At 69.1% G+C, this 57,257-nt stretch carries 44 protein-coding genes (1 of these 44 running past the window's edge); 15 read left to right on the forward strand and 29 right to left on the reverse strand.

The window, feature by feature from the left end:
• Positions 1-280 precede the first annotated feature (280 nt).
• Both EJP69_RS27510 and EJP69_RS27515 read left to right on the forward strand, forming a co-directional pair.
• Positions 281-2,191, forward strand: coding sequence for an ATP-binding cassette domain-containing protein (locus EJP69_RS27510; protein WP_126473514.1), 1,911 nt, complete (start codon positions 281-283; stop codon positions 2,189-2,191).
• Positions 2,192-2,278: 87 nt separating this feature from the next.
• The gene (locus EJP69_RS27515) at positions 2,279-4,003 is read left to right on the forward strand and encodes a phospholipase D family protein (protein WP_126473516.1); all 1,725 of its coding nucleotides are present in this window, start codon (positions 2,279-2,281) and stop codon (positions 4,001-4,003) included.
• Between the two features lie 17 nt (positions 4,004-4,020).
• On the opposite strand, the gene EJP69_RS30030 is transcribed toward EJP69_RS27515, so the two are convergent.
• The 4 genes from EJP69_RS30030 to EJP69_RS27535 form a co-directional block, all read right to left on the reverse strand.
• On the reverse strand, positions 4,021-4,944 hold the full coding sequence (locus tag EJP69_RS30030) for a copper chaperone PCu(A)C domain-containing protein (RefSeq protein WP_338067664.1): 924 nt from the start codon (positions 4,942-4,944) through the stop codon (positions 4,021-4,023).
• A gap of 32 nt (positions 4,945-4,976) precedes the next feature.
• A complete protein-coding gene (locus EJP69_RS27525; RefSeq protein WP_126473672.1) occupies positions 4,977-7,268 on the reverse strand; it encodes a TonB-dependent receptor in 2,292 nt (763 codons plus the stop codon).
• A gap of 117 nt (positions 7,269-7,385) precedes the next feature.
• Positions 7,386-7,757, reverse strand: a complete 372-nt coding sequence (locus EJP69_RS27530) for a DUF2946 family protein (protein ID WP_126473518.1) — start codon at positions 7,755-7,757, stop codon at positions 7,386-7,388.
• 11 nt (positions 7,758-7,768) lie between these two features.
• On the reverse strand, positions 7,769-8,926 hold the full coding sequence (locus tag EJP69_RS27535) for a TraB/GumN family protein (RefSeq protein ID WP_240652307.1): 1,158 nt from the start codon (positions 8,924-8,926) through the stop codon (positions 7,769-7,771).
• A 175-nt stretch (positions 8,927-9,101) separates the two neighbouring features.
• On the opposite strand from EJP69_RS27535, the gene EJP69_RS27540 reads away from it, so the two are divergent.
• Together EJP69_RS27540 and EJP69_RS27545 are read left to right on the forward strand one after the other, a co-directional pair.
• Entirely contained in the window at positions 9,102-9,515 is a 414-nt protein-coding gene (locus EJP69_RS27540) for a VOC family protein (RefSeq protein WP_093206477.1), read from the forward strand.
• Positions 9,516-9,522: 7 nt separating this feature from the next.
• Positions 9,523-10,695 (forward strand): toxin-antitoxin system YwqK family antitoxin, encoded by a 1,173-nt coding sequence (locus tag EJP69_RS27545; protein WP_093206476.1) that lies wholly within the window; start codon positions 9,523-9,525, stop codon positions 10,693-10,695.
• Between the two features lie 117 nt (positions 10,696-10,812).
• On the opposite strand, the gene EJP69_RS27550 is transcribed toward EJP69_RS27545, so the two are convergent.
• Genes EJP69_RS27550 through EJP69_RS27560 form a run of 3 tightly spaced genes read right to left on the reverse strand, consistent with a single transcriptional unit; the run spans position 10,813 to position 13,790 of the window.
• Positions 10,813-11,787 carry a Bug family tripartite tricarboxylate transporter substrate binding protein gene (locus EJP69_RS27550; RefSeq protein ID WP_093206475.1) on the reverse strand — a complete coding sequence of 325 codons (975 nt, stop codon included), beginning with the start codon at positions 11,785-11,787 and terminating at the stop codon, positions 10,813-10,815.
• A gap of 42 nt (positions 11,788-11,829) precedes the next feature.
• A complete protein-coding gene (locus EJP69_RS27555) occupies positions 11,830-12,045 on the reverse strand; it encodes a hypothetical protein (protein ID WP_093206474.1) in 216 nt (71 codons plus the stop codon).
• The gene (locus EJP69_RS27560; RefSeq protein ID WP_126473520.1) at positions 12,042-13,790 is read right to left on the reverse strand and encodes an FAD-dependent monooxygenase; all 1,749 of its coding nucleotides are present in this window, start codon (positions 13,788-13,790) and stop codon (positions 12,042-12,044) included. The genes EJP69_RS27555 and EJP69_RS27560 overlap by 4 nt, the downstream gene beginning before the upstream one ends.
• 98 nt (positions 13,791-13,888) lie before the next feature.
• Between EJP69_RS27560 and EJP69_RS27565 the strand changes: the two genes are divergently transcribed.
• Positions 13,889-14,671 (forward strand): helix-turn-helix transcriptional regulator, encoded by a 783-nt coding sequence (locus EJP69_RS27565; protein WP_093306986.1) that lies wholly within the window; start codon positions 13,889-13,891, stop codon positions 14,669-14,671.
• A 10-nt stretch (positions 14,672-14,681) separates the two neighbouring features.
• On the opposite strand, the gene EJP69_RS27570 is transcribed toward EJP69_RS27565, so the two are convergent.
• Entirely contained in the window at positions 14,682-15,785 is a 1,104-nt protein-coding gene (locus EJP69_RS27570; RefSeq protein WP_093206471.1) for a fumarylacetoacetate hydrolase family protein, read from the reverse strand.
• A 148-nt stretch (positions 15,786-15,933) separates the two neighbouring features.
• On the opposite strand from EJP69_RS27570, the gene EJP69_RS27575 reads away from it, so the two are divergent.
• The gene (locus EJP69_RS27575; RefSeq protein WP_126473522.1) at positions 15,934-17,118 is read left to right on the forward strand and encodes a DUF3108 domain-containing protein; all 1,185 of its coding nucleotides are present in this window, start codon (positions 15,934-15,936) and stop codon (positions 17,116-17,118) included.
• Between the two features lie 114 nt (positions 17,119-17,232).
• Positions 17,233-17,544, forward strand: a complete 312-nt coding sequence (locus tag EJP69_RS27580) for a BTH_I0359 family protein (RefSeq protein ID WP_093206469.1) — start codon at positions 17,233-17,235, stop codon at positions 17,542-17,544.
• A 37-nt stretch (positions 17,545-17,581) separates the two neighbouring features.
• Here the strand turns inward: EJP69_RS27580 and EJP69_RS27585 are convergent, their stop codons facing one another.
• The 5 genes from EJP69_RS27585 to EJP69_RS27605 all read right to left on the reverse strand — a co-directional run bounded on the left by EJP69_RS27585 (position 17,582) and on the right by EJP69_RS27605 (position 23,103).
• A complete protein-coding gene (locus EJP69_RS27585) occupies positions 17,582-18,112 on the reverse strand; it encodes a spore coat protein U domain-containing protein (RefSeq protein WP_170217242.1) in 531 nt (176 codons plus the stop codon).
• On the reverse strand, positions 18,070-20,391 hold the full coding sequence (locus EJP69_RS27590) for a fimbria/pilus outer membrane usher protein (RefSeq protein WP_170217243.1): 2,322 nt from the start codon (positions 20,389-20,391) through the stop codon (positions 18,070-18,072). Before EJP69_RS27590 ends, EJP69_RS27585 begins: the two co-directional genes overlap by 43 nt.
• 43 nt (positions 20,392-20,434) lie before the next feature.
• Entirely contained in the window at positions 20,435-21,253 is an 819-nt protein-coding gene (locus EJP69_RS27595; protein ID WP_126473528.1) for a fimbrial biogenesis chaperone, read from the reverse strand.
• Positions 21,254-21,283: 30 nt separating this feature from the next.
• Positions 21,284-21,799 (reverse strand): Csu type fimbrial protein, encoded by a 516-nt coding sequence (locus EJP69_RS27600; protein ID WP_093206465.1) that lies wholly within the window; start codon positions 21,797-21,799, stop codon positions 21,284-21,286.
• 248 nt (positions 21,800-22,047) lie between these two features.
• Complete coding sequence (locus EJP69_RS27605; RefSeq protein WP_093206464.1) at positions 22,048-23,103, reverse strand: AbrB family transcriptional regulator; 1,056 nt, start codon at positions 23,101-23,103, stop codon at positions 22,048-22,050.
• 78 nt (positions 23,104-23,181) lie between these two features.
• Between EJP69_RS27605 and EJP69_RS27610 the strand changes: the two genes are divergently transcribed.
• The gene (locus EJP69_RS27610; protein ID WP_126473530.1) at positions 23,182-24,075 is read left to right on the forward strand and encodes a ChaN family lipoprotein; all 894 of its coding nucleotides are present in this window, start codon (positions 23,182-23,184) and stop codon (positions 24,073-24,075) included.
• Positions 24,076-24,147: 72 nt separating this feature from the next.
• Here EJP69_RS27610 and EJP69_RS27615 read toward each other — a convergent pair whose 3' ends face one another.
• The 5 genes from EJP69_RS27615 to aptA form a co-directional block, all read right to left on the reverse strand.
• Positions 24,148-29,466, reverse strand: a complete 5,319-nt coding sequence (locus EJP69_RS27615; RefSeq protein WP_126473532.1) for a beta strand repeat-containing protein — start codon at positions 29,464-29,466, stop codon at positions 24,148-24,150.
• Between the two features lie 78 nt (positions 29,467-29,544).
• Positions 29,545-30,948 carry a CsgG/HfaB family protein gene (locus EJP69_RS27620; RefSeq protein ID WP_126473534.1) on the reverse strand — a complete coding sequence of 468 codons (1,404 nt, stop codon included), beginning with the start codon at positions 30,946-30,948 and terminating at the stop codon, positions 29,545-29,547.
• 13 nt (positions 30,949-30,961) lie between these two features.
• Positions 30,962-31,480, reverse strand: coding sequence for a hypothetical protein (locus tag EJP69_RS27625; RefSeq protein WP_126473535.1), 519 nt, complete (start codon positions 31,478-31,480; stop codon positions 30,962-30,964).
• Between the two features lie 167 nt (positions 31,481-31,647).
• Positions 31,648-32,238 (reverse strand): methylated-DNA--[protein]-cysteine S-methyltransferase, encoded by a 591-nt coding sequence (locus EJP69_RS27630; RefSeq protein WP_126473536.1) that lies wholly within the window; start codon positions 32,236-32,238, stop codon positions 31,648-31,650.
• A 120-nt stretch (positions 32,239-32,358) separates the two neighbouring features.
• Positions 32,359-33,693: an omega-aminotransferase AptA gene (gene aptA, locus EJP69_RS27635; protein ID WP_126473538.1), complete on the reverse strand. Its 1,335-nt coding sequence runs from the start codon at positions 33,691-33,693 to the stop codon at positions 32,359-32,361.
• Between the two features lie 231 nt (positions 33,694-33,924).
• On the opposite strand from aptA, the gene purU reads away from it, so the two are divergent.
• Entirely contained in the window at positions 33,925-34,782 is an 858-nt protein-coding gene (purU, locus tag EJP69_RS27640) for a formyltetrahydrofolate deformylase (RefSeq protein ID WP_126473540.1), read from the forward strand.
• Between the two features lie 81 nt (positions 34,783-34,863).
• Here the strand turns inward: purU and EJP69_RS27645 are convergent, their stop codons facing one another.
• The 4 genes from EJP69_RS27645 to EJP69_RS27660 all read right to left on the reverse strand — a co-directional run bounded on the left by EJP69_RS27645 (position 34,864) and on the right by EJP69_RS27660 (position 41,712).
• Positions 34,864-35,238 (reverse strand): YXWGXW repeat-containing protein, encoded by a 375-nt coding sequence (locus tag EJP69_RS27645; protein WP_093206457.1) that lies wholly within the window; start codon positions 35,236-35,238, stop codon positions 34,864-34,866.
• Between the two features lie 165 nt (positions 35,239-35,403).
• Positions 35,404-36,723 (reverse strand): SGNH/GDSL hydrolase family protein, encoded by a 1,320-nt coding sequence (locus tag EJP69_RS27650; protein WP_177213730.1) that lies wholly within the window; start codon positions 36,721-36,723, stop codon positions 35,404-35,406.
• Positions 36,724-36,788: 65 nt separating this feature from the next.
• Positions 36,789-40,085 (reverse strand): carboxyl transferase domain-containing protein, encoded by a 3,297-nt coding sequence (locus EJP69_RS27655; RefSeq protein ID WP_126473674.1) that lies wholly within the window; start codon positions 40,083-40,085, stop codon positions 36,789-36,791.
• Between the two features lie 13 nt (positions 40,086-40,098).
• Positions 40,099-41,712 (reverse strand): AMP-binding protein, encoded by a 1,614-nt coding sequence (locus EJP69_RS27660; RefSeq protein WP_126473541.1) that lies wholly within the window; start codon positions 41,710-41,712, stop codon positions 40,099-40,101.
• Positions 41,713-41,797: 85 nt separating this feature from the next.
• Here EJP69_RS27660 and EJP69_RS27665 point away from each other — a divergent pair, with 85 nt between their 5' ends.
• The 3 genes from EJP69_RS27665 to EJP69_RS27675 all read left to right on the forward strand — a co-directional run bounded on the left by EJP69_RS27665 (position 41,798) and on the right by EJP69_RS27675 (position 47,151).
• Entirely contained in the window at positions 41,798-42,505 is a 708-nt protein-coding gene (locus EJP69_RS27665) for a TetR/AcrR family transcriptional regulator (protein ID WP_093306973.1), read from the forward strand.
• Positions 42,506-42,532: 27 nt separating this feature from the next.
• Complete coding sequence (locus EJP69_RS27670) at positions 42,533-43,789, forward strand: branched-chain amino acid ABC transporter substrate-binding protein (RefSeq protein ID WP_093306972.1); 1,257 nt, start codon at positions 42,533-42,535, stop codon at positions 43,787-43,789.
• A gap of 140 nt (positions 43,790-43,929) precedes the next feature.
• On the forward strand, positions 43,930-47,151 hold the full coding sequence (locus EJP69_RS27675) for a bifunctional cytochrome P450/NADPH--P450 reductase (RefSeq protein ID WP_093206453.1): 3,222 nt from the start codon (positions 43,930-43,932) through the stop codon (positions 47,149-47,151).
• A 25-nt stretch (positions 47,152-47,176) separates the two neighbouring features.
• Here the strand turns inward: EJP69_RS27675 and EJP69_RS27680 are convergent, their stop codons facing one another.
• Entirely contained in the window at positions 47,177-47,821 is a 645-nt protein-coding gene (locus tag EJP69_RS27680) for a DUF1444 domain-containing protein (RefSeq protein ID WP_126473543.1), read from the reverse strand.
• A 206-nt stretch (positions 47,822-48,027) separates the two neighbouring features.
• Here EJP69_RS27680 and EJP69_RS27685 point away from each other — a divergent pair, with 206 nt between their 5' ends.
• Positions 48,028-48,561 (forward strand): hypothetical protein, encoded by a 534-nt coding sequence (locus tag EJP69_RS27685; RefSeq protein ID WP_126473545.1) that lies wholly within the window; start codon positions 48,028-48,030, stop codon positions 48,559-48,561.
• Positions 48,562-48,586: 25 nt separating this feature from the next.
• Here the strand turns inward: EJP69_RS27685 and EJP69_RS27690 are convergent, their stop codons facing one another.
• The 6 genes from EJP69_RS27690 to EJP69_RS27715 all read right to left on the reverse strand — a co-directional run bounded on the left by EJP69_RS27690 (position 48,587) and on the right by EJP69_RS27715 (position 54,115).
• Positions 48,587-49,471 carry a hypothetical protein gene (locus EJP69_RS27690; RefSeq protein WP_093206450.1) on the reverse strand — a complete coding sequence of 295 codons (885 nt, stop codon included), beginning with the start codon at positions 49,469-49,471 and terminating at the stop codon, positions 48,587-48,589.
• A gap of 177 nt (positions 49,472-49,648) precedes the next feature.
• Complete coding sequence (locus tag EJP69_RS27695) at positions 49,649-50,428, reverse strand: esterase/lipase family protein (RefSeq protein ID WP_093206449.1); 780 nt, start codon at positions 50,426-50,428, stop codon at positions 49,649-49,651.
• Between the two features lie 86 nt (positions 50,429-50,514).
• On the reverse strand, positions 50,515-51,150 hold the full coding sequence (locus EJP69_RS27700; protein ID WP_093206448.1) for a TetR/AcrR family transcriptional regulator: 636 nt from the start codon (positions 51,148-51,150) through the stop codon (positions 50,515-50,517).
• A gap of 30 nt (positions 51,151-51,180) precedes the next feature.
• Complete coding sequence (locus EJP69_RS27705) at positions 51,181-51,612, reverse strand: phasin family protein (protein WP_240652308.1); 432 nt, start codon at positions 51,610-51,612, stop codon at positions 51,181-51,183.
• A gap of 85 nt (positions 51,613-51,697) precedes the next feature.
• Positions 51,698-52,255 carry a hypothetical protein gene (locus EJP69_RS27710; RefSeq protein WP_126473548.1) on the reverse strand — a complete coding sequence of 186 codons (558 nt, stop codon included), beginning with the start codon at positions 52,253-52,255 and terminating at the stop codon, positions 51,698-51,700.
• A gap of 162 nt (positions 52,256-52,417) precedes the next feature.
• The gene (locus tag EJP69_RS27715) at positions 52,418-54,115 is read right to left on the reverse strand and encodes a WS/DGAT/MGAT family O-acyltransferase (RefSeq protein ID WP_126473550.1); all 1,698 of its coding nucleotides are present in this window, start codon (positions 54,113-54,115) and stop codon (positions 52,418-52,420) included.
• Positions 54,116-54,324: 209 nt separating this feature from the next.
• Here EJP69_RS27715 and EJP69_RS27720 point away from each other — a divergent pair, with 209 nt between their 5' ends.
• Complete coding sequence (locus EJP69_RS27720; RefSeq protein ID WP_093206444.1) at positions 54,325-56,394, forward strand: prolyl oligopeptidase family serine peptidase; 2,070 nt, start codon at positions 54,325-54,327, stop codon at positions 56,392-56,394.
• 1 nt (position 56,395) lies between these two features.
• Positions 56,396-57,257, forward strand: partial view of an arginase gene (gene rocF, locus EJP69_RS27725; RefSeq protein ID WP_093206443.1) — the 5' portion only. The gene runs 59 nt beyond the window's last position; only the first 862 of its 921 coding nucleotides appear in the window; it begins with the start codon at positions 56,396-56,398; the stop codon falls past the right edge of the window.

Raw genomic sequence — 57,257 nt, forward strand, 5'->3', positions numbered from 1 at the left:
AGCCTTCGATTATGCACCGTTTTTTCAAACCGCGTCAACTTTCGAAGACTTTTTCTTCACCCCATCCAACCACCTCCGAAGAGACCGGCTGGACCTGAACACCAAGAGGTATTCAGCAGCGAAGCCCACGAGTATATGACAGATTTCGGCCTTCGCAAGACCTCCCGCAAAGAAACTTGAAACGGGCCTCTCCCAAGGGCCTGTTCCCCCAGAGGCTGTCCTATCTCTATATAGAGGCCGCAGGCGGCCTGACATCGCCTCCTCCGATAATCCGCGCCACATGGCACTCATCACACTCCTCGACGCGCAGCTCGCGTTCGGTCACGTTCCGCTGCTGGATCATGCGGACTTCTCTCTTCTCGAATCGGAACGCATCGGCCTGATCGGCCGCAACGGCGCCGGCAAGTCTTCCCTGCTCAAGATACTTGGCGGCTTGGAGAAGACCGACGACGGCACCCTGCAGCTGCAGCAGAACCTCCGCGTCGCCTATGTCGCCCAGGAGCCCTCGCTGGATATGGATGCGGATGTCTTCACCGCCGCCAGCCAGGGCCTCGCCCCCGTCATTGCCCTGCGCGACCTCTATCTATCTGGTGCCGAGGGCCTCGACCTCGACGCCCTCCAGTCCCAGATCGAAGCCTTCGACGCCTGGAACTGGGAGCAGCGCGTGGAGGAAACGCTGCACCGCCTCCACCTCGATCGCGACGCCCGCGTCGGCTCGCTCTCCGGCGGCACCCGCAAGCGCGTGGCCCTGGCGCAAGCCCTGGTGGCCGCCCCTGACGTCCTCCTGCTCGACGAGCCCACCAACCACCTGGACCTCGACTCCATCGAATGGCTCGAGCAGCTTCTGATCGACTTCAAGGGCAGCGTCGTCACTGTCACCCATGACCGAAGCTTCCTGAACCGCGTCGCCACCCGCATCGTCGAGCTCGACCGGGGCAAGCTGGGTTCCTACCCCGGCAACTTCGAGCAGTACCTCGCCCAAAAGGAAGAGCAGCTCGCCCAGGAGGCGGTCATCAACGCCAAGGCCGACAAGCTCCTGGCCCAGGAGGAGATCTGGATCCGCAAGGGCGTGGAAGCCCGCCGCACCCGCAGCCAGAGCCGCATCACCCGCCTGCAGGAACTGCGCGCCAGCCACGCAGCCCGCCGGAACGTGCAAGGCAGCGTCAACATGGACGTGGCTTCCGGCCAGGCCAGCGGCAAGATCGTGGCCGAGCTCACCGACGCCACCAAGTCCTTCGGCGAGAAGACCGTGATCCGCAAGTTCAGCGGCACCATCCTGCGCGGCGACAAGGTCGGCCTGCTCGGCCCCAACGGCGCGGGCAAGACCACCCTGCTGAAGCTGATCCTCGGCGAGCTCGAACCCGACAGCGGCAAGATCCGCCGCGGCACCAACCTGCAGGTGGCGTACTTCGACCAGATGCGCGACAAGCTCGATCTCGACGCCACGCTGGAAGACTTCATCAGCCCCGGCAGCGAGTGGATCGAGATCGGCACCCAGAAGAAGCACGTCAAGAGCTACCTCTCCGACTTCCTCTTCTCCCCCGCGCGCGCCAACTCCCCCGTTCGCTCGCTCAGCGGCGGCGAGCGCAACCGCCTGCTGCTGGCCCGCCTGTTCGCCCGTCCGGCCAACGTGCTGGTGCTCGACGAGCCGACCAACGACCTCGACATCGACACCCTCGAGCTGCTCGAGAACCTGCTGCAGGACTACGACGGCACCGTGTTCCTCGTGAGCCACGACCGCACCTTCCTCGACAACGTGGTCACCAGCACCATCGCCTATGAGGGCGACGGCCGCTGGCGCGAGTACGAGGGCAGCGTGCAGGACTGGCTGACCCAGTCGAAGCGCGCCCGCGAGATCGCCGAGCAGCGCCTCGCCGCGACTGCGGCAGCAGCTCCGGCCGCGGCTCCCGCGCCCACCCCTGCAGCGGAGGCTCCCGCCTCCAAGACGGCACCGGGCGCCCGCAAGAAGCTCTCTTACAAGGAGCAGCGCGAACTGGACACTCTCCCCGCCCAGATCGCGGCCCTCGAGACCGAGCAGCAGCGCATCACCGAGATGCTCGAGCTGGACGGCGGCGCCATCTACGCCACCGACTCCTCGCGCGCAGCCGAACTGGCGGAGCGCCACGCCAAGATCGACGACGAGCTCCTGGCCGCCATGGAGCGCCAGGAAGAACTCTCCGCCGGGCGCTGACACCCGGGCGCGCCTGCCGTCCGACGCGCGGCGGGCGCCGACTAGGCTATATATGCGGCACCTCCCTCCAAGCCCCGGGAAAGCCGCATGCCTTCATCCTTCCAGACGTTCTTCCGCCGATCGGCGGCACTGCTGGCGCTGCTGATCCTCGCCGCCTGCGCGCAGCTGCCGCAGAACGTCGACCGCCCCGTCTCGACCGCCATCGCCTCGCCGGCCACCGGCACCGCGCTGGCCGATCTGGTCCAGCAGCGCCGGCAGGCCGAAAAGGCCCGCTACGAGTCCGGCTTCCTGCTGCTGGGCGGTCCGCAGGCGGCCTACGGCAGCCGCCTCGCGCTGATCGAAGGCGCCCAGAAGACGCTCGACCTCCAGTACTACGCCATCCACGCCGACGCCAGCACCGGCCGCCTGGTGCGCGGCCTGCGCGCGGCCGCCGAGCGCGGCGTGCGGGTGCGCGTGCTGCTCGACGACTTCCACACCACCGGTCGCGACGCGCTGGTGCTGGGCCTGGCCTTCATTCCCAACATCGAGATGCGCCTGTTCAATCCGCTAGCGGGTTCGCGCGATTCCACCTTCAGCCGCCTGCTCAACTCGATAGACGACGCCTCGCGCATCCAGCAGCGCATGCACAACAAGCTGTTCCTGGCCGACAACGTGCTGGGCGTGACGGGCGGGCGCAACCTCGGCGACGCCTACTTCGGCAATGCGGCCAACGGCAACTTCGTCGATGTCGACGTGCTGGCGGCCGGCCCCATCGTGCAGGACCTGTCACGCAGCTTCGACAGCTACTGGAACAACGAGCGCGCCTATCCGGTGCAGTCGCTGGTCACGCGCGAGGAATTCCAGGCCATGCGCGACCGCGCGAGAAAGGCCGACCAGGAACTGGCCGAGGAGTCGGCCCGCCAGCAGGAAGGAGGCGCCGGAGCCCCCACGGCCGCCCAGCGCGCCCGCGCCTGGGACGAGAAGCCGCTCGACCTGCGCACCGCCACCTTCGTCTGGGCGCCGGCCGTGATGCTGGCCGACAAGCCCGGCAAGATTCCCGCCGACTCCGATCCCGGCAACCGGAAAGCGCCCGGCCTCGTGGTCAGCCGGCCCGACGACAAGGCCGGCAGCTCGCGCGGCGCGGCCTCGCTGGAAGCGGCCTCAGACCTGGCTGCCGGCGGCGACACCGTGGTCGAGGGGCTGCTGCAGCTCATCGGCCAGGCACGAACCGATCTGGTCATCATCTCGCCCTACTTCGTGCCCGGAAAGGACATGCTGCAGGCCTTCTCCACCGCCCGGGCCCGCAACGTGCGCATCCGCGTGCTGACCAACTCGCTGGCCTCGAACGACGCGCCGGTGGCCCATGTCGGCTATGCGCGCCACCGCGAGGAGCTGCTCAAGATGGGCATCGAGCTCTACGAGCTGCGCAGCGAGCAGGCGAGCTTCGGCAACGTCTTCGGCTCCTCGGGCGGCAGCAGCGGAAGCGCGGGCGTGTCGGGCGAATCGCGCGCGATGCTGCACTCCAAGGTGCTGGTGATGGACGGCCGACTGCTGGTGGTGGGCTCGATGAACCTCGACCTGCGCTCGCAGCTGCAGAACACCGAGATCGCGCTGCTGATCCGCAGCAACGAGCTTTCGCGCGCCGCCTCGGAGCAGATCGAGCGCGGCATGCGCGAGCGCTCGTGGCACGTCGAGCTGGTCGACGGCTCGCTGCTGTGGCGCGCGCCCGAGGGCAGTGGCCTGAAGGACAGCACCACCGAGCCCGACGCCAGCGCCACGCTGCGGCTGCTGCTCAAGCTCTTCGGACCGCTGGCGCCCGACCAGCTGCTCTGAAACCCTGAAGCTGCCGCTCAGTGCTTGTGCTGGTGCGCCGCCCCGGCCGCATCGGCACCTTCGGGCGTACCCACGGGCAGCGTCACGTCGAGCGAGGTCTTCACGCCCTTGGCGTCCTCGAACTTCAGCGTCATCGGCACGGTCGCGCCCTTCGCCAGCGCGCCCTTCAGGTCCATCATCATCACGTGGTAGCCGCCGGGCTTGAGCTCGACGGTCTGGCCCGCGGGCAGGTCGAGGCCGCCCGTGAGCTCGCGCATCTTCATGGTGTCGCCTTCCATCTTCATCTCGTGCACTTCGGCGACACCGGCGGCCGGCGTGGAGATGCTCACCAGCTTCGCGCCGGTGGGCGAAGTCAGCTTCATGAAGGCGCCCGTGCCGCTCTGGCCCGGCACCGACTGGCGCACCCAGCCGTCGCGCACGTCGACGGTAGCCACGCCTTGGGCCACCACGTTGAGCTTCGCGGCCGGGCTCTTCAGGCCGGCGGTCGAGTTGCCTGAAGCCGGCACCTCGGCCCAGTCGGCCGCGCCCACGTCGCAGGTCTGCAGCACCTTGAACCACAGCGTGCCGGGCGTCGCGGGCACCTTGCCGCGCAGCACGAATTCGGCGCGCTCGCTGCCGGGCAGCGCGTTCTCGGGCTTCTCGGCGGTCCAGCGGACCTCGCCGTCGCCGTCCTTCGCGCTCTTCTGCACGTCGAGCTTCCACCCCTTGCGCGCCTGCGCGTCGCTCAGGATGAAGCCCTTGGGCAGGCGCACCGCCAGGCCGGTCGTGGCCTTGGCGCCTTCACAGGCGTGGCCGACGCGGAAGGCGGCGTCGTAGTCGCTGCCGACGGTGACGCCGCCCGGCCGCAGGGTGACGTGCGCCACCGCGGCGCCCATGCCGGCCAGCATGGCGCAGGCAGCAGCGGTGGTCCTGAGAGCGGCCATCGAAGTCGTTTTCATCATGTCGTGTGGTCCTTGCAGTTGGAGTGGAAGAGTCAGAGGTCGAACTTGAGTTCGGCCACGTAGGTGCGCTGCGGGTACGGGTGGAAGGCCCAGTACTTGTTGTTGTTCAGGTTGTCGATGCCGAAAGAGGCGCTCCACTGCCGGTCGATCCGGTAGCGGATGCGCGCGTCGACCACGAAGAACTTCGAGAAGCCCATGTAGGCGAAGCCGTTGGGGTCGCTGTTGTCGAGCGTGCCGTACTGCCTGCCGCTGTAACGCGCGCCGACGGTGTAGCTCCAGCGGTCGTCCGGCCGGTAAGTGGCGAGCAGCGTGGCGCGCACCCTCGGCACGCGCGGCTGGTCGTGGCCGACGCTGGCCGGAAAGCCGCTGTTGGCCGTGATCTTCGACCGCGTCAGCGTGAGGCTGCCGCTCAGGTCCAGCCCGCGCACGCCCACGTCGACCGCGTTCAGCGCCACCTCGAGCCCGCGCGTGCGGATGGCGTCTACGTTCTGCACCGTGCTCACGAGGTTGTTGAGGGCCTGCGTGTAGAGCGCGTCCTTCGTGTTCTCGAAGAACAGCGTGGTGCGCAGCACGCCGTCGAGCCCCCAGCCCTTGAGGTCGCGTTCCGCGGTGAGCTCGGTGGTCCACGAGCGCTCGGGGCGCAGGTTGGGGTTGGTGTTGACGATGCGGTTGCCGTCGATCGAGCCCTGGTAGAGCTCTGTCACCGTCGGCATGCGCACTGCCCGACCGGTCGAGGCCTTGAGCAGCCAGTCGGAGGTGGCCTGCCACGCGACGGCGGCCTTGGGTGAGTCGTAGCTGTTCTTGCGCGGCGAGAAGTCCAGCAGCGTGCTCGCGTTGCCGAGCTGGCCGCCGTAGGCCTCCCAGCGTTCGTGGCGCAGGCCCAGCGTGGTCTTCCAGTCCTTGGCGAAGCGCCAGGTGTCCTGCACGTAGAGCGATTGCAGCCGGGTGTTGCCGTTGAAGGCCGAGAACGGCGTGACGGGCGAGCCGTCGATCCAGTCGAGCGTGTTGCCGACGCTGGTGCGCAGGCGCGCCGTGTCCTGCTGGAAGCCGAAGTCGACCACGTGCGCGCCCACGCCTTCCGCCGAGCCGGTGGGCCGCCAGGTGCCGGCGGCCTTGAAGGTGTTCCAGCCGGTGCCGCCCATGTCGGTGGTGCGGCCCGGGCCGCCGCTGAAGGCGCCCGGCAGCGGCGTGGTGGGCGTGCGCGAGGTGTCGCGCGAATAGTCGTACAGGCTGGCCGCCACCTCCCAGTCGAACACGCCGCCGGTATGGCTCTTCACCGAGAGGCCGTGCATGTAGTGGGTGAGCGCGGTCTCGGTCGGCGCGAGCGCGGCGCTGGGGGAGTCGAGGTTGTAGGTGCGCCCGCCGATGTTCACCCGCCCGCCGTACACCGGCCGGCCGAGGGCGTCGCGCAGCCAGGTCTCGACACCACCGTGCGTGGTGTTGTTCCAGGCGCCCAGCGTGTAGGTGGCGCGCACGGTGGGCGAGAAGTCGTAGGCCACCTTGAGCTTGGCCTGCTCCTGCGTGGTGTCGTAGATGGTGGAGCCGCCCACCAGCCACCAGGGCTGGTTCGACGGGTTCAGCCCGCCCACCGCACCGGTGACGGGCGTGCCGGCGCTGCCCACGGTGCCGGCGCTGACGAGCCGGTTGCCGAACACCAGCGCCTGGCCCTTGCTGTGCGTGCGCGAGGCGCTGAGCCACCACGACCAGTCGCCGCTGCGGCTGCCCAGCGACAGGTCGAGCTGCTGCCCGGCCGGCGACGAGTGGCTGTTGTACAGGTCGAAGTTCGACACGAAGCCGCTGAGTTTGACGTGCGCCTCCAGCTTCGTGGGCATGCGCGTGACGTAGTCGACCACCGCGCCCACCGAGTTGCCGGGGTACGCCGCCGAGAACGGCCCGTAGAGCACGTCGACGCGCTCGATCTCCTCGGGCGACACCATGCCCCAGCGCGGCGCGTAGGTGGCGCCGTTGCCCAGCGGGTTCGACAGCATGATGCCGTCGGCGAACACCATCGAGCGCGCGCTGTTGCCGGTGCCCGAGGCGCGCGTGGCGAGCACGGCATGGTTGAAGTCGCCGATGTAGCGCTTGCGCACGACCAGGCTCGGCAGATACTTCAGCGCGTCCTCGCTGTCGGTGGCGTTGACGGTCTCGACGATCTGGTCGTGCGTCACGCCTTCGATGGTGGTCGGGATCTGGGCCGGCAGCGAGGTCGGCCGGCCGCCCGTCACCGTGACGGTGCCGAGCGTGCGGCCGCCGCCGGCGCCCTCGGGCGCGTCAGCGGACGGCTGCTGCTGCGCCAGCGCGGGCGCGGCGAGCGGGAATGCCATGGCGATCGCCAGGGCGCGGGAATGCTTTTTCAAGAGGGACCTTCTCCGTGAAACTTCAAGCCGGACAGGCCGTGCACGCGCATCGGGCGCGCGTGCACAGCTACGGTTTCGAGAGCGTCAGGAGAAAGTCGGGGGCCCGCGCGCCGGCAAAGGCGCCGCGGTGGCCGCGGCCAGGCGCGCGGCGGGGATGGGCTGGACCACGCGGCCCAGCGGCAGGGGAAGATCGAAAACGGGAGCCGCCGCGACCGGCGGCGGCGCGCCGGTGAGCACGCACAGCGGGCAGTCCATGTGCGAGGCGCCCATTTCGCGCGCCCCGTCATCGGTATGGACCACCACCTTGATGGAGCCGGCTCCGGAGCACACCAGCTCCACGGCCTGCGGGTTGACCAGCGGAGAGGCCACCGCCACGCCCAGCGACATCACGAACCACAGCAGCACCCACCGGCCGGCGAGGGCGATGGAGCGGGTGGATCGGTGCAGCGCGTGCATGGCGGCCGCGATTATCTGCGCACTTTGCCCTTGGCGGCAGGGGCCGCGGCCTTGGAGGCCGTCGTCTTGGTGGCTGCCTTGGCCGGTGCCCGGGCCCCGCCCCTGGCCGCGGCGGGCGCCGCCTTGGCCGGCTTTCCACCCCTTGCAGCCGCTGCAGGCGCAGCCTTCCCGCGCTGGCCCTTGACCGCCTTGCCGCCGCGCACTGCCCTGGGCGCCGGCGAAGGCGCCGCGAGCGCGGGCATCGGCTGCGCCGTCTGCTCCTGCGCGTTGGTGAGCACCGGCGTCACGGTGAAGCCGCGCGCCGCCATCAGCGTGGGCAGCCCCTGCGGGCCGATCATGTGCAGCGCGCCGACCGCGGCGAACACGCCCTTGCCGCCGGCGTGCAGGCGCTCGATGCCGTCGGCAAGGTTCGGGTTGCGGTCGTCGAGCAGGCGCTTGAGCAGCCGCTGCTCGGCGGGCGTGTTGAGGCAGTCGCACCATTCGGGATAGCGCGCGAGCCGGGCAGCGTCGCTGCGCGCCCAGACGTCGGCCAGTTCCTTGAGCTGGCCGCGCAGCTTGCCGGACTCCAGCTCGTCGAGCGCCGCGTCGACCTGCTCGGCCTCTTCGGACTCGGAGCCGCCGGTCAGCACCTTGAGCTGGTCGGCCGCATTCTCGAGAGCGACGATCGGCTTGTTGTTGTTGCGGGCGGCGACCGCCAGGGTTTCGTCTACGCCGAATTCCGGGTACAGCCCGTCGGGGCGCCCCACCAGCCCGGCCAGCGCCGTGACCTGCAGGATCGGCTGCAGCTTCGACAGCGAACCCGGCGGCACGCAGGCCTCGGTGTTCTGGCGCTCCAGCCGGCGGGCGCGCTCGCCGCTGAGCATGCGCGCCAGCAGTTCGGGATCGGCCGGCCGGCCCATGGCGCGGGCGGTGGACTCGTCGCGCATGTCGAGTTCGAGCGCGACGGTGTCGCTCTGCATCAGCGCCTTCTGGATGGTGGGGCCGGGCCGCACCCAGTCGCCCCGGCCGATGTGGATGGTGCCGTAGAGCCACGAGGTGCGCCCGTCGCGCTCGATGCGCCAGAGCACCCCGCGGTCGATGCCGTTGCGCAGGCCGGCGCCGGGCTTCTCGAGGCTCGCGATGGCCGATGGCGGGCAGGTCGCGGCATGGGCCGCGGCGAGGGTGAACATGCAGCACGCGCCGGCCAGGAGCCGCAGCGGCACGCGCCGGAGTTCCGGCGCGGAAGGAGAAGGAAAAAGGGCGTCGCGCATCCGAGCGACGAAGGTCCGGAGTATCCGCAAGGCTTGCTCCATGATGAAAGAAAGTCCGGCATTCTCACAGCACCGCTGCCCATAATCCGAAACCATGCAGAGCATCTTCCACCTTGCCTTCAATGTCCGCGACCTCGACGGCGCCCGCCGCTTCTACGGCGGCGTACTCGGTTGCGCCGAAGGCCGCAGCACCGACACCTGGGTTGACTTCGATTTCTTCGGCCACCAGATTTCTCTTCATTTGGGCGAGCCCTTCGCCACCGCCCCCACCGGCCGCGTCGGCGACGTGATGGTGCCTATGCCGCACTTCGGCCTCGCGCTCGCGCTGCCCGACTGGCAGGCCATGGCGAAGCGGCTCGAGGCCGCCGGCACCGAGTTCGTGCTGAAGCCGCAGGTGCGGTTCGAGGGGCAGCCGGGCGAGCAATGGACGATGTTCTTCCTCGATCCGTTCGGCAATCCGATCGAGGTCAAGGGCTTCCGTTCGCTGGACACCCTCTACGACAAGTAGGCAGCCAATGATCCCGCGCCCGGCCGCCGTCATCGGTCTCCTCGCGCTGCTGTGCGCCACGCTCGCGCATGCCCAGCTCGACTGCGAGATCAACGGCCGCAGCGTGAACCCCGACGACGGCAGCAGCACCGCGGGCAAGACCGGCCTGCTGCGCTGCAAGGACCGCACGAGCGGCGAGCTGCAGCGCGAGTCGCAGATACAGAACGGCGTGTCGATGGGCCTAGTGCGCATCTACGAGAAGGGCAAGCTCGCCAAGGAGCACAGCCTCAACGCCAAGGGCAACCTGCAGGGCCGCGCGCGCGAGTTCTCGCCCACCGGCCGCGTACTGCGCGACGCCACCTACGACGACGGCCAGGAGCGCGGCCTGGTGCGCAGCTTCTACCCCGACGGCAAGCTGCGCCGAGCGATCTTCTATCCCAACTCGGACACCGGCGGCGGCAACGAGCGCGCGTCGGTCGAGTTCACCGAGCACGGCCAGCTCTCGGCCCTGCGCTGCGCCGACGCGCCCACGCTGGCGCCGGTGGTCGACGACGCCAAGCTCTGCGGCTTCTCGGGCACGGGCCCGTCGCAGGTCGACCTGTTCGATGCCCGCGGCACCTTGCGCTCGCGGCTCGCGTACGTGTCGGGCAAGCGGGTGCGCGCGCAGAGCTTCTACGACAACGGCAAGACCTCGTCGCTCGACGAGACGGTGGGCAACCAGCGCACCGAGCAGAGCTTCTCGTCAGAGGGCGTCAAGCGCCGCGAGACGGCGTTCCTGCTGGTGGAGCGCGCCAGCATCCGCGTGCGCGAGCAGGCCTTCTCCGAGAAAGGCACGCTGGTGCGCGACCAGCGCTGGAACAGCGCGGGCGAGCCGATCGTCGACGACAGCTACTACCTCAACGGCCAGCCGCGCAGCAAGTCGGCCTACAGCGGCAGCGGCGACGCGCGCGCGGTAGAGATCACCGAGTTCTACGACAGCGGCCAGCGCGCCGCGCAGGGCCGCTACGAGCTCCAGGGCCGCAACCGGCAGATTCCGGTCGGCACCCACCAGCGCTTCAGCGAAAAAGGCACGCTGCTGGCCGAGTCGAACTTCGACGCCAAGGGCCGCGTGACGCGCGAGCGCGCCTGGGACGAGAACGGCGAGCTGCAGCGCGACGACGAAGTCTTCGAGGACGGCTCGCGCAAGGCGTACACAAGATAACGCCCCCAGGCTCCGCGCACTTCGTGTCGCTGCGCCACCCCCCTACCGGGGGCGACACCTGCGGCCCGGCGAAGCCGGTTCCGCGGTGTCCCGCGAAAAGAGCTGCTCCTGGCGAGCTCAGTCCAGCTTGATCCCCGCCTGCTTGATGATCGGACCCCAGCGCTTCGACTCGGCGCGCGACAGCGCCGCGAACTGCGCCGGCGTGCCGGGCATCGCTTCCATGCCGAAGTCGTCGAAGCGCTTCTGCACCGCGGGCGTGCTGAAGGCCTTGTTCAGGTCGCCGTTGAGCTTGTTCACCACGGCCGCCGGCAGGCCGGCCGGGCCGAGGATGCCCTGGAAGGCGAACACCTCCGTATTGGGCACGCCCACCTCGGCCAGCGTCGGCACGTTGGGCAGCGGCTTGCTGCGCGCGCCCGAGCCGATGGCCAGCACGCGCACCTTGTTGCTCTGCATGATCGGCAGGCCCGAGGCCAGGTCGAGGAACATGCAGGGCACCTGCCCGCCCATCACGTCGGCCATGGCCGGCGCGGCGCCGCGGTACGGAATGTGGGTGATGAAGGTGCCGGTGCGCACCTTGAACATTTCCATGGCCAGGTGGTGCGGGGAGCCGTTGCCGGGCGAGGCGTAGTTGACCTTGCCGGGGTTGGCCTTCACGTAGGCCAGGAAGTCCTTGAAGTTCTTCGCCGGGAAGTCGGGGTGCACGACCAGTGCCAGCGGAAACTTGCCGATGGCGCCGATGTAGGTGAAGTCTTTCTCGGGGCTGAAGGGCAGCTTGCTGAAGAGATGCTCGTTGAAGGCCAGCACCGCATTGTCGGCCGACAGGATGGTGTAGCCGTCGGGCTTGCTCTTGGCGACGATGTCGGCGCCGATGTTGGTCGATGCGCCGGGGCGGTTGTCGACCACGATCTGCTGGCCCAGCGTCTGGCGCATGGCCTCGGCCAGCACGCGTGCGATCACGTCGGTGCCGCCGCCCGCCGGATAGGGCACGACCCACTTGATGAGCTGTGCGGGGTACTCCTGCGCGCGGGCGAAGGGCGATGCGGCCATTGCGGCGCCGGAGGCGAGCGTGGCGAGAAGGGTGCGGCGATCCATGGAAGCGGTCTCCAATCAGCTAGTTGTATGTAGTTCCGGAAATCAGGAAGCGGACAGCGATGGTACGGGCAGCGCGCGCAGGGCGTCGGCCAGCGCGGCGCGGCAGCGCGCCTCGTCGCCGACCTGCTCGAACAGCAGCAGCGCGAGCCGCGCGAGGAACAGCGATTCGCGCTCGGCGCCGGCTTCGGAGATGGCGCGCGCGCACTCGGCATACAGCCGGTCGCGGGCATCGGGTTGAAGTTGGGATGCGGTAGTCATGCGGAAAGCTCCCGGGCCGCTCGGGCCAGTGCGGGTTGCAGGGCGCCCGGCGGCAGGCGGTGCCAGCGCGCGGCCACGTGGCCGTCGGGGCGCAGCAGGTAGACCGCGCCGTCCCGCGCGCCGAGCGCCTCGAAGACTTCGGGCGCGGCGTGCGCATCGGCGCCGTCGGTGCCCGGGCTGGCGATACTGCGCAACACGAAGGGCAGCGCGCCCTTCCGTGCCCGCTCGATGTCCGCGGCCGGCAGCGCGACGAGGTCGGGCCGCAGCACCAGCAGCGTGAAGGTGGGCGCGATCCAGTCGGTGAGGTGACCGCGTTCGAGCTGCTGCTCGGGCATCGCCTCGCCCGGCAGCGGGCCTGCGGGCAGCGCGTCGCCATCGCTCGACAGCGGCGAGGCGGCATAGCGCACCGCCTGCGTCTGGCGCGGGTTGATGAGCTGCGCGATGCCGCGATGCGCCTCCGACAACGACAGCGCCGCCTCGCGCAGCAGGTCGAAGCCGCGCGACGGCGGCGACATGAACTCGGTGCTGCGCATGGCGTTCTCGGCGTTCACGTGGAAGGCCTCGATGCGCTCCTGCGAGTACGAGTCGAGCAGCGCCGCGTCCGACAGGCCCTTGGCCACGAAGGCCAGCTTCCACGCGAGGTTGTCCGCGTCGTCGAAGCCCGAGTTGAGCCCGCGCACGCCGAAGATCGGCATCGCATGCGCCGCGTTGCCCGCGAAGACGACGCGGCCGCGGCGGTAGCTCTCGAGCGTCATCGCACCGGCACGATAGACCGAGGTCCACACCGTCTTCCACGGCAGGTGGCCTTCGCCGATGGCGTCGAGATGGCGCTGCACGAATTCGGCAACCGCCGCCGGCTGCAGCGCCTCCTCGGTGCTCTGGCCGGGGCGCAGCTGGTAGTCGATGCGCCAGATGTCATCGGGCTGGCGGTGCATGAGCACGGTCGAGCCGGGGTTCCACGGCGGATCGAACCAGGCTCGGCGCTCGGTCGGGTGGCCGCTCTTCAGCTCGATGTCGATGATCACGTAGCGGCCTTCGTAGCCCGTGCCTTCCAGCGCGAGCCCCATCGTCTTGCGCACGAAGCTCTGGCCGCCGTCGCAGGCCGCGAGCCACTGGCCGCGCAGCCGGTAGGCGCCTTCGGCATTGCGCACATCGAGCGTCACGCCTTCGTCGTCCTGCGAGAGGCCGGTGAGCTCGGTGCCCCAGCGGATGTCGACGAGCCCCGGCGTGCGCTCGTTGCGGCGCAGGATTTCCTCCAGCAGGTAGTGCTCGGCGTAGTACTGCTCGAGATTGATCATCGGCGGCAGCTTCTGCCGCTCGTCGTTCGGCATCTCGAAACGGAACACCTCGGCCGTCTTGTAGAAGCTGCGCCCGCCGGTCCATGGCAGGCCCTTGTCCATGAAGGCACGCAGCACGCCGAGCCGCTCCATGATCTCCAGGCTGCGGCGCGAGATGCAGGCCGCGCGGCTGCCAACGCACACAGTGTCGTCGGCCTCGAGGATCACGCTGCGCACGCCGTGGTTCGCGAGCCCCAGCGCGAGCGCCATGCCGACCGGGCCGCCGCCCGCGATCACCACCGGATGGCTGCCGGCTTCGACGCCGCCGGGTTCGAGCGCGGGCGTCCTGGGTTCGTAGCGCGTGTAGTGGAAGGCGCCGACGGAGGGCGGCAGTTCGGTGGCGCTGGCCGGCGGTGGCACGGGGCCGCTGGCGGCATCGCCGGGAGAGGCAGCGGGGGAGTTCGTCATCCGGCGGGATTGTCCCGATGCGCGCGGGGCGGCAATGTCATAACTTCGTACGAGGTAGTTACCCGAATCCCCGCTCTCCAATTCCCCGTTTTCCACGCATGAGACGCTGGCGCATCCACCCCGCCGAAGACACGACGCTGGCCGCGGCCGTGGTCGGCGACGTGCTCTCCGGCGTGGGCACGCCGCTCCTGGCGACCAGCTATCTCAAGGCCATGCAGCGCGTGATGCCGGTGACCTTCTGCACCGTGTTCGTGGTCGACGCCGCGGGGCGCATCGAGCTCGTGTCGGCCGCCAGCAGCTACGGCAGCACGGCCGAGCGCACATCGGAGCGCTACGTGGCGCAGCGCTTCGACCTGCTCGACCCGAACATGGCCTGGCTCGCGGCGCGCAAGCTGCCGAAGCGCGCGCAGCTATGGATGGGCCACCAGCGCGCCGACGAGGTGGCCGACCCGGTGTACCGCGCCGCCTGCTATGGCGACGTGGGCATCCGCGAGCGCGCATCGGTGCTGTTGCTGCAGCCCACGGGGCAGCGCGTGGCGGTGAGCTTCTACCGCAGCCTCGCGCAGCCGGAGTTCGGCGCGGCGGACTTCGCGCTCATCGAGGCGCACGCCACGCTGCTGGCCGACGCCACCGCCGCCCACGGCCGAAGCGCCGTGGCTGCGCGGAAGGCGGTGGAACCCGCCCTCGCATCGCGGCTGCTGAAGCTGAGCCTGCGCGAACGCGAGGTCATCGGCCACCTGATGGCCGGCCGCACGGCCAAGGAGGCCGCGCGCGAGATCGGCGTGGAGCTGACGACGGTGCGTACCCACCAGTACCGCGCGTTCCGGCGGCTGGGGATACGGTCGCAGAAGGAGCTGCTGCGCGGCGCGGGGCCGCACTGAGCGAGCAGCCTCAGTCTTCCGAGGCCTCTTCCGCCTGCGGCGCCTCGTCGCCGACTTCCCCGGCCTGCTGCGGCTTCACCAGCGACACCGGCGCTTCCTTCGGACGGCCGGCGGTGGACACGATCTCCTGGTCGATCGCACCGAACAGCGAGCGCCCGTCCAGCCCCTTCATCTCGATGCGGATGGTGTCGCCGAACTTCATGAAGTCGGTGTAGGGCTGGCCGGTCTGGATGGTCTCGATGCAGCGCTTCTCGGCGATGCACGAGTAGCCCTTGGGCCAGTCCATGTGGCCGTTCTTCTCCACGCCCTTGTTGCTCACGGTGCCGCTGCCCACGATGCTGCCGGCGCGCACGTTGCGCGTCTTGGCGATGTGGGCGATGAGCTGGCCGAAGTGGAAGGTCATCTCCGGGCCGGCGTCGCACATGCCGACCTTGCGGCCGTTCCAGCTGCTTTGCAGCGCGAGGTGCACGCGGCCTTGCTGCCAGGCCTCGCCGAGCTCGTCGAGCGTCACGGCCACGGGGCTGAAAGCGGTGGCGGGCTTGCTCTGGAAGAAGCCGAAGCCCTTGGCCAGCTCGGCCGGGATGAGGTTGCGCAGGCTCACGTCGTTGGCCAGCATCACGAGGCGGATGCCCTCCAGCGCCTGCTCGGGCGTGGCGCCCATGCGCACGTCGCCGGTGACGACCGCGATCTCGGCCTCGAAGTCGATGCCCATGGCCTCGCTGGGCACGACCACGTCGTCGGTCGGGCCGAGGAAGTCGTCGCTGCCGCCCTGGTACATCAGCGGGTCGGTGTAGAAGCTCTCGGGCACCTCGGCGTTGCGCGCCTTGCGCACCAGCTCGACGTGGTTGATGTACGCCGAGCCGTCGGCCCACTGGTAGGCGCGCGGCAGCGGAGCCATGCACATCGACGGATCGAAGGGAAAGGCGTGGCGCGCGCGGCCGGCGTTGAGACTGGCGTACAGGTCCTGCAGCTGCGGGCTCATGAAGCCCCAGTCGTCCAGCACCTGCTGCAGCCGGTTGGCGATGCCGGTGGCGTAGTGGGCGAGCGTGAGGTCGCGCGATACGACGACGAGCTGGCCGTCGCGCGAGCCGTCCTTCAGGGTGGCGAGTTTCATGATGCGGTGCGTGCTTGCTGGGAGGAAGGACGGGGACGCGGCGCCGGCACGGACCGGGCGCCGCTCCCACTTAAACTGGTTGGACGGGCGGCAGTTTACCGAGGTGGTCTTCGTGAACCTCCGGGCCGGCGCCTCACTCCACACAACGATGCCGACGCTCGTCGCCCCTTCTTCCCAGTTGCCTGCAGGCCTGCCCGAGCGTCCGTCGTGGCGCGCGCTGATCGGGCTGACGCTGCTCGTGGCGCTGGTCCACGTGGTGCTGCTCGGGGTGGCGCCGATGGCCATCGGGCCGGAGCCTTCGCCGCTGGCGAGCAAGTTCAGCACGCGAACCATCGTCATCGCACCGCCGGCCTCGGAAGCACCCGCGCCTGCCGCCGCACCGGCCCAGGCCAAGCCCGCGCCGCCGCCCAAGCCGCGACGCCCGCGCGAGCCCACGGCGCCCAGGCCGAAGCCGGCCCCGGCAGCCGTCGCGCCGACGCCGGAACCCGACACCCCCACGAATCCCGCCCCGGAAACGCCCGACCTGACGGCCCAGGCCGCTACCGATTCAGGAGCGACGTCGCCGGAAGCGGCGGCCAGCGCGCCGGCGGGCCCGACCTCTCCCGCCGGCGGCACCGGAACCGGCACCGCGGCAGCCGCCGGCGGCGAAGGCTCGGGCACCATCGCGGGCACCCAGGCGATGAAGATCCCGGGCTCGGTCACGCTCGATTTCGAAGCCACCGGTCAGTCAGGGGCCTCCCCGCAGCGCGGCGTGTTCGGCGAGCTGGTCTGGCTGCAGGACGGCAGCCGCTACGACGGACGGCTGACGCTCAAGGCGGTGTTCTTCACGCTGCTGAACTGGCACAGCACCGGGCGGATCGGCCCTTCCGGCCTGGAGCCGGAGCGGTATTCCGAGAGCCGCAAGTCCGAGGTGGCCTCGCATTTCGCGCGCGACCGGGGGCAGGTCGTGTTCAGCAACAACGCGCCTCCGGTGCCCCTGCTGGCCGGCGCCCAGGACCGCATGAGCGTGATGATGCAGCTCGGCGGCCTGCTGGCCGCCAGCCCGGAGCGCTATCCGGCCGGCACCAAGATCTCGGTGCAGACCGTGGGCCCCAAGGACGCCGATGTCTGGGTCTTCGTGGTCGGCGAGGAGGAAAAGCTCAGCCTCCCGGCCGGCGAGTACGTCGCCCGCAAGCTCACGCGCGACCCACGCCGGGATTTCGATAGAAAACTGGAGCTCTGGCTTGCGCCAGCGTACGGCTACCTTCCCGTGCGCATCAAGCAGACGGAGACCAACGGGGACTTCGCTGACGCGCAATTGCGCAAACCCCTGCCTGCGGGCTCGTCAAATTGAGGAGAAAGTCACACCAACGGAGCAAAAGGGACTGGAGATATGCCAATTAGCCTGTTGGTTTTACAAATAGACAACCTATCTTGAAACTGGCGCGTTGATTGCTATCTAACCCCCATGAACGCCATCGACATTCTCACAGGGCCCGCCATGAACATGCTTTATGACTCGGAGTCTTTCGTCGTCGTGCACGTACAGCCCAACGAGGGCGACGCGCCCGCGCAGCCGAACATGCCGGTTCTGGAGCGCCACGGCTTCGAGATCGTGGACAAGCGTTCGGGCAAGGAGGTCTACCTCGATGGCTCATGGGCGGAACTGTTCCAGCAGCAGATCGCCGCATGGCAGCTCAACACCCCTACCCAGGAAGAAGTCGAAGACACGCTCGAGGGCTACGCCGAACTGGCGCACACCCCGGTCCTGGTGCACTGAGCCCCCACCGAAAACCGCAACACGCGACACGCAAGCCTCAGTAGGTCACGGTCACCGTGATGGTGTCGGAATAGCTGCCCGGTGCGGCCGTGTACTGGCCGGCGGGTATGCGTCCGTAGACGGTGTGCGTGGTGCTCGCGCTGGCATTCCCATTGAACCCGACCGATACCGAAGCGCTGCCCGACACCGTATCCGTCGCCCACACCGTTCCATAGCCCGAGCTGGTGTAGAGGTTGTAGCTCAGGGTGCGGGAGCCGTAGCTCATGTAGCGGCTCGCGGTCGTTCCCGAGTTTCCCGCGCTCAGGCTCAACGTATAGCTCAGGGTGTCGGTCCCGAGGATGCGCCCCGAGAAAGTGGCTGTCACCGTGATGGTGCTGCTCGTGGTCGTGGCGCTCGACGTCCCCGCGCTGTAGCTGCCGAAGCTCATGGCCGTCGCGCTGACGGTGGCCGAGCAGTTCAGCGTTCCCAATCCCGAGCCCGAACATGTCGCGTGCGCCGGTGCGGCACACAGGGATAGCACGCCGATCAGCGCGCCGAGACCGATGACGCGGGCGTTCCTGTTTCGCATGTGTAGGGTCCGATCTGTGGCAAGGTGCCGGCGGTGGAGACGGGGCCGACCGTGAAGCTGCAACGTCCGCCGCGCCATCTCGCCTCGAAGCGTTCGCCCGCGCGGGGCCGGTCGAGCTGCAGCGCGCCGCCGTAGCCCGTGATCAGCGGCGCGGCGCGGTTCTCTCCCACGACATCGATGCCCGCCGGCAGCGGCGAGCCGTCGGGCAGCAGGACTCGCATGGTGACGCTCGCATCGCGCGAGATGTCGAAGGTGGCCACTGCAACGCCCTTGTACGAGGGCACCACTTGCAGCACGTCGGAGTGCACCTGCGCCGAGATCGGCAGGTCGCCGTTGTCCACGCTGATCCTGTTCGCCTCGTAGGCGTGCAGTCCCGTCACCAGCGCGCGCCCTTCCCCATCGGTGGTCGTCGCCAGGTTGTTCTCCCGGTAGATCCTGATGCCGGCTGCACCGGGCACCGTCACCAGCGCGAAGCCGTCGCTGGACGACTGCGCCGCGAAGAACATGCCCGACGCATAGCCCAGCGAGCCTTCGGCCAGGACTCTTGCGCTGGTTTCCTTGTCGAGCTCGACGGCCTGCGCGGTGAACGTCGCATAGGGCGTGCGCCAGGTCGCCTCGGCCTGCGCGCGCTCGGTTTCGCCGTGCGAGGCGACCACGCGCCAACCCAGGCCCTCGTCGCTCGGCGGCGTCTGGCTCACGTCGATCGTGGTGGTGGTCCTGCCGTTGTTCCGGCCCATCGTGGCCGACGCGGTCTGCCGCTCGCCCAGCGGCAGGGTCAACATCAGCCCGACCGAGGCCACGCGCTGCCGGCTCGCTGCGGTGGCCCCTGAATCGGTGCGCGCCACGTAGGTATTCAGGTACACGGCGCCGAGCTGGATGGAATGGTTGAGCGACAGCACCTTCGCCTCGTCGCCGCTGCTGTAGCGCAGTGCCGTATAGGCCAGCCCCAGGCTGCCGAGGCGGCGGCCGAGGGAACGGCCCACGAACAACTGGGCCTGTCCCGTGGTGTGCGTCTGGCTGTCAAGCCAGGCGACCTGCATGAAGCCCGCGCTCGCCGTCTGCCGGCTGGCCGAGAAGCTCCACTCCGGGGCGATGTGCGCGAACGAGACACGCGCCAGCCTTCCGCTGCCCGTGTCCTGCGAACGACTGGTCGCGCCGTGCATGCCGAACTCTCCCAAAGGCGCCCACACCCAGGTCAGGCCGGCGCCGGCGACCTGAAGCCGTGGACCACCCTCGCCATGCAGTTCCAGCGTGGCCGTGTCGCTGAGACCGCGGCGCCAGTTGCCGGCGGCGAACATGCTGCCGTAGTCGTTGCTGCGAAGACCGTAGTTCCGGCGGCTCCATCCGAGGTTGACCGAGTAGTCCGACAGGCCCGCGCGCAGCAGGTTCGTGCTCACGTAGTAGGGCGTGGTGACGGTGCGCCGCACGCCCAGTGCGTCAGACACCGAGAAGCTCATCTCGCCCGCGCCAGTGAGCACCGGCACGTTGTTCAGCGAGAAGGGGCCTGAAGCGACCTGCCCCTGGTAGTGCAGCGTGTTGTTGACGTAAGCCTCGAGCGTCGACGCCACGGCCGCCCCGCCCGTGAGAGAAGGCACGGGATAGCTGATGTAGCCGGGGCTCAGCCCGAACTGGGTGCCGAACTGCAATCCGGCGAAGCGCGACGGCGTGGACCACGCGGCGTTCTGCGTGATGGCGTCGCCGACTGTCAGCCGCGTGAGGCTGTCGGGGTCGTCGAGGCGGTAGTAGCTCTCGAGCCGGACCGTCCGCGCGAGCGACGAAACACCCGCCGCATCCTGGTAGGCCGTCTGCCCGACAAGCACGCTGTTCGCCAGCAGTCCCCAATGGCCGGACACCGTGCCGTCGAGCAGCCCCGACGCGGCCGTGCCGTTGCGGTCATGCTGCAGCGCGACGCTGTAGTTGACGAAGGCGGCATTGACCGACGGCGTCAGCGCAGGCCGGCCCGCAGCCTTGCCTGCGAGCGCGTTTGCCACGAAGGCCGTCGCCGGCAGGCTCACGCGCGCCGTCTGCGTGCTTTCCTCGAGCGTCACGCTGCCGTCCGGCAACGCGGCGAGGTCGTAGTAGTCCACCCCATCGACCACTGCCGCCGTGCGATCGGGAACGACGACGCGCCATGCCTGCAGGTCTGCGCGGCTGAAGAGCAGCCGGCCGCCCTGCCGCAGCGCCGAAAGCGCGGCCCCCTGCGCCGCGCCGTTGACCTCCACGTCGACGATCAGCGCAGCGGGCGCCGCATCGTCCGCCGCCCGGGCCTGCATCGCCATCAAGCAACCGCAGAAGCAGCAGGCAGCGCAGGCCGGCAGCAGCCTAGCGAGCCACGGCAGCCGCACCTGGCACCTGCAGGAAGACCGGGGGCAGCGGCACGTCGGAATCCGTCTGCGCCTCGAACTGCAGACTCGTGCCCGGCGGCAGCGAAGGCAGCGGCACCGACAACCGGGCGCCCTGCCGCGGCAGCACGTAGACCGACATCCGCTGGCGCAGCAGCTCCTTGCCATCCGCCTGGCGCACGGTGACTTGCGTGAACTGCAGATGCTCGCGCCCCAGGTTGTCGACGGCCAGCGTGGGCGCGGACGGAGGTGCGGACGTGGCAACCGGCGCGTCCAGGCGCCAGGTCGCCGAAGGCGTGCCGGCAGGCGTCGAAGGAGGCACGAAGATCGGCAGCACCAGCTGCAGCAGGGTCTGCAGTTCGGGGCCGGCCCCGGGCGCTTCGCCGCCGCCGCCATCGGCCGCGGGAAGCGCCTTGTCGCGCGGCAGCTGTCTAAGGAAGATCCGGTAGCTGCGTTCGGCGTCGGCCAGCGCGCCCACCTGCAGGCCGAGGCGCACGATCTGCCGGCCATTGGGCGGAATCCGGAAGATGGCCGGATTGACCAGCACCTCGCGCGTCGGCGCATACACGTCCTGCCCGTCCTTCTGCGACCAGCTCATGACCTCGGCCTGCATCGGGATCTCGCTCGCGCCGTCGTTGGTCACGGTCAGGGAGGCCACCGGCCGGCCGGGCTGCAGCACCACGCGCACCGGCGCGATCTGGATGCTGGCGGCGCCGGCATCGAAGGAGCCGGCCATCGCGGCTGCGAGCGCGATGGCCGCCGCGCGCGACATCCCGATGCTGCCGGCGAGATGGCGCATGAGCCGATCGACGAGCACGATCCGCGACGCTCAGTAGGTGAGCGTCAGGGTGATGGTGTCGGTATAGTCCGTGGCGGGCGCCACTGCGTACTGGGCGGCCGGGATCTTGCCGTAGACCGTGTAGGTCACGGCCGATCCGGTGCCGGTGTAGTCGGTGCCGGTGGTGCTGTTGCTCCAGTTGGTCGCGTAGGTCGAGTCCTTGTAGAGGCCGTACGACAGGCTGTTGTAGCCGCTGGTCGCGGTGGCGCTGGTCATGGTGCGTGCCGTCACCGAGCCGCTGGTGCCTCCGCTCATGCCCAGCGAGTAGGTCGTGCCGTAGGTGCACTGCACGGTGAACGCGGTGCTGCCGGTGAGGGCCGTGCCCGGCGTGAAGCTGCCGAAGGCGAGCGTATCGGGCGTGGACATGGCGCAGGAGCTCAGCACCGTTGCCGTCACCTTGAAGGTCGTGGTCGCCGTCGTCGCCTGCGCGGACTGCAGCGGCAGCACTGCAAGCGCCACGACGGCCGTCATCGTGGCGATGGCGCCACCAAGTCTCGGGATATTCATGCTTCGCCCTCGGAACAGTAGATGTTGGAAAGAACCGCCGGACGGGTGTCCGGCCCTGGATCGCAAGCCGAATGTGGTCTTTGGTATGACTGGCCAGCGACGGGCGCAGTAAACCTAAAGAGTTAGGAAACAATTAGCAGCGTGTGAGGAAAAAGTCTCGGAAGTAACCGAAGCCTGCGAACGGGCAAAGAAAAAGCGCCCCGCGGGCGCTCCTTGCTGCTTTCTGCTTCTTCGCCGGGCGCCCGCCCTCAGCGATAGATCCACCGGAACATCGGCCCCACGATCAGCAGCACCGCCACCAGCCGGCAGACCTGGAAGGCCGTGACCACCGGCACGCCCAGCTGCAGCACCTTGGCCGTGATCGACATCTCGGCGATGCCGCCCGGCGAGGTGCCCAGGATCATCGTGGCCGGATGCAGCCCGGTCGCCCAGGCCAGCAGCCAGGCCACGGCGGCGCACAGCAGCAGCATGCCGAAGGTGCCCAACACCACCGAGCCCAGCCAGCGCGGCGCCGTGTGCAGGAACTCGCGGCTGAAGCGCACGCCCAGGCTCACCGCGATCACCAGCTGCGCCGTGTTCGACATCCACGTGGGCACGGCCGACAGCGACTGGCCCGCCATCGTGAAGCCCATCGCCACCAGCAGCGGCCCGATGAACCACGGATTGGTGCGCTTCAACGCGCGCATCGCCAGGCCGCCGATGCCGGTCGCCGCCGCCAGCAGCGCGAGGCCGCCGGGGTTCACCTCGCGCACGCCGGGCGGGTTGATCTCGAGCCCGTGCAGCCCGCTCCACTGCATCGCGAAGGGGATCGTCACCGTCACCACCACCAGCCGCAGGCTGTGCGCCGCGGCCACCAGGTCGGTGCGCGCGCCGGCCGACTCGGCCATCAGGGTCATTTCCGAGGCACCGCCGATGGCACCCGAGAAGTAAGTCGTGGCTCTCATCGACTTCGCCGGCACCTGCGGCATGCGCGACGCGTGCATGGAATGCAGCCAGCGGCCGAAGCCCACGCCCAGCAGCAGCGCCCAGGCAATGGCCAGCACGATCGCCCACCACACGCTGGCCACCAGCCCCACCACGTGCGGCGTGAAGTACAGCCCGAGCGCCGTGCCGATGGTCCATTGCCCCGCGTTGCGCAGCGGCGTGTAGCTCGCGGTGGGCGCGCCGGCGATGGAGGCCAGCGACACCGCGAGCAGCGGGCCGATCATCCAGGGCAGCGGCGTGTGCAGGGCCAGGCACGCGCACGCGGCAGCGAGCGCCAGCAACAGCGTGGCCAGTACGCGAACGGGATAACGGGAAGACACGGACCGGAGGAAGGGACGACAGGGAAAAGCGGCGGCGGACGGCACCGCGTGCGCGCGCCGAGGGCATAGTATGGCGCGATGCCTCTTCCTTACTGGCCCGCCCGGGCTTCACGCTTCCTGCTGCCGCCTCTGTTCGCCGCCACCGCGTTCACGACGGGCTGCACCGCGCTTTCCTTTTCTTCTTCCGGCGCCGCCGACGCGCCTGATGCCCCCATCGCCCGCCGCGTCGCGGCGCTGCAGCCGGTGGACGCACTGCTGCTCGGCGAGCAGCACGACGCCCCCGAGCACCACGTCATCGAGCGCGAGGCGGTCGAGGCGCTGGCCGAGCGCGGACATCTCGCCGCGCTGGCGCTGGAGATGGCCGAGGAAGGCCGCAGCACCGCGCAGCTCGCCCGCACCGCCACCGAGGCGCAGGTGCAGGCCGCCCTCGACTGGAGCGACAAGGCCTGGCCCTGGGCCAGCTACGGCCCCGCCGTGATGGCCGCCGTGCGCGCGGGCGTGCCCGTGGTCGGCGCCAACCTGCCGCGCGCCCGCATGAAGGACGCCATGGCCGACGTCTCGCTCGACGTGCAGCTCAACGGCGAGGCCTACGCCGCGCAGCAGGACGCCGTGCGCGAGGGCCACTGCAGGATGCTTCCCGAGTCGCAGATCGTTCCCATGACGCGCATCCAGGTCGGCCGCGACCGCGCAATGGCGCAGGCCGTCGTCAAGGCGAGGAAGCCGGGCCAGACGGTGCTGCTGATCGCCGGTGCCGGCCACGTCGTGCGCGCGCTCGGCGTGCCGCAGCACCTGCCCGACGAGGTCAAGGTCGCCACCGTGCGGCTGCTGGCCGCGCAGGCCACTTCGGCGACAGACCCCGCCACGGGCGACTACGACCGCATCTGGCGCACGCCGCCTTTGCCCGAGAAGGACTACTGCGCCGAATTCAAGCGACAGCAGCAGCAACAGACGAGGCCGCAGCCGAAGACCTGAGCGCGCGCCCCACGAGAAAAAAGCCGCCGGCCCGAAGGCCCGCGGCTTTTCTTTCTTCAGGATTCCGCAGACTCAGCGCGAGGTGATCGTCGACACCACCGAGTTGCCCGTCGCCGAGGCCGTGATCTGGTTGCCCGTGGTGCGCAGCGTGCTGTTGCCCACCGGACCCGAGACCGCGACGCCGAAGTTCACGCTCGTCACCGTGGCCGTCACCGCGCCGCTGTTGACCTGGTAGTTGCCGATGGCCGCGCTCGGCGCGCCGGTGTTCAGCGCCGTCTGCGTCACGCGGTTGGTCGCGCTGTTGCCGAAGGCCTGCGCGGCCAGCGTGTTGCCGGTGACGCCGGCCGTGCCGTTCGACACGCCCGCACCGGTGCCGTTGAGCGCCACCTGGTAGCTGGTGCCCGTGCTGGTGGCTGTCACCGCGCCAGCGTTGTTCTGGCTGTTGAGGATCGCCGCGCTGGCGCCCACGTTGAGCGCCAACGGCACGCCGACCAGGCTCGACGTACCCACCGTGGCCGCGCCGCCGTAGCTGCTGCCGGCGCCGGACTCCAGCACGTTGGTCGCCGCGTTGCCGCGCGCCAGCGCCGCCGTGGTGTTGCCGTCGAGCGAAACGCTGCTGCCGTTGAGCGGCACCGCGCTCGCCAGCGTGGCATTGGCCACCGTGCTGGCAGTTGCCGTCACGCCCGCCGTGCTGCCCTGCACGTTGAGGATGCCGGTGCTGGCGCCCTGCGTCGCGCTACTCGCCACCGTGGCGGTGTTGGCCGCGCGGTTGGCCGTGGCCTCGGCGAAGGTGCTGTTGCCCGAGATCGTGAGCGCGCCGTTGATCAGCCCCGTGGTGGGCGCGGCGTTGTCGTCGTTGTGGATCGAGGTGGCGGCGGTGCTGCTCACCGTCGATGCGGCCGTCTGGCGGTTCGACAGCACGTGGTCGCCGGTGGCCGTCACGTTGTCGGCGCTGCCGGTCTCGGCGAGCGCGGCCGAGCCGGTGGCGCCCGCAGGCAGGGTGTTGACCGAGCTCACGCTCAGCGTGTTCGAGGCGTCGTTCATCACGCCCAGCGCGGTGTTGCTGTTGCCCGAGAGCCGCACCGTCGAGCCCGTGGACCCGGCCGGCGCGAACAGCTCCTGCGTGGACGATGCCGTCACCGGCGCGGTGCCCGCCTGGCTCGACTGCAGCGCGGTGCGCGCACCCACATTCGAGCCTGCCAGCGTCACGCTGTTGAGCGCCGTGTTGGCCACGGCCTTGGCACTCTGGCTGTTGTTCGTCACGCCCAGCGTCGAGGCACTGACTGCGGACAGCGGCGCCGAGTCGATGCCGATGCTGCCCGTCGCGGTGGCCGAGACCGCGCCGGAGCCGACCTGCACGTTCGCCAGCGCATGGTCGGCCGACACCGCCACGGACGAAGCCGGCCCACCCGTCGCGGTGGCCGACGCCGGCGCACCGCCCGCGATGGCGCCGCTCTTCACGTCGATGCTGTTGGTGGCTGCGCTGCCGGTCGCGGCCGCGATGGTGCTGTTGCCGTCCAGCGTCGCGCTGCTGCCGACGAGCGCGGTGGGGCCGGTCAGCGTGAGCTTCGTCGCGTTGTTGGCGTTGGCGGTCACGGCCGCGCTGCTGTCCTGCGCGTTCAGCACCGCCGTCCTGGCCGACTGCGAGGCGCCGCCGGCCAGCGAGGCCGCGTTGGTCGCGCGGTTGGCAGACGCTTCCGAATACGTCGTGTTGCCCGAGGCTGCGAAGCTGCTGTTGACCAGGCCCGAGTTGCCGGCCACCAGCCGGTCCTCGTTGTAGATCGCGGTGTCGGCGGTGCTGGTGACGGAGGTGCCGGCCGACTGGCGGTTCACCAGCACCTGGTCGCCCGCGGCGATGGTGTTGCCGGGCAGCGGGCCCTGCGCGATGAGCGCCGGCGCCGGCAGCGAGCCCGAGGTGCCGCCCGTGACGGCGAGCTTGTTGTCCACGTCGTTGATCACGCCCAGCGCCGTGTTGGCGTTGTTCGACAGCTTCACCGACGAGCCTGACACCGAGGCCGGCGCGAAGGCCTGCATGAACGAACGCGCCTCCACCGCCGCCGTGCTGCCCTGCCCCGACATCAGCGCGGCGCGGGCCGACACGTCGGTGGCCGCGAGCGCGATGGCGTTGCTGCCGGTGTTGGCCACGGCCTTCGCGCTCTGCGTGTTGTTGGAGGCGCTCAGGGTCGAGCCGGCGATCACCGCGCCGGGCGCCGTGTCCACGCCGAAGGCGGCTGCCGTCTTGGAAGAGATGGTCGGGCTGGTCACGAGCTGGATGTTCGAGAGCGCATGGTCGGCCACCGCGCCTGCAATGCCGGCGATGCTGGTCGCGCCGCCGAGCGGCAGTCCGTTGCCCACCGCGATGGTGTTGCCCTTCACGTCGATGCGGTTGGCCGCGGCATTGCCCGTGGCGGAGCCGCCTGCGGAGTTGCCGTCCACCGTCACCTGCGAGCCCTGGATGCTCGCGCCGCCCAGCACCACCTGCACGCCGTCCTTGTTGGTCAGCAGCGGGCCTTCCTGGCCGGTGAGCGAGCTCACCACCGCGCTGGTGAGCTGCAGGTTCTGCACCGCGGTGGTGGTCGAGACGCCGACGGCATCGATGCCCACGCCGTTGGCGGCGCTGTTGCTGGTGGCGCCGGCCAGCGTGGCGTTGCCGGTGGCGGCGATCTTCGAGTTGCTGACCGCTCCGCCGACCACCACGTTCACCTCGGGCCCGCCGCTGCGCTGCGCCGACACCGAGCCCTGGCCCGATTGCGCGTTCTGCACGCTGAAGGCCGCGTTGGTGGCGAGCACGTTGCCTGTCAGCGTCGCGCCCGACAGCGAGAAGCCGGAGGTGTCGATGTCGTTGCCCGTCACCTTCACCGTGTTGCCCGTGGCACGGCTGCCGTAGGCCAGCGCCTCGGCCGTGTTGCCCGAGCTGGTGACCGAGCCGTCGGCCAGCGTGCCCGTGACCGTGGTGCCGGCCACCACGCCACCGGCCGCGATGGCCGAGACGCCGGTGCCCGCGCCCGCCACCGCCTGCGTGTTGGTGACGTTGGCCACCGAGGCATTCGCGCCGCTCAGGTTGTTGATATTGAGCGTCACGCCACTGGCGGCGTCGTTGCCGTAGGCGGCGGCGACGAAGGCGTTGCCGCTGTTCGCGACGCTGGCGGCGGAGACGTTGCCCGCGACCGCGGCCGCGAAGGTGTTGGCGCCGGTGGCCGCGGAGTTGACGTTCGCCTGCACCGACTGGTCGTTCAGCACGCCGTAGGCGGCGCTCACCGTCGGCAGCGCGCCGGCCGAGTTGCTGAACGGCAGCCCGCCGAGCAGGTCGACCGTGACGCTCGATGCCGGCGTGATGCCCAGGCCGGGTGCGGCCGCGAGGTTGCCTGCGCTCACGCCCAGCGTGTTGGCGGCCGAGTTGCCGTAGGCGATGGCACGCTGCAGGTTGTCGGTGAGCGCGGCCGAGCCCCCGCTGAGGTTGCCGTTCACCAGGAGGCGCGCCTCGGGGTTCGACAGCCCCGCGCCGACGGCGGAATTCGCGTCGTTCATCTGCGCGCTCGCGATGCCCGCGCCCGTGCCCACCGAGTTGCCCGAGAGCGTGAGCGTGTTGGTGGCGCCGCTGCCCAGCGCCACGGCTTCCTGCCGGTTGTCGTCCAGCACCAGCGTGCTGTTGGCGACCGGCGCGCCGCCGCCGTTGGCGACCAGCCAGATCTGCGAGCCGATGCTGGTGGCCGCGACGCCGCTGCCGTAGTTGCCCTGCAGGTTGGTGAGCGTGGCCGAGCCGCCGGCGGACACGCGCCCGTCGGAATTCGTGCCGCCCGTGAGCGTGGCGTTGCCCGTGCCCAGCGCCACCGTGCCGGCCTGCAGCGCGAGGCTCTGCGTGATCTGGTTGCCCTGCGCGGTGGCCGCCGAGGTGTTGTCGGAAACGCTGACCGTGCTGCCGGTGGTCTGGCCCGTGCCGGGCGACTCGCCCGTCTGCGCCGCGATGACCGAGGGCAGCAGCAGAGCGCTGACCGGCGCGTTGGAGTTGGCCTGCTGGTTCGACACCGCGGCGGTGCCGGTGAACGAGGCCGCGTTCTTGCCGGTGGCGATGGCGCTGGAGGCCGTGTTGCCCGTGACGGCCGCCGTGATGCTGTTGTCCGCGAGCGTGACCTGGCTGTTCTTGCTCGACTGCACGCCGGCCAGGATCTGCGCGCCCGTGGTCTGGGCGACAGTGGTCACGCCGAGGTTGCCCTGGCTGTTGACGATGGCCAGGTCGCTGTTGACGTTGCTGGTCACGCCCACGCCGTTGTGGATGCTGTTGTTGGCCGCGGTGGCGGCCGTGCCGGTGCCCGCGACGCTCACGTCGTCGATCAGGATGCGGTTGCCCGCAACGCCGGCCGTGGCGCCCAGCGCCTCGTTGCCCGTGGCCGCGCTGGAGATCGCGTTGCCCTGCACCGACAGCGAGCCCTGCAGCACGTTGGAGCCGCCCGCGGGCGCGCCGCTGACGATGCCCATGATCACCGAGCCGGTGTTGGAGGCCGAGCGCGTCGCGAGGATGCCGTTGCCGTTCGCCTGCAGGTTCGCGACCACCGCCGAGCCGGCGAAGGTCGGCGCGCCGCCCGACTGGATCTCGGCCGTGCTGTTGGCGCTGTTGGCCTTGAGCACGGCGGAGATCGAATTGCGTTCCAGCGATGCGGCCGTGGTCAGCGTGTTGCCCGCGTTCGCGGTCAGCATCAGGTCGACCATGTTGCCCAGCACCGTCGCGCTGGAGCCCGTGCCCGTGGCCGACTGCAGCGAGGTCACGACGATGTTGCCCTTGGCGTCGAAGAGCGGCGCGCCCGCCGGATAGGTCAGCACCGAGGTACCCGCCTGCGCCGGCGCAGCGACCGCCGCGGCGCCCGAGACGATCGAGCTGCCGCTGTTGAGCGTGGTGGCGGCGGAGATGGTGTTGTCGGCGTTGACCACGCTGCCGGTCTGCAGCGTGCTCGATTCCGAGGCCAGCTTGCTGCCGGTGACGCTGCTGTTGATGACGCCGGTGTTGGTCGCGACGCCGAGAGTGGCCGCGTTGTTCACCGGCAGGCCGGGCGCGGCCTGGATGCCGTTGCCGAAGCTGTTGCCCGTGGCGGTCGCACCGATCAGGTTGCCGCTGGTGCTGATCGCCACCGGGTTGGGATTCGACGGCGTGCCGGTGGACGTTGTGCCCACGGTGGCGCCGGTGATGGCGGCGTTGACGTTCGCAGAGTTGGTGGTGCCCGCATTCACCGAGGGCGTGCCCGTGGCGGTGCCGTTGTAGGCGGCGTCGACCGAAGTCTCCGCGGCCTGCGCGCCGGAGGCCGCGGCGATCAGCGCCATCGCGACTGCGGTGCCGATGCTGCTGCGGCCGAACATGGGCGCGCGTGCGGCCCGGCTCTGGATCTTGCGTGCTTTCATGTCATGACTCCTCGGATGTTGGATGCGGTCTGGCTCGGAAAACGGATGGATGCGCGCTGCGCGGAACGCGCGGAGCGGTCAGTCGCCCTTGACGGCGCTGTCGGAAGAAGATGAAGAAGGCGCAGCGCCGCTGACCACCGGGCTGCCGATGCGCAGCTTGGCGATTTCCTGCAGGCCCGGGCCGTCGCGGTGGATCGACGTATCGGCCGCATCGGGCCGCCAGGTGATGCTGATCGCACCCGGCGCCACGCCGCGGTTGGCCAGCGCCGAAGTGACGGCCGCGATGCGCTGGTCGGTGAGCTCGTCGCGCTTGCGGGCGTCCCAGTTCTCGGTGTCTCGCGCCACCAGCACGATGTCGGTCGTGCCCTTCTTGGCGGCGCCGGCGATCTGGTCGATGAGCGCGAGCGAGCTGCCGCCCAGCGTGGTCGCGCCGAAGTCGAAAGGCACCTGCGTCGCCGTGCCCGTGAGGCGCGCGCCACCGGCGCCACCCGCGTTGACGGCCACGCTGCCCTGCGCCACCGGCGAAGCGACCGCCGCACCACCCGCCGTCGCTACGCCCGGGTTGTCGACCTTGCGCAGTTCGGCCGCGGGCGTGAGCGAAATGGGCTCGCCGCCGCCCGGACGCATCGTCATGCAGGGCCGGTAGTCCACCTGCGTGACGGCCGACATGAGACGGACGACGCCTTCCTCGAGCGCGGCGCGCACGCCCATCTGCACCGGCTCCTGGCCCTTGGCGCCGATGTCCACGTCGTAGAGCTTGCTGCCGAAGAAGCGGAACACGTTCAGGCCCACCTCGTAGCCGTTGAACTGCTTGGTGAGGCTCACGGTGCGCACCACCATCAGCGACTTCGTGTCGACGATGCGCAGGTCGATGCTCACCGACTGGCTGAAGGTGCGCGCCTTCACGCCCACCTGGTTCACGCCGAACTCGGCGCCGCCCGAGTTGATGTTGTAGTTGAGCTCGGTGATGCCGCCGACGATGAAATAGTCGGACTTGTTGATGGTGCCGCCGAAGTACGGCAGCCACGGCACGTTCTGCCCGCCGTTGGGTCCGCCGAGCTGGTGCGTGCGGCCGTCGCCGAGCTGGCGACGGTCGGCGTACGCAAGCTCGCGCTCGGCGATCACCGGGTCGAAGCGCTCGGCGATGCTCACCGCGCCGCCGAGCTTGCCGAGCGCCGAATACACCATCAGCGCGCCGCCCTGCGTGATGGCGTTGCCCTCGTTGATGCTGTATTTGCCCGTGTAGTCCTTCACGTCGCCCACGCCGATGATGACGGGCGGGCGCCGCGTGGCCGCGATATGGTCGGCGTAGCAGGCGAGCACCGCCTCCATCGGCGTGACGTTGTCGCGCACCGAGGGGCCGAGCACAACGGGTGCCTCGTTCGGCGCGAAGCGCTGCTGCGGCGCGGAGACGCAACCCGCCAGCGCCAGCGTGGCGACGGCGGCTGCGAGAACGAATGTGCGGCGAATGCGATGCTGCATGACGCGCTCCCGCTCAGTTGAGCACGCCGAAGGCGCACGCCGAGCTGCCGCCCACGCTCGCGGTCTGCGCGCCGGTGTTGCCCTGCGTCGAGTTCAGCGCCTGGTTGGCCGCGCCCTGCACCTGTGAGCTGGTACCGCCGACGATGCCCGATGCGACCGCGCCCGAGTTGGCCTGCGAGGTGCCCACCGTCGCGCCGCCGAGCGTGCCCACGGCCGTGCGGCTGTCGTTGCCCGATGCGTTGGAAGTGGAGCCTGCCGTGCTCGGCGAATTCGCGACCGTGCTGTTGTTGCCGTCGTTGCCCGTCGAAGTGGCCGAGACGTTGCAGTTGTACTGGCGGCCGATGTTGTTGGTCGTGTTGTAGACCGGTGCAGAGTAGTAGCCGCTCTTCTGCTTGCGGATCATGTCCTGGATCGCGGCCTGGTTGACCTTGTCGGTGCTGGTCTGGAACTGCCATGCGGCGTTCTCGCCGGCGTTGTTGGCGAACGCGGCCAGCGGCGCGCACACCACGGCCAAAAGAAATACGCGTTGCATGACGTCCCCTCTCCGCAAGACGCACCCGAAGGATTCCCGAGTGCTACGTTTCGCGGAGGGATGCTAGGGACGGGACGAGATGGCCGGTATCCCGGGAACCGGTAGGCGGCATCCCGTGAACCGGTAGAAATAAAAAAGGGAAAAAAGGACGCGCGACCGGCCCGGGTTCAGAACGCGAGCTGCATCGTCTGCTGCATCGCTGTTGCGGTTGCGGGCGCCTGTTCGCGAGCAACATCGGCATCGGGCAGCGCGCCCTCGTGCCGCAGCAGATGCCGCTTGCGGAAGACGCCACCCGCATAGCCCTTGAGCTCTCCGTTCCTGCCGATCACGCGATGGCATGGCACGACGATGCTGACCGGGTTCGATCCGTTGGCCGCGCCGATGTCGATGGCCGCACGCGGATCGTCGAAGCCCAGCTGCTTCGCGAGCTCGCCATAGCTGGTGGTGCGCCCCGCCGGAATGCGGCGCAGCGCGGCCCATACCTTGCGCTGCAGTGCGTCGCCCAGTGTCGCGACGGGCAGCGCATCGATGGCGGAGAGGTCGCCGTCGAAGTAGCGGCGCAGGGCATCGGCCACCGCTTGCGGTGCAGCGATGCCTTCGGCCAGTTCGATCCCGTCCTCGTGCAGCTGGCGCAGAAGACGATGCAGGCGGGCGCGATGGTCCGCGAAGTCCAGCGCATGGATCGCGCCGGCGTGGTCGGTGACGAGAAGAAGCTCGCCCAGCGGCGAATCGAGACGGCTCAGTTGCAGCTTCAGCATGATCGTGTCCTCGAAAAGGAGAAGGCGGCGGGGGCCGCGAACAACTTGATGTTGCGCGTTCCCCGCCGCCTTCACTCGCCGTATCCGGACATCGATGTGCGATGCCCTTTCAGCGTTCGCTCAGGCGTGCGCCTTGATCGAATCGGCCAGCGTGTTCACCAGCGTGTCGATATGCGACTTCTCCACGATGTACGGCGGCGCGATCACCAGCACGTCGCCCGCCGGCCGCACCAGCGCGCCCTTGTGGAAGCAGTCGAGGAAGATCTCGTAGGCGCGCTTGCCCGGCGTGCCCGCGATGGGCGCGAGCTCCACCGCGGCGGCAAGGCCGAGGCTGCGGATGCTGATCACGTTGGGCAGGCCCTTGAGCGTGCTGTGGAATGCGTCGCCCAACACCTTGCCCATCTCGCCGGCGCGCGAGAACAGGTTCTCCTGCTTGAACAGATCGAGCGTGGCGATGGCCGCGGCGCAGGCCACCGGGTGGCCCGAGTAGGTGTAGCCATGGAAGAACTCGACCACGTGCTCGGGCGCGTCGGTCTTCATCATCGCGTCGTAGAGCTTGTCGCGGCAGATCACGCCGCCCAGCGGAATGACGCCGTTGGTCACGCACTTGGCGAAGTTCAGCACGTCGGGCACCACGCCGAAGTAGTCGGACGCGAAGTTGGTGCCCATGCGGCCGAAGCCGGTGATGACCTCGTCGAAGATCAGCAGGATGCCGTGCTTGTCGCAGATTTCGCGCAGGCGCTTGAGGTAGCCCTTGGGCGGCAGGTACCACCCGGCCGAACCGGCCACCGGCTCGACGATGATCGCGGCCACGTTGCTCGGGTCGTGCAGCGGCAGGATTCGCGTCTCGAGCTCGACCAGCGGGTCTTCGGCCCACACCGGCTCCTCGTTGTGGATGTAGGCGTGGTTCACCGGGTCGTGGATGAAGCGCATGTGGTCCACGCGCGGCAGGAAGGCCGAGCCGAACACCTTGCGGTTGCCCGGAATGCCGCCCACCGACATGCCGCCGAAGCCCACGCCGTGATAGCCCTTCTCGCGGCCGATGAACACGTTGCGGTGGCCCTCGCCGCGCGCGCGATGATAGGCCAGCGCCACCTTCATCGAGGTGTCGGCGGCTTCCGAACCCGAGTTGCAGAAGAGCACCTTGTTGAGGTCGCCCGGGGCGAGCGAGGCGATCATCTCGGCAGCCTTGAAGGCCTTGTCGTTGCTCACCTGGAAGGCGGTGGCGTAGTCGAGCGTGTCGAGCTGCTGCTTGATCGCCTCGTTGATGGGCTTGCGGTTGTGGCCCGCGCCCACGCACCACAGCGACGAGATGCCGTCGATCACCTTGCGGCCGTCGTGGGTGGTGAACTCCATGCCGTCGGCCGCCACGAACACGCGCGGGTCCTTGCGGAAATGACGGTTGGGGGTGAAGGGCAACCACTGGTTGTCCATGTTGAAGTCCTGATAGGCCATGTCTCGCTCCTGCGGTTGGGGTATCTGGGAGGGGAAAATCGCGATTCTGGCACCCCTGCCACAATTACGCCCCTGGATATGGATCACCCCCAGGCTTGCCCACTGCGTGTGGCCGCCGACCCCCTTGCCGGGGGCGATACCTGCGGCCCGGCAAAGCCGGTTCCGCGGTATCCCTGGAATCGGCGCGCGGCGGTAGAGCCGCATGCCGGTTGATCGAGCAACTGAACTGATATGACGACGAATACGCCCGCCTACATCCTGAACCTTTCCTGCCCCGACCGGACGGGCATCGTGCACGCCGTCTCGGGCTTCCTGCTCGAGCGCGGCGCCAACATCGAGGAGGCGGCCCAGTACAACGACCATGACACCGGCCTGTTCTTCATGCGCGTGCGCTTCGCCTGCGGCGCACACAGCGAATCCGCGCTGCGCGAGGAACTGAAGACCTTCGCCACAGGCTTCGGCATGACCCTGCAGCTGCACGCCGCCGCCGAACCGATGAAGACGGTGATCATGGTCAGCAAGGAAGGCCACTGCCTGAACGACCTGCTGTTCCGCTGGAAGAGCGGCCTGCTCGCCATCGACGTGCGCGCCATCATCTCGAACCACCGCGACTTCTACCAGTTGGCCGCCAGCTACAACGTGCCCTTCCACCACATCCCGCTGACGGCCGCGACCAAGGCGCAGGCCGAGGCGAAGCAGCTGGAAATCATCGAGGCCGAGGGCGCCGAGCTCGTGGTGCTTGCGCGCTACATGCAGATCCTGAGCGACAACCTGTGCCGCAGCCTCTCGGGCCGCGCGATCAACATCCACCACTCGTTCCTGCCCAGCTTCAAGGGCGCCAAGCCCTACTACCAGGCCCACGACCGCGGCGTGAAGCTGATCGGCGCCACCGCCCACTACGTGACGGCCGACCTCGACGAAGGCCCGATCATCGAGCAGGACGTGGCCCGCGCGGACCACACCGACACGGTCGAAGACCTCACGGCCCGCGGCCGCGACACCGAGAGCCAGGTGCTGGCGCGCGCGGTGAAGTGGCACAGCGAGCACCGGGTGCTGCTGAACGGGCATCGCACGGTGGTGTTCCGCTGAACCCCGGATCCTCGTCGAGCAGCAGGCCCTGAAACGAACATGCCCCCTGAAAAGGGGGCATGCGTGCTTCAGGCGCTGCCGTCAGTTGCGATACGGATTGTTCGGCCGGCGGTCATAGCGGTTCGGCACGCCGTCGCCGTCACGGTCCCAGCGACCCGAGTTGTAGACCCAGCGGCCGCCGTCCTGGCGCCACTCCGGCGGACGGTAGGCGTAGCCCGGGCGGGCTCGGACCCAGCCGCCGCCGATCCACACGTGGCGGCCGCCACGCCACTCGTAATGTCCCGGCGCCCACACATAGCCGCGGCGCGGCGGGGGAACGCGCTCATAGCGCGGCGGAGGCGGCGGCGTCTGGATGGTGATCACAGGCTGCGCCTGCACGGCCGTCGGAACGGTCAGTGCGCCCACCGACAGAAGCGATGCAGCGCCGACGGAAAGAGCCAATGCGAGTTTTTTCATGAAGAACTCCTCATGAGTTGTTGGAGGAGCCTTCATGCTGCCCAGCCCTTGTGAACCTCCTGTAAGCCAGACACGAAGTCTTGTGTAAAGCTGTGACGCGCCTTTGGGGCCTTTTAGGCTCTTGCTAGCGCTCACTCACAGAGGTTCACAGAGGTTTTCCGGCATTCACTCCTGCAGTTCGTGCAGGTCTATGGCCGTGGCCATCGCTGCATGGCCGGCCTTGTTGGGATGCAGGTGGTCGCCCGAATCGTAGAGCGGGTTCAGCGCCTGCGGGTCGGCCGGATCGCGCAGCGCGGCGTCGAAATCGATCACGCCGTCGATGTCCTGCCTGCTGCGGATCCAGCGGTTCACGGCCTCGCGCATGACTTCGTTCGCCTCGCTCCAGTAGGGCGTGTTCCTGAACGGCGGCACGGTGCCGATCAGCACCTTCACGCCCTTGGCGCGGGCCTGCTTCACGAGCTGCTTCAGCCCCTCGGTGATGCGCTCGGCCGTCGGCATGTCGCGCGGCTTCAGTTCGGCACCGGGCACCTTGGCGAACATCGCGCGGCCGATGTCGTTGGTGCCCAGCAGGATGATCGCGTGCGTCACGCCGCTCTGCTTCAGCGCGTCGAGCTCGAAGCGCGAGAGCCCGCTGGGCCCGATGCCGTCGGCCAGCAGCCGGTTGCCGCCGATGCCGAGGTTGAGCACCGCGACGTCCTGGCCGCCGGGTTGCGTATCGCGCAGGCGCGTGGCCAGCATGTCGGGATAGGCACCGCTGGTGGCTTCGGTGCTGCCGGCGGTGATCGAATCGCCGAATGCCACGACAGTGCGAATGGACCTGGTGGTGAGCACGTCGAGCCCTGTCACGATCTGGTTCAGCACCAGCGTCGACGGGTTCCTGAGCTTCGGCGTCATCACGGCATTGCCGGCCGTGACCCAGGTCGAGCCCGACTCCAGCATCGACGCGGTGGCGAACGGCGTGGTGCGGTCGAAGAAGGCGCTCACGACCACTGTCTGCCCCGCCTGCACCGGAAGGTCGACGCCATCGCTCCATGCATCCGCGCCCGGGGCGATGGTGAGGCTGCTGCGGCCGCCGAAACGCAGCACGTGCAGCGAGGTCGGCGAGAACGCCTCGCCGCCGGTGCCGCGCGCCACGCTCGCGGCGGCGATGCGCAGCGGCGTCTTGCCGAAGCGATTGGAAAAGCGGATGCGGATGCGCTCGCCGTCGAGCGACAGCTCCACCTTCTGGCGAAGCGTCTGCCCGCGCAGGTCATTGCCCGCCGGCGACGAGAAGCCGGCGCCTCCCGGGCTCGCGGCCATCTCGGCGAACTCGACAGGCGCCACGGCCCAGCTCGCGACCCAATGCGCCTCGGCGGGCTGCCGCGGACGCCCATCGGGCGTGACGGCCTGCACGCCGACGGCCAGCAGGGCGAGGAGGAAGGCGGCCACCCAGTGCGCGACGGCAACGTCGCGGAGGCGGGCTGCCCATCGGGAGACCAGATTCATGCGCGCAAAGCGGCCCAGTGTACGGAGCCACTGTTCCCCCGCGCGTGACGAGGTCTAAAGCCCGGTTACCAGGTGTCTACATACGCAACCGCAGGTCCCTGCGCCTTCGTGGCCGATGAAAGGCCACGCACCAGCCAGGTGCGTGTTTCGGCGGGGTCGATCACCGCGTCGATCTCCAGCGTCTGCGCCATGTGGATCGCCTCGCCGTTCTCGTACTGCTGCGCCACCAGCTTCTTGAAGAGCGCATCGCGCTCGGCGCCCTCGGGAGCCGCGGCCAGTTCCTTGCGGAAACCCAGCCGCACGGCACCTTCGAGCCCCATCGCGCCGAATTCGCCGGTGGGCCAGGCCACGGTGAAGACGGGCGCATCGAAGCCGCCGGCCGTCATCGCCTGCGCACCCAGTCCGTAGCCCTTGCGCAGCACCACGGCGAAGAAGGGAACGCGCAGATGCGAGGCCACCATGAACATGCGGCACACGTGGCGCACCTGCGCCTGCGCCTCGATGTCGGGCCCGACCATGAAGCCGGGCGTGTCGCACAACGAAACAATTGGAAGGCCGTGCGCGTTGCACAGCTGCATGAAGCGCGCGGACTTGTCGGCCGCCTCCACGTCGATCGCGCCGCCGAGATGATGCGGGTTGTTGGCCATCAGGCCCACCGGCCTGCCCTCGATGCGCGCGAGCGCGGTGACGATGCCCGCGCCGAAGCCCGCGCGCAGTTCGAGCAGCGAGCCGGTGTCGGCCACGCCGCGCATCGCCGCGCGCACGTCGTACACGCGAAGCCGGTTCTCGGGCACCACATGGCGCAGTGTGCGCGGGTCGGCGCACTCCCAATCGGTGGTCGCGCCCTGGAAGTACGAGAGGTACTGCTTCGCGGCGGCCACCGCGGCGGCTTCGTCTTCCACCAGGATGTCGATAACGCCGTTGCGCGACTGCACGCCGCTCGGACCGATCTGCTCGGGCGCGAAGGTGCCGAGCCCGCCGCCCTCGATCATCGCGGGGCCGCTCATGCCGATGTTGCTGCCCTTGGTGGCGATGATCACGTCGGCGCAGCCCAGCAGCGCCGCGTTGCCCGCGAAGCAGCGCCCGTGCACGATGCCCACCACGGGCACCTTGCCCGACAGTGCCGCGAACTGGCTGAAGGTGTGGTTGTTCAGGCCGGCCACGATGGGCATGTCGGTGTCGCCCGGCCGCCCACCGCCGCCTTCCGCGAACAGCACCAGCGGCAGCCTGAGCTGGTGCGCCACCGCCAGCAGCCGATCGGTCTTGTGGTGGTTGCGCATGCCCTGCGTGCCGGCCAGCACGGTGTAGTCGTAGGCCAGCACCGCGCAGCGCGAGGCCTCGGGGCCGAACTGCTTCGCGTTGATGCTGCCCAGCCCCGTGACCATGCCGTCGGCGGGCGTGTTGACAATCAGGTCTTCCAGCGAGCGGCGGCGCGTCTGCGCGGCGATGGCGAGCGCGCCGTACTCGATGAAGTTGCCGGGATCGGACGCCGTGTCGCACAGGTCGGCGATGTTCTCGCGCGCGGTGCGCCCGCCCTGCGCGTGGCGCTTGTCGACCGCCGTCTTGCGGTTGGCATCGAGCGTGTAGGCGTGGCGGTCGATCACCTTCCGCAGGTCGGGGCGGATCGCATCCAGGTCTTGCTCGGCGCGGGCTTCCGCCTGCACCGCCTGCGCGTCGACGGCTTCGAGCTGCACCAGCGACTGCCCCTCGACGAGATAGTCGCCCGGCGCGGCCAGCAGGGCGACCACGCGGCCGGCCACGGGCGCGTGCAGCAGGTGCTCCATCTTCATGGCCTCGAGCACGCCGAGCTGCGCGCCGACAGGCAGCACGTCGCCCACCTCGACCTCGAACTGCACGAGGCGCGCGGACATCGGGGCCTTGACGGTGAGTTCGTCCGATCCGTCGTCATCGGCAACAGGCGACGATTCCGCCGGTGTCTGCACCGTCTTCCTCGCCTGCTTTTCGAAGGCGGTTGCGGCAGCGAGCAGATCGCCCAGGTGCGCCTCCACGAAGCGCGTGTGCACCGCCTGCGTCGCGAACTCGGGCCGCGCCGCGATGGCACGCAGCAGCGGCAGGTTGGTGGCGATGCCGTCGATGTGGCATTCGTCCAGCGCGCGCAGCGAGCGGCGCAGCGCGTCCTCGAAGCGCGGCGATGGCGAGTGCACGATGAGCTTGGCCAGCAGCGTGTCGTAGTGCGGCGATGGCGCGAGGCCCGCGTAGCCGTGCGTGTCCACGCGCACGCCGGGGCCGGCCGGCAAATCGAAGCGCGCGAGCGTGCCGCCCGAAGGACGGGCATTGCCCTGCGCGTCGAGCGTCTCGGCATTGATGCGCCACTGCACCGCGAAGCCGCGCTGCGCCGCCGTGCGATCGGGCTCCACGCCGAGCTCGCCCAGCGACTGGCCGGCAGCGACGGCGATCTGCAGCTGCACCAGATCGAGCCCCGTCACGGCCTCCGTCACCGTGTGCTCGACCTGCAGGCGCGGGTTCGCCTCGATGAAGACGAAGGGCAGCGTCGCCGATGCCGCGTCGACGAGAAACTCGAAGGTGCCGAGGCCCCGATAGCCCACCGCCTTCGCCATGCGCAGCGCCGCCTGCGTGACCTGCGCGCGCAAGGCTTCGGGCAGCGATGGGCTGGGCGCGATCTCCACCAGCTTCTGGAAGCGCCGCTGCAGCGTGCACTCGCGCTCGCCGAGGCTGGCGACAGCCTTGCCGTCGCCCAGCACCTGCACCTCGATGTGCCGCGCATTGCGCATCAGCCGCTCGACGTACACGCCCTCGATGCCGAAGGCGGCCTTGGCCTCCGACATGCAACGCGCGTGCGCCTCGGGCAGAACCTCCGCGTTCAGCACCGCGCGCATGCCGCGCCCGCCACCGCCGCCGATGGCCTTCACCATCACGCCGGCACCTTGTGCATGCTGCTCGGCGAAGAAGGCCTGCGCCTGCGCGAGCGTCACGGCGCCGGCGCTGCCGGGCATCACCGGCACGTCGCACTGCGCGGCCAGCTCGCGCGCGCGCGCCTTGTCGCCGAAGAGCTCGAGCTGCCCGGGCGTTGGGCCGATGAAGGTCAGGCCGGCATCCGCGCAGGCCTGCGCGAAATCGGCGCGCTCGCTGAGAAAGCCGTAGCCGGGATGCACCGCATCGCAGCCCCGGGCCTTCGCCACGGCGATCAGCGCCGCGATGTCGAGGTACGCAGAAGGCCCCGTCGCGTCGAGCGCAACGGCCGTGTCGGCCAGCTGCACGTGCAGCGCCGCCGCGTCGTCGCGCGCATGCACCGCCACGCTGGCGATGCCCAGGTCGCGCAGCGCGCGCACCAGGCGCACCGCGATCTCGCCGCGGTTGGCAATCAGAACTTTGGAGAACAGCAAACGGAACCTCTCAGCTTTTGTCTTTGAGCAATCGGCGCAGCACCTTGCCCGCGCCGGTGGTGGGCAACGCGTCGATGAAGCTCACCGCGCGCGGCGCCTTGTAGCTAGCCATGTTGTCGCGCGACCAGGCGATGAGCGCATCGGCTTCGAGCGCGGCGCCCGGCTTGCGCACGATGAAGGCCTTCACGACCTCGCCCTTCTCGGCGTCAGGCTGCGCGATGACCGCGGCCTGCGCCACCGCCGGGTGCTTGATGAGGATGGTCTCGACCTCCTCGGGGAACACGCTGTAGCCCGAGACCTTGATCATTTCCTTGAAGCGGCCGATGAAGGTAAGGTACCCGTCTGCATCGATCTTGCCCATGTCGCCCGTGTGCACCCAGCCGTTGCGCAGCGTGGCGGCCGTGGCCTCCGGCTTGTTCCAGTAGCCCTTGAACGAACCGGGGCTGGTGAGCACGATCTCGCCGACCTCGCCCGTTGGCATGTCGGCCTGCGTATCGGTGTCGATGATGCGGATGGTCACTCCCGGCACCGCGATGCCCTGCGTGCCCCAGCGCGGCGCGTGGTGCGGCGTGTAGGTGTCGCAGGTGTGCGTCTCGCTCAGGCCGTAGGCCGCCTCGAACGAGGTGCAGTTGGGCGCGTGCGAGCGCCACTGCAGCGCCAGCGGCTCGGTGAAGGTGATGCCGAAGCTGGTTACCGGGTTCATCTTCAGGCTCGACAGATCGAAGCCCGCGATGTCCGGCACCTGCATGCAGGCCACGTTCATCGGCGCGATGCTGTACCACCAGCTCACCCTGTAGGTGTCGATGGCCTGCAGCACCGCGCGCGGATCGAAGCGATGCATCAGCACCGAGGTCGCGCCGGTGAGCACGGGCACGTTGACGCCCATCAGCATGCCGGCGATGTGATACAGCGGCGCGATGGACAGCAACACGTCCCCGGGCCCCACGCCGTTGCAGTCGGCCGCCGCGCGCGTCTTGAAGAGCGCGTTGCCGTAGCTCAGCATCGCGCCCTTGGGCAGGCCGGTGGTGCCCGAGGTGTAGGTCATGAGCGCCACGTCGTCCATGGCGATAGCCACGGGCTGCGGCTTCGCATCGCCACGCATCACGGCGAGAAAGTCTTCGCAGCCCTCGGCCGCGGCGCGGCCGGCCTTGCGCTCCGCCGCCAGTTCGGCCGGCAGGTCGAGCGAGGGCGGGTCGGGCAGCAGGTCGGCGTAGTGCACCACGAAGACGTGTTCCAGCGCGCTCTCCGGCTGCACCTTGCGCACGACCGGCAGCAGCGGCGCGGCGGCGACGATCACGCGCGCCTTCAGGTCGTTGACCTGGTAGGCCAGCTCGTGCTCCTTGTTGAGCGGCCCGCTCGGGCAGACAATGGCGCCGATCTTCTGGATGCCGAAGTGCGCCACCAGGTACTGCGGGCAGTTGTTGAGGAAGAGCACCACCGGCTCGCCCTTCTTCACGCCCAGCGCCTGCAGGCGCGCGGCGAAGGCGTCGCTCGCGCGGTCGAGCTCGGCCCAGCTCATCGAGTGGCCGTACCAGATGCAGGCGGGGCTGCCGCCCCGCTCTCGCGCGTGGGTGCGCAGGTACTCGTGCAGGGGCTGCTGCGGGCGTTCGGGCAATGTCTCCATGGCGTCACTTTCTCAGGGTTATCGATAGCCGCCTGCGGCGGGCGGGCGCTTGCCAATGCCGCATGGTGCACGAACAATCCTACCCATGGGTATAACTTCCGCGACACGGCACAAACCCTCTGCAACGCAAGAGCAGCAGCAGAGCGAGAGCAGCACGACGGCACAGCCGCACCTTCCGCAGGGCACCGGCCGCCAGCGCGCGGCCACGCAGGGCACCGATCTGCAGCGCGAGCGCATCCTGCAGGCGGCGGCGCAGCTCTTCGCGGCGCAGGGCTATGCCAACACCACCATGGCGCAGATCGTGCGCGAGCTGGGCGTGACCAAGCCCTTCGTGTACTACTACTTCCGCGACAAGCAGGAGATCTTCGAAACGCTGTCGTGGCGCCCCGCGGTCGACTGCTTCACCGCGCTCGACTTCGCCGCCGCCGACCCGCGCCGCGCGAGCGAGAAGGTGCTCGAGGGCATCGAGCGGCTGATCCGCGCGACCATCTCGCACCACCCGGTGGCCTTCTTCCCCTATCGCGAGCCGCAGGTGTACCGCCCCGAGTACATCGCCGCGCAGAAGAAGCTCGCGCATCACTTCTACGACCTGCTGTGCCCGCTGCTCGAGGAAGCACGCGCCGACGGCGACCTCGACTTCACCGAGACCAAGATCACCGCGCTCGCGGCCTGCAGCCTGCCGGGCTTCCTCTACAGCTGGTACCGCCCGGGCGGGCGCCTCTCGCCCGACGAAGTCGTGGCCGAACTCACGAAGCTGGCAAGCCGCGTGATCGGGCTGCGCACGAAGAACTGAAGACAACACCTCCGGAGACAAATCACCATGAAGTTCAGGAAAGCGCCACTGGCGCGGATCGCCCTTGCCTGCCTGCTGGCCACCGCCGGCGCGTCGCACGCCCAGCAGGCGACCTACAAGATCGCCTACATCGATCCGCTGTCGGGCCCCTTCGCCAACGTGGGCGAGCTGATGCTGATGCACACGCAGTACGCCATCGAGGACATCAACGCGAAAGGCGGCGTGCTCGGCGGCACCAAGCTGCAGCTGCTTCAGTTCGACAGCAAGCTCTCGGCGCAGGAAAGCCAGAGCGCGCTGCAGGCGGCCATCGACCAGGGCGCGAAGGCCATCGTGACCGGCGGCTCGGGCTCCTCGGTGGTCACGGCGCTGGTGCAGTCGGTGGCGCGCTGGAACCAGCGCAACCCGGGCAAGGAGCTGATCGTGCTGAACCACTCCTCCATCGACCCCGAGATGACGGGCAAGGCCTGCAGCTTCTGGCACTTCCAGACCGAGGCCAACACGGCGATGAAGATGAAGGCGCTGGCCAACTACATCAAGAAGACGCCGGACGTGAAGAAGGTCTACCTGCTGAACCAGGACTACGCGCACGGCAAGCAGTGGGCCAGCTACGGCCGCCAGCTGGTGGGCCTGGCGCGGCCCGACATCCAGTTCGTCGGCGAGACGCTGCACCCCATCGGCCGCGTGAAGGACTTCGCGCCCTACATCGCCAACGTGAAGCAAAGCGGCGCCGACTCGGTCATCACCGGCAACTGGGGCCAGGACATGACGCTGCTGCTGAAGGCGGCCGGTGACGCAGGCTACAACCTGCGCTACTTCAACCACAGCGCGGGCTCGGTGCCGGGCACGGTCACTGCCGTGTCGCAGGCGAAGCTGGGCCAGCTGACCTGGGTGGCCGAATGGCACCCGGGCGAGGCCGACACGCCGAAGGTCGACGCGCTTGCCAAGGCCTACAAGGCCAAGACGGGCAAGGACTTCCTCGCGCCGCGCATCGACATGACGCCGCGCCTGCTGGCCGCCGCCATCGACAAGGCCGGCTCCACCGACACGGTGAAGGTCGCGCGCGCACTCGAGGACCTGACTTTCGACTCCGTGGTGGGCCCGGTGCGCATGCGCGGCGAAGACCACCAGCTGCTGCTGCCGCAGGTGGTCAACACCATCGCGCCGGTGGACGGCAAGACGGTGAAGACGGGCTGGGAAGGCACGAACTATGGTTTTCGCACCGACGCGGTCTATACCGGAAACGAACTGGCACAGGGCACGGAGTGCAAGATGGTCCGGCCCTGAGCGATTCCTTCACGACTGCTGAAGAGGGCGGGGTCTTGTAAGGGAAACCCCGTCCTGCCTGCCGCCTGTGCCGTCGGGATACTCCGGCTTGCGAAGCCCGGATATCAGAGGCGGGTCCATTCCAAAGGCACAACAAGACCATGGCAGGCAAAAACTCGCTCCATCCGATCCCTCACCCGGCGAAGAAACCCTTCGTCGGCAACCTGCTGTCGATCGGGTCCGACTCTCCCGTGCTCGACATGTGGAAGATCGCGCAGGACCTCGGCGGCATCTACTGGCTGGACATGCCGGGCATGCCGGTGATCGTGGTGTCATCGCCCGCGCTGGTCGACGAGCTCTGCGAGGAAGAGCGCTTCGACAAGAGCACGCGCGGCGCGCTGCGCCGGCTGCGCGCCGCGTCGCACGGCCTCTTCACCTCCGACACGCACGAGGAAACCTGGTCGAAGCCGCACAACATCCTGCTGGCCAACTTCAGCCAGCGCGCGATGCAGGCCTACCACCCGATGATGCTGGACATCGCCGGGCAACTGGTCACCAAGTGGGAACGCCTGAACTTCGACGAAGAGGTGGACGTGGTGCGCGACATGACCGCGCTCACGCTCGACACCATCGGCCTCTGCGGCTTCGGCTACCGCTTCAACTCGTTCTACCGCGAGGGCTTCCATCCCTTCGTCGATGCGATGGTGCGCACGCTGGAGACTGTGCAGAACCGCCGCGGCCTGCCGCTCGAAGAGCTGATGCTGAAGAAGGAACTCGCGCAGCAGCGCAAGGACATCCGCTACATGCACAAGATGGTGGAGGACATCATCGAGGAGCGGCGCGCGAGCGGAGCCGACATCGCCACCAAGCCCGACCTGCTGAGCTACATGATCGCGGGCGTGGACAAGAAGAGCGGCGAGAAGCTCACCGACAAGATGATCCGCGACGAGTGCATCGAATTCCTCATCGCGGGACACGAAACCACCAGCGGCCTGCTTTCCTTCGCCATCTACTTCCTGCTGAACAACCCCGACGCCATGGCCAAGGCGCAGGCCGAGGTCGACAACGTGTTCGGCCCCGACACCACGCAGAAGCCCACCTACGCGCAGGTCAACCGCCTGCAGTACGTGATGCAGGTGCTGAAGGAGTCGCTGCGCCTGTACCCGACCGCGCCCGCGATCTCGATGCGCGCCAAGGAAGAAACGAAGATCGGCGGCCAGTACACGATCAAGAAGAACAACATGGTCATCATGCACGCGCTGGCGCTGCATCGCGACAAGGGCATCTGGGGCGAGGACGCCGACCAGTTCAACCCCGACCACTTCAGCCGCGAGGCCGAGCGCGAGCGGCCGGTGAACGCCTTCAAGCCCTTCGGCAACGGGCAGCGCGCCTGCATCGGGCGCCAGTTCGCGCTGCAGGAAGCGGTGCTCACGCTGGGCATGATCCTGCAGCGCTTCAACCTGGTGGACCACACGGGCTACAAGCTGAAGATCAAGGAAGCGCTGACGATCAAGCCCGAGAACTTCAGGATCAAGGCGCTGCTGCGCGACCCGGCCACGCGCCCGCGCGGCAACATGACCGACGCGGCCGCCGCCCCGGTGCAGCCCGTACAGGCTGCCGCGCGCAAACCGCAGGCGGCGCGCCATGGCACCTCGCTGCTGGTGCTGCAGGGCTCGAACCTCGGCACGGCCGAGGACCTCGCACGCCAGCTGGCAGAGGCCGGCGAGATGCGCGGCTTCTCCACGCAGCTGGCCTCGCTCGACGACTATGCCGAGCGGCTGCCGGCCAGCGGCGCGGTCGCCATCGTCTGCGCTTCGTACAACGGCGCGGCACCCGACAACGCAGCCGAGTTCCACCGCTGGCTCGACAAGGCCGACGACTCGCTCAACGGCGTGCGCTTCAGCGTCTTCGGCTGCGGCAACACCGACTGGGCCTCCACCTACCAGGCCGTGCCGCGCCGCATCGACGAGCGGCTGGAAGCGCTGGGCGCCGCGCGCGTTCACTCGCGCGGCGAGGGCGATGCGCGCGAGGACATGGACGGCGCCTTCCAGGACTGGAGCGACGCGCTCTGGCCCGAGCTGGCAAAGGCCTTCGACATCAAGACCGGCGCCGACACGCCCGCGCAGAGCGAGCCGCTCTACACGCTGGAAGAACTGCCGCCGCCGCAGAAGAACGCGATCGTCGACGCGCTGGGCGCGGTGGCGCTGCGCGTGATCGAGAACCGCGAGCTGCAAAGCGGCGGCAGCGACGGCGAAGCCGGCCGCTCGACCCGCCACGTCGAGCTGATGCTGCCCGAGGGCCTGGTCTACCGCGCCGGCGACCACCTGAGCGTGGTGCCGCGCAACGGCCCCGCGCAGGTCGAGCGCGCGATGAAGCGCTTCGGCTTCGACCGCACCGCCCATGTGCGGCTGCACGCCGCGGCTGGCCGCAAGGCAGCGCTTCCGGTGGAACAGGTGGTGGCAGTCGACCGCCTGCTGGGCGACTATGTCGAACTGCAGGACGTGGCGACGCGCAAGCAGATCGCGACGCTCGCGGCATATACCGAGTGCCCGTTCAGCAAGCCCAAGCTCGTGGCGCTGTCGGGCAGCGACGAAGCCTCGCAGGCGAAGTACAAGGCCGAGGTGCTGCACAAGCGCAAGTCGGTGCTCGACCTGCTGGACGAGTTCCCGGCCTGCCAGGTGCCCTTCGCCGTATTCCTCGAGATGCTCTCGCCGCTCTCGCCGCGCTACTACTCGATCTCCTCGTCGCCCACGATGACGCCGGGCCGCTGCAGCGTGACGGTGGGCGTGGTGAACGGACCGGCCAAGTCGGGCATCGGCACCTTCGAGGGCGTGTGCTCCAACTTCCTGGCGCGCGCGGAAGCCGGCGACACGGTGCACGGCGTGGTGCGCGAGACCACAGCCGAGGGCTTCAGGCTGCCGGAGGACGCGAGCCGGCCGCTCATCATGGTCGGCCCCGGCACCGGGCTCGCGCCCTTCCGCGGCTTCCTGCAGGAGCGCGCGGCGCAGGTCGAGGCGGGCACCGCGCTCGGCGAGGCGCTGCTCTTCTTCGGCTGCCGCCATCCGGAGCAGGACTTCATCTACGCGGACGAACTCGAGGCATGGGCGCATCGCGGCCTGATGAAGCTGCACACCGCGTTCTCGCGCGCGGGCGAGCGCAAGGTCTACGTGCAGGACCTGATCCGCGAGCAGGCCGCCCACGTGTGGAAGCTGCTGGAAGCGGGCGCGGTGGTCTACGTGTGCGGCGACGGCTCGCGCATGGAGCCCGACGTGCGGCGCACGCTTAGCGACCTCGCGCGCGAGCACGGGCACGACAGCACCGCGTGGATGGACAGGATGATCGCCGACCAGCGCTACGTGCTGGACGTGTGGGCGGGGAACTGAGGAAGGCCCGAGGGCCTGGCGGCGCTCAGGCTTCGAGCGCCGGCTCGCAGTAGTCCTTCAAGGTGCCGCGCACGCACCAGCCGTCGGGCGTCAGCGCCATCACTTTGTCGGAGAGGCCGTGCGGCCCCGCCCCGACCCTGACACCCGCGGCGGCACGGCACATACGGCCCAACACTTCGGCGGCCGAGACGGTCTCGCCGCGCTTCTCGAAGCTGGCCCCGCTGTCCATGAAGTAGACGACGTCGCGGCTCGGCACCACCGCGAGCAGCTCGCCCTCGAATCCCAGCGCAAGCAGCTCCCAAAGGTCCGGCAGCAGCAGCATGCAGGCCTCGAAGCCATCCCCCGCCACGAGGGCCCTGTACATGCCGAGATCCCGCGTGACGACATTGGACGCGACGAGCCGCAGCATGTTGTCGATCGCCAGTTCGTACAGCGACTGCGCGTCGAGCCTCGTTTCCGCCATGCCTTGCGGCGTCAGCGTGATGAACTGCGCGGGCGTGTCGACCGCGAAAGTCACCAGCAGGTCGGAGTCTGCGGCGAAGGGATAGGCCACCGGCGCATGCGCCTCCCGATCGCCGCCGCGCGCCTCGATCTGGTCGAGCACCGGCCGCATCGACTCCAGGAAGTCGACATGCTTGATGCAGGGGTGGACAGGCGGCAGGCTGTGCATGGTGCCGCCATTGTTTTGGGCGGGCCGGGCGCGCCGCAAGTGACAGAAGTCATGGCCTGAAGGTGGATTTGCCTGGCTGGAGATACGCCGTTCCGCCTACCCCCCGGGGGCCGCATGACTTTCTGCACTGGCCCGCCGCGACGCGGCCGTCAACAATGCGACCGGATGTCACGAGTACACCAGCCGACTGGCAAGAGAGGACTTCCATGAGATACCTGCCCCTGCTCGCGGCAATGCTCCTGCTGCCCGCGGCGGCCGTTGCGCAGCCTGCGGCTGCCACGCAGGCGGCCGAGGCTTCGCCCACCACGATGGACGAGGACATGACGGTGCTGGCGGAGCGCGCCGTGCGCGTGACCGCGGCGAACGGGGTCACGCTGGACTATTCGCCGGAAAGCATCGAGCTCGTCGAGCAGCGACTGGGAAAGCTCCACGATGCCTTCCGGAAGCTGCAGTACGAGCCTTCGGGCAAGCTCGCGTCGCCTTCGGACTACGAGATCCGGCTCATGTCCCTGACCTACGGCGCGTACATCGCCGAGGTTCTGAAGCGCAAGCATGGCGAAGGCACTTGGTCTTACGAGAGCAGGCTGTATGCGGGGCAGGAGGTCCCGACATTCCATGTCGGCGCCAACCGCATCGAAATGTGGCCGCAGATCAAGGTGGAAAAGCGGTTGAGGAACGGACCGGAGGATAACGTCTGGCACTACTTCCAGCTGACCCTGCAGAAGCTCGGAGCGAAATAGCCACCGCAGTTCCTGGTTGCCGGCGTCAGATCTGGCGCGTCTGTCCGACACAACCCAGCCGGCTGCAGGTGCGCACCGTGTGCGGGTTGAACGTCGTCTTGGCTGTCACGATGTTGAGCGCCGCCTTGTGCACGCGGCAATAGACCGCGGAGCAATGTCCACAACGGTGCCAGCCCTTGGTCGGCCTCAGCAGGCCCAGCGGGACCGCGTTGCAGATGCAGCACGTCACGGTCACCTCGTCGAGGACATCCACATGCGCGCGCTTCAACTCACTTACTCCGATCACGGTATCGGGCTGCCCCTCATCCCACATCACGCTGCAGCCATGCCACACGTGCGTCTGGGGCACGGTCTGCACGATCGTGCGGCGCATGGCTCCGCGGTAGGAAAGATTGATGCCGATGCCCATGTGGTGCCAGCTGTACCACTGGGCCGTCTTCATGTGCAGCGTGTAGGTGCAGGCGGCAATCGGCAGCACGGACACGGTCATGCCGTTCTTGCGTGCGGCGATGCGCAGCATCGCCTCCTTGAAGGTGTCCTGGGCCGCCACGTTGCCGCCCGCCGCTGCGACCCAGTTGTTGCGCAGCAGCGTGAAGTCGGCGCCGGAGCCCGGATAGTTCGCATCGACGTTGTTGATTCCCGCGACGACGGGCGGCTCGACAAGGATGTTCATCGCAATGATGTCCTCCCACACCGACACCGCACTGCCCGGGTCCCGGATGCGGCCGGTGCCCCCTGTCAGCGCCCAGTTCCAGCACGCGTTGTCGTAGACGTTGCCGGCGCCGGTTCCCGGCACGGGAAAGCCGGAGCGCTGCCTGGGCGTGCCGAGCGGGGCCGCAACGGGGCGAGCGTCCATGAGGTTGATGTAGCTGGCAAGCCGCAGGCGTTGATCCTGGCTGAGATTGGCCATGTCGTCTCTCGGTTGGGGGCCGGGCGCACTGCCTGGCCGTCGGGGCCGATCATGCAAAGCGATGGCTGTTCAAGCCCATCCCATGAAGCGGGTAGGTCGCGCGGCCAGGTGCGAGTCCTCGAAAGCAGAAAGCCGGCAACCGCCGGCTTTCTGGTTCTTGGTTAGAGCCTCTGCGGCTCAGGCGTCCCGATCCGGATCCGGATACACCAGCGGCCCCAGCACCCCGCGGTTGAACGGCTTCCACTCGCCCTCCGGCTGCGCCAGCCGGTCCGCCACCGCATAGAGCACCGCCGGGTGCGCGCCCAGCCCCAGGTGGCTGGCGATGACTTCGATGTTCTCCGACTGCGGGCCGGTCTTCTCGATGCTGCAGCGCCATGCGACGACGCCGTCGGTGCGGCTGAAGATGGACGTGGTCGGCACGGGCGGCGTGGGCTGCACGAACTTCATGCGGCGCGGGTCGTGCGAGCTCTGGCCGCTCACGCCCTCGTAGACGCGCCATGCGTTGGTGGCGCGCGGGCTGCCCGAGAAGGGGCTGCCCAGCGTGATGACGTTGCGGATCATGTGCGAGTAGGACGAAGCCAGCATCCGCGCGTAGACGCCGCCCAGGCTCCAGCCGATGACGCTGACCTTCTGGCCGCTGTTGTCGTGCAGCGTCTTCAGCAGCTCGACCATGCCCTGCTCCACGCCCTCGCGCGGGCCGAAGTTGCGGCCCTGGCCCCAGCCGTGGGCGTCGTAGCCGCGGCTGCAGAGGTATCGGCGCAGCAGCAGCGTGGAGCCGTCGCCCGCCACCAGGCCCGGCAGCACCAGCACCGGGTGCCCGTCGCCGCGCGGCGTGAGCTGCAGCAGCGGCCACATGGCGAGGCCGGCGCCGGTTTCCCAGAGCGCGCGGGCTTCGGCCAGCAGCAGCAGGCGCGAGGGCGGCGTGACGTGTTCCTTGGCGTAGGTGGCTGTGGTCATGATGGATGGCTCCTTTGTGGTTTTTATCTGCTTCAGGACGAACATGAGGCCCGCGGACTCAATGCCCCGTGGGACGACAGCGGCATTTATCCGAGGTATTTGGCCCTCAGGTAATCAAGGTAAGCCCTCGATTCGCCGGAAACATACGGCGAGACGAGCGTGAGCGTGTAGAAGGCCGCAAGGCCCGGGTCGGCCTGGGCCAGGGCATCGCGCCCCGGCACCAGCCGCTCGAACGAGAGCCAGCAGGTGGTGGTGAAGACCATCTGCAGCGCCAGGATGCGGGCCTGCTCCGCGCTGGTCTCGATGACGCCCGAGGCCACGAGGCCCTCGCACAGCGTCTGCGCGGCCAGCAGGTTCTGCGCGGTGAGGGCCTGGGCGCGCTGGCCCAGCGAGGGGTACTCGCTGGCCAGGAAGGCCATGTCGCGGTAGATGAAGCGGTACTCGTCGATGGCCTCGAAGCGCAGGTGCAGCGCGAGCCAGAGGTCGTCGATGGCCGCGATGGATGCCGACGAGCCGTTCAGGGCCTCCAGCCGCTGCTCGAAGCGCCTGAACAGCCACTCGACGATGAGCTGCTTGGCCTTGAAGTGGTAGTGCAGGTTGCCCGGGCTGATGCCCAGTTCGGCGGCGATCTTGTGGGTCGACACGGCCGCGAGGCCTTGCGCGTTGAACAGCGCGAGGCTGGCCTGCAGGATGCGATCGCGCGTGGTGTTGGAACTGGCCACAACCGGCTTGGCTTGTCGCTGCGTTGTCGCTCAGCGCTGGGCGCGACGGCCGCGGGAGGCGGCGGTGCCGGTGGTGCCTTCGAGTTGCGCCACGCGCTCGCGCAGTCGGGCGATCTCGTCGCGCAGGGCCTGCACTTCGTCGGCGCCGGGGATGCCCAGGCGCTGCAGTGCGGTGGCGACGCGCTGGTCGAACACGTCCTCGAACTTGCGGATGCCGAAGCTGTCGAGGCCGAGGCTGGGAACCTTGCCGTGCCCGATGCCGAGCAGGCCTTCGATCACGTTGGCCTGGCGCTTGGCGACGTCGTTGCGCACGTTGTCCAGCGCCTTGAGGCCGGCGCGCAGCAGGACTTCGGCCTTGCCGGGCTCGGCGGACTTCTTGCTCGCCGCTGGCGCCGCCTTGCGGGGCGCCGTCTTCCTGGCGGCTGCCGAAGCCTTCTTCGCAGGCGCTGCCCTCTTCTTCAACTTTGCAGTTTCGTCAGGACGGGTCGCCATGCAGTGCTCCAGATGCCGGAAAAAGGGAAAAGGGCGCCAGAAGGCGCCCCGGGGGTCAGGCCGCCTTGCGGGCAGCAGCGCGGCGAACCGGCTTCTTGGCGGCGGTGGCCTTGGCCTTCACCGTGCGAACCGGCTTGACGGCTTCTTCAGCGCCGACCACGCGGGATTCGATCTGCTTGGTGCCGGCGACGACGCGGTCGGCGATCTGCACCGAGACGGTGGCCAGCGGCTGGTTCAGCGCGCCGAGGGCGTTGATCACCGAGGTGGCGACCGGCGATTCGACGCGGGCCACGCGGCCGGCGACGGCTTCGATGCCGCTGGTGGTGCCGGCGGCGACGCGGTCCATGACCGAGACGATGCGGCCGGTGTCGATATCGACGCGGTTGGCCAGGAAGCCGTTGATCTTCTCCTGCGCACCGATCAGGTTGGCCTTGACCTGCTCGCTCACCAGCGGAATCTGGCGGCTGCCGAGGAAGTCGCTGTAGCGCGAAGCGGCGCCGCCCAGCAGGCGGTGCACGCCGGCGCGGTAGGCGCCGACCAGGGTCTTGCCCGCGTCGTTGTACTGGCCGACGACGTGAACGGCTGCGGAAGCGATGGAGGTTTGCGTGGACATGCTGAAGATTTCCTTGAAGTTGATGGGCTTCGCGAAGGAAACGAGAGATGAATCAGTCGCGATGGGCCTATCTTCTTCCGCGGGGCCTAGGCCTGGAAAACTAGAACGGTCGGAAAACTAGTCCAACTGCCCCAATTTTCTTCGGCCGGCCCGGCCTGCCGATCATGCCGCGGCGGCCCTGGGAGCGCTGGAGCGCTTCGCCGGGGCGGCCTTGCGGGCCGGCGGCTTGGGCGGCGCGGCCTTCCTGGCGGGGGGCTTGGCAGCAGCCTTGACGGGCGTCTTGACTGGAGCCTTCTTCGCCGCGACCTTCACCGCCGCCTTCTTGCGCGCGGCCGGCTTCTTCCTGCCAGCGGCAGCGGCGGGCGCGCTCTCGGCTTCGTCGGAGGGCTCCTGCACGGCCGACTTCGGCGGCATGGGCGCTGGCGCCGCGCCGGCGGCGGCCGGGTGCTTCTGCGTGAGCTCCATCAGCAGCTTGTGCTCGGCCAGCATGTAGTCGCCGATCTCGGTGATGTCGGGCACGGCACGGCGGCAGGCGATCAGGCCGTAGTCCATGCGGCCGTTGTAGCTCTGCACCGTCACGTTGAGCGCCGTGCCGTGGCTGGCGATGGACACCGGGTAGTAGCAGGTGACCAGCGCGCCCGCGAAGTACATCGGGAAGGGGGCGCCCGCCACGTTGGAGACCGCCACGTTGGCCGCGGGCGGCAGCAGGTTGACGATGCCCGAGCGCCCCACCATCGAGGCGATGCCCGACACCAGCCAGGGCGCGGCGAAGGTCGGGAAGTCGTCCAGGACCACCGCCTTGAAGCGGTTCATGGTCGACTTCGAACTGTTCGAGGAGGCATTGATCGCCTTCAGCCGCTGCACCGGGTCGGTGATATCGCTGGCCAGGCTCACGAGGATCATGCTGGCCTGGTTGTTCGCCGTGTCGTCGCCCGCCTCGCGCAGGCTCACCGGCACGCCCGCCACCAGCGGCTTGGCCGGCAGCTCGTTGTTGTCGGCAAGGTAGTGGCGCAACGCGCCGGAGACGGTGGCCAGCACCACGTCGTTGAGCGACACGCCGAAGTGCTTGGCGATGTACTTGGTCTCGGCCAGCGAGATGGTGCGGCCCGCGAAGGTGCGCTGGTTGGTGATCGACACGTTCAGCGAGGTGCGCGGCGCGAAGAGGTTGAACTTCTTCGGCGCGGCGGCGGTGTCCTTCTCGGCCGCCTTCTCGTCGGGCTTGGCGAGGCCGCTGATGGCGCGCGCGATGGCAGGCGCCATCTTGAAGAGCTTCACGTACTGCTGCGCGGTGTTGCGCAGCGCCGCGGTGGCGAGCTCGGCCATGCCCAGCTGGTAGTTGTTGCCGCGCGGTCGGCCGCGCGGCGGCTTCACCACGCGGCCGGTGGGCTCGAGGTCGAAGATGGCCTTGCCCACTTCCACGCCGGCCTGCCCGTCGATGCCCGCATGGTGCACCTTGGTGTAGAGCGCCACCTGCCCGCTCTTGAGGCCGTCGATGATGTAGAACTCCCACATCGGGCGGCTGCGGTCTATCAGCGACGAATGCAGCCGCGCCACGTACTGTTGCAACTGCCGGTTGGTTCCGGGCTTGGGCAGCGTGATGTGGCGCACGTGGTAGTCGAGGTCGATGTCGTTGTCCTCGACCCACACCGGGTTGGTCATGTCGAAGGGCATCAGCGCGAGCTTGCGCGTGAACACGTCGGCCAGGTGGATGCGGCTGGCCATGAAGTTCTTGGCGTCCTCGTAGAACTCGCCCTTGTAGCCCTTGGGCAGATCCAGCACGTTCAGCGAGCCCACGTGCATGGGCATTTCCGGCGTTTCCAGGTGCAGGAAGGTGGCATCAAGACCGCTCAGGTGTTTCATGTGTTGTCTCTCCTTGGTGGGGCATGCGCCGTTCGGCAGGATACCGTGCGCATCGCGTTCCCGGGCCTCTGGTTCTTCAGTGTTTCCACCGGGGGAAGGCACTCGCGCGACAGGGGTTTGCCCGCAGTAGCAGGAAAGTGCCAGTCGCCCGGCCGGGGCGACAACCGTGCCGTTCGCGGTCTTTCACGCGGGCTCCGTACACTGCGGCCATGACATCCAGCCTCCCCCCGCAGCCCTCCCAGGACGACAACCTCTGGCTCGAAGACATCGACGGCGAAAGGCAGCTCGACTGGGCACGCGCCCAGAATGCCATCACCGTGCAGGCCTACGCGCAGTCGCCTGCGTTCGAGGCGCTCCAGCAGGGCATCCTCGAGGTGCTCGACTCCGACGATCGCATCCCGATGGTGCGCAAGATCGGCCCGCGCTTCTTCTACAACTTCTGGCGCGACAAGGACCATCCGAAGGGCCTGTGGCGCCGCACCACGCTCGACGAGTACCGCAAGCCGCGCCCCGAATGGGAGAGCGTGCTCGACCTCGACGCGCTGGCCGCGGCCGACGGCGAGAACTGGGTCTGGCACGGCGCCGACTGCCTGGAGCCCGAGTACCGGCGCTGCCTGATCTCGCTGTCGCGCGGCGGCGCCGACGCCGACGTGGTGCGCGAGTTCGACCTCGAGACGAAGCAGTTCGTGCCGGGCGGCTTCTCGCTGCCCGAGGCCAAGAATCACGTGGGCTGGAAGGACATCGACAACCTCTACGTGGCAACCGACTTCGGCCCCGGCTCCATGACCAGCTCCAGCTACCCGCGCATCGTGAAGCAGTGGCGGCGCGGTACGCCGCTCGAGAGCGCGGTGACCGTGTACGAAGGCCTGCACGAGGACATGTCCGTCAGCGCCTACCGGGACAACACGCCCGGCTTCGAGCGCGACTTCGTCTCGCGGCAGATCGACTTCTACGAGAGCGAGACCTGGCTGCGCAAGGCCGACGGCACGTTCGCCAAGATCGACGTGCCCGACGACTCGCTGGCCGAGATCACGCGCGAGTGGATGCTGATCGAGCCGCGCACCGACTGGACCGTGGCCGGTGCCACCTACAGGTCGGGCTCGCTGCTGGCCGTGAAGTTCGACGACTACATGGCCGGCCGCCGCGAGCTCACGGTGCTGTTCGAGCCCGACGACACCACCGCGCTCGACAGCCATTCGTGGACGCGCAACCACCTGATCGTCAACGTGATGCACGACGTGGTGAACCGCCTCGAGGTGCTCACGCCTCCCGCCGGTGGAACGGGGCCGTGGAAGCGCGAGAGCCTGGGCGGTGCGCCCGAGCTCTCGACCATCGCGGCGGGCGGCATCGACGAGGACGAGAACGACGACTACTTCCTCACCGTGAGCGGCTTCCTGCAGCCGACCACGCTCTACATCGGCACCATCGGCACGGCTGAAAAGAGCGAGCCCCAGGTGCTGAAGGACAGCCCCGCCTTCTTCGATGCCTCGCGCCATCGCGTGAGCCAGCATTTCGCGACCTCGAAGGACGGCACGCGCGTGCCCTACTTCGAGATCGCCCCGAAGGACCTGAAGGCCGACGCAAGCAACCCCACGCTGCAGTACGCCTACGGCGGCTTCGAGATCCCCCTGCAGCCCAGCTACAGCGGCAGCATCGGCCGCGCCTGGCTGGACCAGGGCGGCGTGTACGTTGTCGCCAACATCCGCGGCGGCGGCGAATACGGCCCGCGCTGGCACCAGGCCGCGCTGCAGGAGAACCGGCTGCGCACCTGCGAGGACTTCGCGGCCGTCTCCGAAGACCTGATCGCGCGCGGAGTCACCTCGCCCGCGCACCTGGGCGCCATGGGCGGCAGCAACGGCGGCCTGCTGATGGGCAACATGCTCACGCTCTATCCGCAGCTCTACGGCGCCATCGTGAGCGAGGTGGCGCTGCTCGACATGCGGCGCTACACGCACCTGTCGGCCGGCGCCTCGTGGATCGCGGAATACGGCGACCCCGACCAGCCCGAGGAGTGGGAGTTCATCCGCGCCTTCTCGCCCTACGAGAACGCGAAGCCGGGCCGGGCCTATCCGCCCGCGCTCTTCACCACCTCCACGCGCGACGACCGCGTGGGCCCGGTGCATGCGCGCAAGATGCACGCGAAGATGACGGCGCTGGGCCACGACAGCAGCTTCTACGAGAACCTGGAAGGCGGCCACAGCGCGGCCACGGACAACAAGGAATCCGCCTTCATGGACGCGCTGGGCTATGCCTACCTGTGGCAACACCTGAGGAGTTGAGATGAGCAACGCGAACGTCACCCTCGAACTGATCGGCGCGCCCACCGACGTCGGCGCCAGCGTTCGCGGCGCCGGCATGGGGCCCGACGCGCTGCGCGTGGCGGGCCTGCCCGAGGCGCTCGCGCGGCAGGGCTACACGGTCATCGACCGCGGCAACCTCGCGGGCCCGGCCACGCCCTGGGCGCCGCCGGCCAACGGGCTGCGCCACCTCGACGAGGTGATCGCCTGGAACCGCTCGGTGTACGCGGCCGTCGACACCGCGCTGGGCACGGGCCACGTGCCCCTGATGATGGGCGGCGACCACTGCCTGGCCATCGGATCGATCAGCGCGGTGGCATGGCATGCGCGCAAGCGCGGCAAGAAGCTGCGCGTGCTGTGGCTCGACGCGCACTCCGACGTCAACACCGAGACCACCAGCCCCAGCGGCAACCTGCACGGCATGCCGGTGTCGTGCCTGCTGGGCCACGGGCCGGCGGTGCTCACGGGCTGGAGCGGCGAGCGTGCGGCGCTGCAGCACGACGCCATCCGCTTCATCGGCATCCGCAGCGTGGACGGCGACGAGAAGGAAGCCATCCGCACGCTGGGCCTGAACGTGTTCGACATGCGCCACATCGACGAGCACGGCATGCGCACCACCATGACCGAGGCGCTGCAGGACGTGGACGAGGACACGCACCTGCACGTGAGCTTCGACCTCGACTGCCTCGACCCGGCCGACGCACCCGGCGTGGGCACCGGCGTGCGCGGCGGGCCGACCTACCGCGAGATGCAGCTGTGCATGGAGATGGTTGCCGACACCGGGCGGCTCGGCTCGCTGGACGTGGTGGAACTCAACCCTGCGCTCGACGTGCGCAACCAGACGG

It is taken from the genome of Variovorax gossypii (genome assembly GCF_003965815.1).
Taxonomy (GTDB): Bacteria; Pseudomonadota; Gammaproteobacteria; order Burkholderiales; family Burkholderiaceae_C; genus Variovorax; species Variovorax gossypii.

Excerpts from the sequence above, each read along its gene's own strand:
- EJP69_RS27510 (WP_126473514.1), top strand. The coding sequence starts at position 281 with ATGGCACTCATCACACTCCTCGACGCGCAGCTCGCGTTCGGTCACGTT.
- EJP69_RS27515 (WP_126473516.1), top strand. The coding sequence starts at position 2,279 with ATGCCTTCATCCTTCCAGACGTTCTTCCGCCGATCGGCGGCACTGCTG.
- EJP69_RS30030 (WP_338067664.1), bottom strand. The coding sequence starts at position 4,944 with ATGATGAAAACGACTTCGATGGCCGCTCTCAGGACCACCGCTGCTGCC.
- EJP69_RS27525 (WP_126473672.1), bottom strand. The coding sequence starts at position 7,268 with ATGGCATTCCCGCTCGCCGCGCCCGCGCTGGCGCAGCAGCAGCCGTCC.
- EJP69_RS27530 (WP_126473518.1), bottom strand. The coding sequence starts at position 7,757 with ATGCACGCGCTGCACCGATCCACCCGCTCCATCGCCCTCGCCGGCCGG.
- EJP69_RS27535 (WP_240652307.1), bottom strand. The coding sequence starts at position 8,926 with ATGTTCACCCTCGCCGCGGCCCATGCCGCGACCTGCCCGCCATCGGCC.
- EJP69_RS27540 (WP_093206477.1), top strand. The coding sequence starts at position 9,102 with ATGCAGAGCATCTTCCACCTTGCCTTCAATGTCCGCGACCTCGACGGC.
- EJP69_RS27545 (WP_093206476.1), top strand. The coding sequence starts at position 9,523 with ATGATCCCGCGCCCGGCCGCCGTCATCGGTCTCCTCGCGCTGCTGTGC.
- EJP69_RS27550 (WP_093206475.1), bottom strand. The coding sequence starts at position 11,787 with ATGGATCGCCGCACCCTTCTCGCCACGCTCGCCTCCGGCGCCGCAATG.
- EJP69_RS27555 (WP_093206474.1), bottom strand. The coding sequence starts at position 12,045 with ATGACTACCGCATCCCAACTTCAACCCGATGCCCGCGACCGGCTGTAT.
- EJP69_RS27560 (WP_126473520.1), bottom strand. The coding sequence starts at position 13,790 with ATGACGAACTCCCCCGCTGCCTCTCCCGGCGATGCCGCCAGCGGCCCC.
- EJP69_RS27565 (WP_093306986.1), top strand. The coding sequence starts at position 13,889 with ATGAGACGCTGGCGCATCCACCCCGCCGAAGACACGACGCTGGCCGCG.
- EJP69_RS27570 (WP_093206471.1), bottom strand. The coding sequence starts at position 15,785 with ATGAAACTCGCCACCCTGAAGGACGGCTCGCGCGACGGCCAGCTCGTC.
- EJP69_RS27575 (WP_126473522.1), top strand. The coding sequence starts at position 15,934 with ATGCCGACGCTCGTCGCCCCTTCTTCCCAGTTGCCTGCAGGCCTGCCC.
- EJP69_RS27580 (WP_093206469.1), top strand. The coding sequence starts at position 17,233 with ATGAACGCCATCGACATTCTCACAGGGCCCGCCATGAACATGCTTTAT.
- EJP69_RS27585 (WP_170217242.1), bottom strand. The coding sequence starts at position 18,112 with ATGCGAAACAGGAACGCCCGCGTCATCGGTCTCGGCGCGCTGATCGGC.
- EJP69_RS27590 (WP_170217243.1), bottom strand. The coding sequence starts at position 20,391 with ATGGCGATGCAGGCCCGGGCGGCGGACGATGCGGCGCCCGCTGCGCTG.
- EJP69_RS27595 (WP_126473528.1), bottom strand. The coding sequence starts at position 21,253 with ATGCGCCATCTCGCCGGCAGCATCGGGATGTCGCGCGCGGCGGCCATC.
- EJP69_RS27600 (WP_093206465.1), bottom strand. The coding sequence starts at position 21,799 with ATGAATATCCCGAGACTTGGTGGCGCCATCGCCACGATGACGGCCGTC.
- EJP69_RS27610 (WP_126473530.1), top strand. The coding sequence starts at position 23,182 with ATGCCTCTTCCTTACTGGCCCGCCCGGGCTTCACGCTTCCTGCTGCCG.
- EJP69_RS27615 (WP_126473532.1), bottom strand. The coding sequence starts at position 29,466 with ATGAAAGCACGCAAGATCCAGAGCCGGGCCGCACGCGCGCCCATGTTC.
- EJP69_RS27620 (WP_126473534.1), bottom strand. The coding sequence starts at position 30,948 with ATGCAGCATCGCATTCGCCGCACATTCGTTCTCGCAGCCGCCGTCGCC.
- EJP69_RS27625 (WP_126473535.1), bottom strand. The coding sequence starts at position 31,480 with ATGCAACGCGTATTTCTTTTGGCCGTGGTGTGCGCGCCGCTGGCCGCG.
- EJP69_RS27630 (WP_126473536.1), bottom strand. The coding sequence starts at position 32,238 with ATGCTGAAGCTGCAACTGAGCCGTCTCGATTCGCCGCTGGGCGAGCTT.
- aptA (WP_126473538.1), bottom strand. The coding sequence starts at position 33,693 with ATGGCCTATCAGGACTTCAACATGGACAACCAGTGGTTGCCCTTCACC.
- purU (WP_126473540.1), top strand. The coding sequence starts at position 33,925 with ATGACGACGAATACGCCCGCCTACATCCTGAACCTTTCCTGCCCCGAC.
- EJP69_RS27645 (WP_093206457.1), bottom strand. The coding sequence starts at position 35,238 with ATGAAAAAACTCGCATTGGCTCTTTCCGTCGGCGCTGCATCGCTTCTG.
- EJP69_RS27650 (WP_177213730.1), bottom strand. The coding sequence starts at position 36,723 with ATGAATCTGGTCTCCCGATGGGCAGCCCGCCTCCGCGACGTTGCCGTC.
- EJP69_RS27660 (WP_126473541.1), bottom strand. The coding sequence starts at position 41,712 with ATGGAGACATTGCCCGAACGCCCGCAGCAGCCCCTGCACGAGTACCTG.
- EJP69_RS27665 (WP_093306973.1), top strand. The coding sequence starts at position 41,798 with ATGGGTATAACTTCCGCGACACGGCACAAACCCTCTGCAACGCAAGAG.
- EJP69_RS27670 (WP_093306972.1), top strand. The coding sequence starts at position 42,533 with ATGAAGTTCAGGAAAGCGCCACTGGCGCGGATCGCCCTTGCCTGCCTG.
- EJP69_RS27675 (WP_093206453.1), top strand. The coding sequence starts at position 43,930 with ATGGCAGGCAAAAACTCGCTCCATCCGATCCCTCACCCGGCGAAGAAA.
- EJP69_RS27680 (WP_126473543.1), bottom strand. The coding sequence starts at position 47,821 with ATGCACAGCCTGCCGCCTGTCCACCCCTGCATCAAGCATGTCGACTTC.
- EJP69_RS27685 (WP_126473545.1), top strand. The coding sequence starts at position 48,028 with ATGAGATACCTGCCCCTGCTCGCGGCAATGCTCCTGCTGCCCGCGGCG.
- EJP69_RS27690 (WP_093206450.1), bottom strand. The coding sequence starts at position 49,471 with ATGGCCAATCTCAGCCAGGATCAACGCCTGCGGCTTGCCAGCTACATC.
- EJP69_RS27695 (WP_093206449.1), bottom strand. The coding sequence starts at position 50,428 with ATGACCACAGCCACCTACGCCAAGGAACACGTCACGCCGCCCTCGCGC.
- EJP69_RS27710 (WP_126473548.1), bottom strand. The coding sequence starts at position 52,255 with ATGTCCACGCAAACCTCCATCGCTTCCGCAGCCGTTCACGTCGTCGGC.
- EJP69_RS27715 (WP_126473550.1), bottom strand. The coding sequence starts at position 54,115 with ATGAAACACCTGAGCGGTCTTGATGCCACCTTCCTGCACCTGGAAACG.
- EJP69_RS27720 (WP_093206444.1), top strand. The coding sequence starts at position 54,325 with ATGACATCCAGCCTCCCCCCGCAGCCCTCCCAGGACGACAACCTCTGG.